This is a genomic window from Streptomyces sp. NRRL S-378 (assembly GCF_000720645.1).
Taxonomy (GTDB): domain Bacteria; phylum Actinomycetota; class Actinomycetes; order Streptomycetales; family Streptomycetaceae; genus Streptomyces.
On record NZ_JOBX01000023.1, the window covers coordinates 1 to 57045 of the forward strand.

50 protein-coding genes and 1 riboswitch (1 of these 51 only partly in view) are annotated in these 57045 nt (G+C 70.9%); of the genes, 21 read left to right on the plus strand and 29 right to left on the minus strand.

Annotated features, from left to right (window positions below; translation table 11 throughout):
- Window positions 1-117: 117 nt before the first annotated feature.
- The 6 genes from IH80_RS0117810 to IH80_RS0117835 form a co-directional block, all read right to left on the minus strand.
- Window positions 118-1512, minus strand: a complete 1395-nt coding sequence (locus IH80_RS0117810) for an aminotransferase class V-fold PLP-dependent enzyme (RefSeq protein ID WP_030961587.1) — start codon at window positions 1510-1512, stop codon at window positions 118-120.
- Window positions 1513-1732: 220 nt separating this feature from the next.
- A riboswitch (SAM riboswitch) is annotated at window positions 1733-1849 on the minus strand.
- 86 nt (window positions 1850-1935) lie between these two features.
- Window positions 1936-3000, minus strand: coding sequence for an anthranilate phosphoribosyltransferase (gene trpD, locus IH80_RS0117815; RefSeq protein ID WP_030961588.1), 1065 nt, complete (start codon window positions 2998-3000; stop codon window positions 1936-1938).
- 164 nt (window positions 3001-3164) lie between these two features.
- Window positions 3165-4793: a cytochrome b gene (locus tag IH80_RS0117820; protein ID WP_030961590.1), complete on the minus strand. Its 1629-nt coding sequence runs from the start codon at window positions 4791-4793 to the stop codon at window positions 3165-3167.
- Window positions 4790-5848, minus strand: coding sequence for a ubiquinol-cytochrome c reductase iron-sulfur subunit (locus tag IH80_RS0117825; RefSeq protein WP_030961591.1), 1059 nt, complete (start codon window positions 5846-5848; stop codon window positions 4790-4792). The genes IH80_RS0117820 and IH80_RS0117825 overlap by 4 nt, the downstream gene beginning before the upstream one ends.
- Entirely contained in the window at window positions 5845-6654 is an 810-nt protein-coding gene (locus IH80_RS0117830) for a c-type cytochrome (protein WP_030961592.1), read from the minus strand. The genes IH80_RS0117825 and IH80_RS0117830 overlap by 4 nt, the downstream gene beginning before the upstream one ends.
- Before the next feature lie 76 nt (window positions 6655-6730).
- Complete coding sequence (locus IH80_RS0117835; RefSeq protein ID WP_030036314.1) at window positions 6731-7351, minus strand: cytochrome c oxidase subunit 3; 621 nt, start codon at window positions 7349-7351, stop codon at window positions 6731-6733.
- A gap of 199 nt (window positions 7352-7550) precedes the next feature.
- Between IH80_RS0117835 and IH80_RS0117840 the strand changes: the two genes are divergently transcribed.
- Entirely contained in the window at window positions 7551-7955 is a 405-nt protein-coding gene (locus IH80_RS0117840; RefSeq protein WP_030961594.1) for a hypothetical protein, read from the plus strand.
- Window positions 7956-8007: 52 nt separating this feature from the next.
- Here the strand turns inward: IH80_RS0117840 and IH80_RS0117845 are convergent, their stop codons facing one another.
- From IH80_RS0117845 to coxB, 4 genes are all read right to left on the minus strand, one after another.
- Entirely contained in the window at window positions 8008-9252 is a 1245-nt protein-coding gene (locus tag IH80_RS0117845; RefSeq protein WP_030961595.1) for a L,D-transpeptidase, read from the minus strand.
- 129 nt (window positions 9253-9381) lie between these two features.
- Window positions 9382-9780: a cytochrome c oxidase subunit 4 gene (locus IH80_RS0117850; protein ID WP_030849356.1), complete on the minus strand. Its 399-nt coding sequence runs from the start codon at window positions 9778-9780 to the stop codon at window positions 9382-9384.
- Window positions 9777-11507 carry a cytochrome c oxidase subunit I gene (ctaD, locus tag IH80_RS0117855; RefSeq protein ID WP_030961596.1) on the minus strand — a complete coding sequence of 577 codons (1731 nt, stop codon included), beginning with the start codon at window positions 11505-11507 and terminating at the stop codon, window positions 9777-9779. Before ctaD ends, IH80_RS0117850 begins: the two co-directional genes overlap by 4 nt.
- Complete coding sequence (gene coxB, locus IH80_RS0117860) at window positions 11504-12478, minus strand: cytochrome c oxidase subunit II (protein WP_030961597.1); 975 nt, start codon at window positions 12476-12478, stop codon at window positions 11504-11506. The genes ctaD and coxB overlap by 4 nt, the downstream gene beginning before the upstream one ends.
- Before the next feature lie 282 nt (window positions 12479-12760).
- On the opposite strand from coxB, the gene IH80_RS0117865 reads away from it, so the two are divergent.
- Window positions 12761-14140 (plus strand): cysteine desulfurase/sulfurtransferase TusA family protein, encoded by a 1380-nt coding sequence (locus IH80_RS0117865; RefSeq protein ID WP_030961599.1) that lies wholly within the window; start codon window positions 12761-12763, stop codon window positions 14138-14140.
- A 212-nt stretch (window positions 14141-14352) separates the two neighbouring features.
- On the opposite strand, the gene IH80_RS0117870 is transcribed toward IH80_RS0117865, so the two are convergent.
- Entirely contained in the window at window positions 14353-15327 is a 975-nt protein-coding gene (locus IH80_RS0117870; RefSeq protein WP_030961600.1) for a carbohydrate kinase family protein, read from the minus strand.
- A 143-nt stretch (window positions 15328-15470) separates the two neighbouring features.
- Here IH80_RS0117870 and IH80_RS0117875 point away from each other — a divergent pair, with 143 nt between their 5' ends.
- Together IH80_RS0117875 and IH80_RS0117880 are read left to right on the plus strand one after the other, a co-directional pair.
- The gene (locus IH80_RS0117875) at window positions 15471-15710 is read left to right on the plus strand and encodes a hypothetical protein (RefSeq protein ID WP_030961602.1); all 240 of its coding nucleotides are present in this window, start codon (window positions 15471-15473) and stop codon (window positions 15708-15710) included.
- An 81-nt stretch (window positions 15711-15791) separates the two neighbouring features.
- A complete protein-coding gene (locus IH80_RS0117880; protein WP_030961604.1) occupies window positions 15792-17228 on the plus strand; it encodes a hypothetical protein in 1437 nt (478 codons plus the stop codon).
- 97 nt (window positions 17229-17325) lie between these two features.
- Here the strand turns inward: IH80_RS0117880 and IH80_RS0117885 are convergent, their stop codons facing one another.
- Entirely contained in the window at window positions 17326-17682 is a 357-nt protein-coding gene (locus IH80_RS0117885; RefSeq protein WP_030029080.1) for a HesB/IscA family protein, read from the minus strand.
- 293 nt (window positions 17683-17975) lie between these two features.
- On the opposite strand from IH80_RS0117885, the gene nadA reads away from it, so the two are divergent.
- Window positions 17976-19163: a quinolinate synthase NadA gene (gene nadA, locus IH80_RS0117890; protein ID WP_030961605.1), complete on the plus strand. Its 1188-nt coding sequence runs from the start codon at window positions 17976-17978 to the stop codon at window positions 19161-19163.
- 24 nt (window positions 19164-19187) lie between these two features.
- Here nadA and IH80_RS0117895 read toward each other — a convergent pair whose 3' ends face one another.
- From IH80_RS0117895 to cobS, 3 genes are all read right to left on the minus strand, one after another.
- On the minus strand, window positions 19188-22313 hold the full coding sequence (locus IH80_RS0117895) for an efflux RND transporter permease subunit (RefSeq protein WP_030961606.1): 3126 nt from the start codon (window positions 22311-22313) through the stop codon (window positions 19188-19190).
- 125 nt (window positions 22314-22438) lie between these two features.
- Complete coding sequence (locus IH80_RS0117900; protein ID WP_234432278.1) at window positions 22439-23209, minus strand: response regulator; 771 nt, start codon at window positions 23207-23209, stop codon at window positions 22439-22441.
- A gap of 60 nt (window positions 23210-23269) precedes the next feature.
- Window positions 23270-24091: an adenosylcobinamide-GDP ribazoletransferase gene (gene cobS / locus IH80_RS0117905; protein ID WP_030961610.1), complete on the minus strand. Its 822-nt coding sequence runs from the start codon at window positions 24089-24091 to the stop codon at window positions 23270-23272.
- 70 nt (window positions 24092-24161) lie between these two features.
- Here cobS and IH80_RS0117910 point away from each other — a divergent pair, with 70 nt between their 5' ends.
- Window positions 24162-24974 carry a hypothetical protein gene (locus tag IH80_RS0117910; RefSeq protein ID WP_051809494.1) on the plus strand — a complete coding sequence of 271 codons (813 nt, stop codon included), beginning with the start codon at window positions 24162-24164 and terminating at the stop codon, window positions 24972-24974.
- 97 nt (window positions 24975-25071) lie between these two features.
- On the opposite strand, the gene pspAA is transcribed toward IH80_RS0117910, so the two are convergent.
- Together pspAA and IH80_RS0117920 are read right to left on the minus strand one after the other, a co-directional pair.
- Complete coding sequence (pspAA, locus tag IH80_RS0117915; protein ID WP_030961612.1) at window positions 25072-25350, minus strand: PspA-associated protein PspAA; 279 nt, start codon at window positions 25348-25350, stop codon at window positions 25072-25074.
- Between the two features lie 13 nt (window positions 25351-25363).
- Complete coding sequence (locus IH80_RS0117920) at window positions 25364-26158, minus strand: PspA/IM30 family protein (protein WP_030961615.1); 795 nt, start codon at window positions 26156-26158, stop codon at window positions 25364-25366.
- A gap of 279 nt (window positions 26159-26437) precedes the next feature.
- On the opposite strand from IH80_RS0117920, the gene IH80_RS0117925 reads away from it, so the two are divergent.
- Together IH80_RS0117925 and IH80_RS0117930 are read left to right on the plus strand one after the other, a co-directional pair.
- Complete coding sequence (locus IH80_RS0117925; protein WP_030961617.1) at window positions 26438-27037, plus strand: DUF3043 domain-containing protein; 600 nt, start codon at window positions 26438-26440, stop codon at window positions 27035-27037.
- Between the two features lie 50 nt (window positions 27038-27087).
- The gene (locus IH80_RS0117930) at window positions 27088-27846 is read left to right on the plus strand and encodes a class I SAM-dependent methyltransferase (RefSeq protein WP_078906603.1); all 759 of its coding nucleotides are present in this window, start codon (window positions 27088-27090) and stop codon (window positions 27844-27846) included.
- A 70-nt stretch (window positions 27847-27916) separates the two neighbouring features.
- Here IH80_RS0117930 and IH80_RS0117935 read toward each other — a convergent pair whose 3' ends face one another.
- On the minus strand, window positions 27917-28129 hold the full coding sequence (locus IH80_RS0117935; protein ID WP_030961619.1) for a hypothetical protein: 213 nt from the start codon (window positions 28127-28129) through the stop codon (window positions 27917-27919).
- A gap of 104 nt (window positions 28130-28233) precedes the next feature.
- Between IH80_RS0117935 and IH80_RS0117940 the strand changes: the two genes are divergently transcribed.
- The 5 genes from IH80_RS0117940 (at window position 28234) to IH80_RS0117960 (ending at window position 34500) form a co-directional block, all read left to right on the plus strand.
- A complete protein-coding gene (locus IH80_RS0117940; protein WP_030961620.1) occupies window positions 28234-29439 on the plus strand; it encodes a bifunctional adenosylcobinamide kinase/adenosylcobinamide-phosphate guanylyltransferase in 1206 nt (401 codons plus the stop codon).
- 115 nt (window positions 29440-29554) lie between these two features.
- The gene (cobT, locus tag IH80_RS0117945) at window positions 29555-30610 is read left to right on the plus strand and encodes a nicotinate-nucleotide--dimethylbenzimidazole phosphoribosyltransferase (protein ID WP_199819274.1); all 1056 of its coding nucleotides are present in this window, start codon (window positions 29555-29557) and stop codon (window positions 30608-30610) included.
- Window positions 30611-30693: 83 nt separating this feature from the next.
- Window positions 30694-32559: a phosphatidylglycerol lysyltransferase domain-containing protein gene (locus tag IH80_RS0117950; protein ID WP_030961624.1), complete on the plus strand. Its 1866-nt coding sequence runs from the start codon at window positions 30694-30696 to the stop codon at window positions 32557-32559.
- A 56-nt stretch (window positions 32560-32615) separates the two neighbouring features.
- On the plus strand, window positions 32616-33260 hold the full coding sequence (locus tag IH80_RS44770; protein WP_051809496.1) for a hypothetical protein: 645 nt from the start codon (window positions 32616-32618) through the stop codon (window positions 33258-33260).
- A 73-nt stretch (window positions 33261-33333) separates the two neighbouring features.
- Window positions 33334-34500, plus strand: coding sequence for a sensor histidine kinase (locus IH80_RS0117960; RefSeq protein WP_030961627.1), 1167 nt, complete (start codon window positions 33334-33336; stop codon window positions 34498-34500).
- A 34-nt stretch (window positions 34501-34534) separates the two neighbouring features.
- On the opposite strand, the gene IH80_RS0117965 is transcribed toward IH80_RS0117960, so the two are convergent.
- The 5 genes from IH80_RS0117965 to IH80_RS0117985 form a co-directional block, all read right to left on the minus strand.
- Entirely contained in the window at window positions 34535-35362 is an 828-nt protein-coding gene (locus IH80_RS0117965) for an endo alpha-1,4 polygalactosaminidase (protein WP_030961629.1), read from the minus strand.
- On the minus strand, window positions 35359-36021 hold the full coding sequence (locus tag IH80_RS0117970; RefSeq protein WP_030961631.1) for a spherulation-specific family 4 protein: 663 nt from the start codon (window positions 36019-36021) through the stop codon (window positions 35359-35361). Before IH80_RS0117970 ends, IH80_RS0117965 begins: the two co-directional genes overlap by 4 nt.
- 65 nt (window positions 36022-36086) lie before the next feature.
- Window positions 36087-37637: a hypothetical protein gene (locus IH80_RS0117975; RefSeq protein WP_030961632.1), complete on the minus strand. Its 1551-nt coding sequence runs from the start codon at window positions 37635-37637 to the stop codon at window positions 36087-36089.
- A complete protein-coding gene (gene pelF, locus IH80_RS0117980) occupies window positions 37634-39187 on the minus strand; it encodes a GT4 family glycosyltransferase PelF (protein ID WP_030961633.1) in 1554 nt (517 codons plus the stop codon). The genes IH80_RS0117975 and pelF overlap by 4 nt, the downstream gene beginning before the upstream one ends.
- 96 nt (window positions 39188-39283) lie before the next feature.
- Window positions 39284-41314 (minus strand): hypothetical protein, encoded by a 2031-nt coding sequence (locus IH80_RS0117985; RefSeq protein ID WP_051809499.1) that lies wholly within the window; start codon window positions 41312-41314, stop codon window positions 39284-39286.
- Window positions 41315-41661: 347 nt separating this feature from the next.
- Here IH80_RS0117985 and IH80_RS0117990 point away from each other — a divergent pair, with 347 nt between their 5' ends.
- The 6 genes from IH80_RS0117990 to IH80_RS0118015 all read left to right on the plus strand — a co-directional run bounded on the left by IH80_RS0117990 (window position 41662) and on the right by IH80_RS0118015 (window position 50995).
- On the plus strand, window positions 41662-43197 hold the full coding sequence (locus IH80_RS0117990; protein ID WP_030961635.1) for a leucyl aminopeptidase: 1536 nt from the start codon (window positions 41662-41664) through the stop codon (window positions 43195-43197).
- Between the two features lie 285 nt (window positions 43198-43482).
- Window positions 43483-44871, plus strand: coding sequence for a dihydrolipoyl dehydrogenase (gene lpdA / locus IH80_RS0117995; protein WP_030765666.1), 1389 nt, complete (start codon window positions 43483-43485; stop codon window positions 44869-44871).
- A 53-nt stretch (window positions 44872-44924) separates the two neighbouring features.
- Complete coding sequence (gene sucB / locus IH80_RS0118000) at window positions 44925-46703, plus strand: 2-oxoglutarate dehydrogenase, E2 component, dihydrolipoamide succinyltransferase (protein ID WP_030961638.1); 1779 nt, start codon at window positions 44925-44927, stop codon at window positions 46701-46703.
- A 133-nt stretch (window positions 46704-46836) separates the two neighbouring features.
- Window positions 46837-47460, plus strand: coding sequence for a GntR family transcriptional regulator (locus IH80_RS0118005; RefSeq protein WP_030654838.1), 624 nt, complete (start codon window positions 46837-46839; stop codon window positions 47458-47460).
- A gap of 220 nt (window positions 47461-47680) precedes the next feature.
- Window positions 47681-50362: a pyruvate dehydrogenase (acetyl-transferring), homodimeric type gene (gene aceE, locus IH80_RS0118010; RefSeq protein WP_030961640.1), complete on the plus strand. Its 2682-nt coding sequence runs from the start codon at window positions 47681-47683 to the stop codon at window positions 50360-50362.
- A gap of 114 nt (window positions 50363-50476) precedes the next feature.
- Entirely contained in the window at window positions 50477-50995 is a 519-nt protein-coding gene (locus IH80_RS0118015) for a DUF4240 domain-containing protein (protein ID WP_030961641.1), read from the plus strand.
- A 9-nt stretch (window positions 50996-51004) separates the two neighbouring features.
- On the opposite strand, the gene IH80_RS0118020 is transcribed toward IH80_RS0118015, so the two are convergent.
- On the minus strand, window positions 51005-51775 hold the full coding sequence (locus IH80_RS0118020) for an SDR family NAD(P)-dependent oxidoreductase (protein ID WP_030961642.1): 771 nt from the start codon (window positions 51773-51775) through the stop codon (window positions 51005-51007).
- 86 nt (window positions 51776-51861) lie between these two features.
- Between IH80_RS0118020 and IH80_RS0118025 the strand changes: the two genes are divergently transcribed.
- Complete coding sequence (locus IH80_RS0118025; protein ID WP_030961644.1) at window positions 51862-52515, plus strand: TetR/AcrR family transcriptional regulator; 654 nt, start codon at window positions 51862-51864, stop codon at window positions 52513-52515.
- A 61-nt stretch (window positions 52516-52576) separates the two neighbouring features.
- On the opposite strand, the gene IH80_RS45375 is transcribed toward IH80_RS0118025, so the two are convergent.
- On the minus strand, window positions 52577-53077 hold the full coding sequence (locus IH80_RS45375; RefSeq protein ID WP_051809501.1) for a hypothetical protein: 501 nt from the start codon (window positions 53075-53077) through the stop codon (window positions 52577-52579).
- A gap of 169 nt (window positions 53078-53246) precedes the next feature.
- Window positions 53247-54656 carry a type I glutamate--ammonia ligase gene (gene glnA / locus IH80_RS0118035; protein WP_030654817.1) on the minus strand — a complete coding sequence of 470 codons (1410 nt, stop codon included), beginning with the start codon at window positions 54654-54656 and terminating at the stop codon, window positions 53247-53249.
- Between the two features lie 185 nt (window positions 54657-54841).
- Here glnA and IH80_RS0118040 point away from each other — a divergent pair, with 185 nt between their 5' ends.
- Entirely contained in the window at window positions 54842-55309 is a 468-nt protein-coding gene (locus tag IH80_RS0118040; RefSeq protein WP_030961647.1) for an RDD family protein, read from the plus strand.
- Window positions 55310-55403: 94 nt separating this feature from the next.
- Here the strand turns inward: IH80_RS0118040 and IH80_RS0118045 are convergent, their stop codons facing one another.
- The 3 genes from IH80_RS0118045 to lipA all read right to left on the minus strand — a co-directional run.
- Window positions 55404-56102: a DUF4191 domain-containing protein gene (locus IH80_RS0118045; protein WP_030961648.1), complete on the minus strand. Its 699-nt coding sequence runs from the start codon at window positions 56100-56102 to the stop codon at window positions 55404-55406.
- Between the two features lie 9 nt (window positions 56103-56111).
- Window positions 56112-56309 carry a hypothetical protein gene (locus IH80_RS0118050; RefSeq protein ID WP_030010916.1) on the minus strand — a complete coding sequence of 66 codons (198 nt, stop codon included), beginning with the start codon at window positions 56307-56309 and terminating at the stop codon, window positions 56112-56114.
- 248 nt (window positions 56310-56557) lie between these two features.
- Window positions 56558-57045, minus strand: partial view of a lipoyl synthase gene (lipA, locus tag IH80_RS0118055; RefSeq protein WP_030961649.1) — the 3' portion only. It continues 460 nt past the right edge of the window; 488 of the gene's 948 nt are visible here — the last part of the coding sequence; the start codon falls outside the window, past its right edge — the gene reads right to left on this strand; it ends in the stop codon at window positions 56558-56560.

Consider the following 57045-nt stretch of genomic DNA (forward strand, 5'->3'; position numbering starts at 1 on the left):
TCGTGGGCTCGGAGATGTGTATAAGAGACAGCTCCCGCACAGCGCAGCACACCACCGAGCACCCCCCGCAGGGGGACACCGCCGAGCAACCCCGCAGGGGACACCGCAGGGGCAGCCTCAGACCGCGGGCACGCAGCGGCCTTCCTCCGTGCGGTACTGCCACTTCGCGCCGTCCGCGACGAGTTCCTTCACCGCCCGCACGAAGCGCTCGACGTGCTCGTCCGGGGTGCCCGCGCCGAAGCTGACGCGGATCGCGTTCAGCGACCGCTCGCCCGGGGCGGCCTCCGGGGCCCCGCACTCGCCCTGCGCCTGCGGCTCGTTGCCCAGCAGGGTCCGCACCAGCGGGTGGGCGCAGAACAGGCCGTCCCGTACGCCGATCCCGTACTCGGCGGAGAGGGCGGCGGCGAAGTGGGAGCTGTTCCAGCCGTCCACGACGAAGGAGATGACGCCGACCCGCGGGGCGTCGTCCCCGAAGAGGGACAGGACCCGCACGGCCGGGACCTCGGCGAGGCCCTCGCGGACCCGCGCCACGAGCTGCTGCTCGCGCGCCACCAGGTTCTCGAAGCCCGCCTCGGTCAGGGCCCGGCAGGCGGAGGCGATGGAGTAGACGCCGATGACGTTCGGGGAGCCGGCCTCGTGGCGGGCGGCCGTGGTGTGCCACTCGACGTCCACGCCGCCGTCCTCGCGGCGGGAGACCTTGCGGGAGGCCCCGCCGCCGGCCAGGTACGGCTCGGCCTGCTGCAGCCAGTCGGCGCGGCCGGCGAGGACGCCCGAGCCGAAGGGCGCGTAGAGCTTGTGCCCGGAGAAGGCGACCCAGTCGACGCCGAGGTCGCGCACGGAGACGGGGTGGTGCGGGGCCAGCTGGGCGGCGTCCAGGACGATCCGCGCGCCGTGGGCGTGCGCGGCGGCGGCGAGTTCCTTCACCGGCCACAGCTCGCCGGTGACGTTGGACGCGCCGGTGACGCACACGAGCGCCGGGCCGTAGGGGTCGCGGTCGGCGAGCGCCCGCTCCAGGGTGGCGACGGCCTCGTCGGGGGTCCGCGGCGCGTTGAGGTAGCTGACCTGCGCGTTCGTCCACGGCAGGAGCGAGGCGTGGTGCTCGGTCTCGAAGACGAACACCTGGCAGTCGGCGGGAATCACCGCCGCGAGCAGGTTCAGGGAGTCGGTGGTGGAGCGGGTGAAGACGACCTGGTCGGAGGGGCGGCAGTCGAGGAACTCGGCGACCGTGGCCCGGCTCTGCTCGAAGAGGTCGGTGGACAGCTGCGAGAGGTACCCGGCGCCGCGGTGGACGCTGCCGTAGTAGGGGGCGTAGGCGGCCACGTCGTCCCAGACGCGCTGGAGGGCGGGGGCGCTGGCCGCGTAGTCGAGGGCCGCGTAGGTGACCTCGCCGCCGGTGACGAGCGGGACGGTGACGTCACGGCCGAGGACGGCGAGCGGCTCGGTACGGGCGGGGTCCTGGGCGGTGGTGGTGGCGGTGGCGGCGGCGGCGGCGGCGTTCAGGGACGCGGACATGGCGGTATCTCCCGGCAGGCAGGGCTGAATGGCTTCGGTGTGCCCGTACGCGGGTACGGCGCTGCGGCCGTCCGGGGTACGGGGGGGTCCTCGGACGGGACTGTCGGGGTACGCCGAAGTGACCCTGGTCCGAGGGTGAAGTAGGGGCGGCAGTCGCCCTATCGCATTCGCTTGCTCACGGAAAACGCTCCTCGAGAGACCAGGACCCCTGGTGTCGAGGGATCCGCGCTTGCCGTAGGCCTTGCTGCCTACGACCTGGTCATCACCCGGGGCACCCCGCCACGGAAGGAGGGTTGCCGGACAGCAAGCCGGGGCCTAAACGCTGTCACTCGTGACCTGGTCTGCATCCTGCCACAAGATCCTCCGAGCACAAGACCCCGGTCCGCATGGTGGACCGGGGTTTGGCTCGATCCGGGTGCCGGATCAGGCGTTGCTGGCCGTCACCCAGCGCTCCAGTGCGGCCCGGGCGGAACCGGAGTCGATCGACTCGGCCGCGCGGGTGATGCCGGCCGCGATCTGCTCCTCCAGGGTGCCCGTGCCCGGGTCCAGGGCGACCAGTGCGGCGGCGGAGTTCAGCAGCACGGCGTCGCGTACCGGTCCGGTCTCGCCGGCCAGCAGGCGGCGGGCCACGTCCGCGTTGTACGAGGGGTCACCGCCGGCCAGGGCGGAGACGTCGACCAGCGGGATGCCGACGTCACGCGGGTCGAAGGACTGCTCGGAGACCTTGCCGTCCCGGACCCACCAGACCCGCGAGGTCGCGGTGGTGGTCAGTTCGTCGAGGCCGTCGTCGCCGCGGAAGACCAGGGCGGACGAGCCGCGCTCGGCGAGCACGCCGGCCACGATGGGGGCCATCCGGGGGTCGGCCACGCCCGTGGCCTGGGACCGGACGCGGGCGGGGTTGGTCAGCGGGCCGAGGATGTTGAAGGTGGTCCGGATGCCCAGTTCCCGGCGGGCTCCGGCGACGTGCCGCAGGGCGGGGTGGAACTTCACCGCGAAGCAGAAGGTGATGCCGGCCTCCTCGGCGACCTCGACGACCCGTGCGGTGCTCAGGTCCAGGTTGACGCCGAGCTTCTCCAGGACGTCCGAGGAACCGCTGGCGGAGGAGGCGGCCCGGTTGCCGTGCTTGACGACCTTGGCGCCGGTTCCGGCCACCACGACCGCGGACATCGTGGAGATGTTCACCGTCTTGGCCCCGTCGCCGCCGGTGCCGACGATGTCGACGGTCCGGCCGGGCACCTCGATCAGGTTGGCGTGCTCGTACATGGCCCGTACGAGGCCGTTGATCTCCGCGACCGTCTCCCCCTTGGCCCGCAGGGCCACCACGAAGCCGGCGATCTGGGCGTCGGTGGCCTCCCCCCGCATGATCCGGTCCATGGCCCAGGCGGTGTCGTCGGCGCTCAGGTCCTGGCCGGTCAGCAGGGCGTCGAGGACGCCCGGCCAGCCACGGGCCGCCACGCTGTCGCCGCCTGCCGGGGTCGCAACGTTCATGGTCCGCTCCTGCTGTTGATGGGGGTTCCACGTCGGATGGGTCGGAGATCAGCCTATCCAGCCCCGGTTACGGCAAAGAGCCCCGTCCAGACACTGGACGGGGCTCTCGCCGTGGCGACACCAGGACTGACCGAAATCAGTCCCTCATGCGGTGGTGCAGGGGATCAGTGGTGGCCGTGGCCGGACTGGATCTCCTTGTACTCCTCCACCGTGGGCTTGGGGATCTGGTTGCCCTCGGCGTAGAAGCCCTTGCTGAGCTTCGCGCGCAGCTTCTCGGTGGCCTTCACCTTGCGCTCGACACCGTTCTCGTCGACCGTCGGGCCGATCTCGACCGGCTTGTACTGCTCGTGCGCGGTGAGGGTGTGCAGGGTGCCCTGCGGGAGCGGCTCGTGGACCTCGACGAACTCACCGTGCGGCAGGCGCTTGATGATGCCGGTCTCGCGACCGTGCAGCACCTTGTCCCGGTCCCGGCGCTGGAGGCCGAGGCAGATCCGCTTGGTGACGATGAAGGCGAGGACCGGGACGACGAAGAAGCCGATCCGGACGAACCACGTGATCGAGTTGATCGACAGGTGGAAGTACTGGGCGAACATGTCGTTGCCGCCGCCGATGAGGAGCACGATGTACTCCGCGATCCAGGCGACACCGAAGGCCGTACGGGTCGGGACGTTGCGCGGGCGGTCCAGGATGTGGTGCTCGCGCTTGTCGCCGGTGACCCAGGACTCGATGAACGGCCAGACGGCGATCGCGCCGAGGACCAGCGGGAAGAGGATCAGCGGGATGAACACGCCCAGGACGAGCGTGTGGCCCCACAGGTTGATCTCCCAGCCGGGCATGGCACGGATCAGGCCTTCCGGCATACCCATGTACCAGTCGGGCTGCGCACCGGTGGACACGTGGTCCGGGCGGTACGGGCCGAGGGCCCAGATCGGGTTGATCGAGGCGACCGCGGCGACGACCGAGATGACACCGAAGACCAGGAAGAAGAAGCCTCCGGCCTTGGCCATGTAGACCGGCAGCAGCGGCATGCCGACGACGTTGTTGTTCGTCTTGCCGGGGCCCGCGTACTGGGTGTGCTTGTGGTAGAAGACCAGGATCAGGTGGGCCACGAGGAGGCCCATCATGATGCCGGGCAGCAGCAGGATGTGCACCGAGTAGAAGCGCGCGACGAAGTCGCCGCCCGGGAACTCGCCGCCGAACAGGAACATCGACAGGTACGTGCCGACGACCGGGACGGACAGGATGGCGCCCTGCATGAAGCGGACACCGGTACCCGAGAGCAGGTCGTCCGGCAGCGAGTAACCGGTGAAGCCGGTGAACATGCCGAGGACCAGCAGCAGGAAGCCGAAGATCCAGTTGACCTCGCGCGGCTTGCGGAACGCGCCGGTGAAGAAGACGCGCATCATGTGCACGATCATCGCCGCGACGAAGATCAGCGCCGCCCAGTGGTGGATCTGGCGGATGAGCAGACCACCGCGGACGTCGAAGCTGATGTCGAGCGTCGAGGCGAAGGCCTCGGACATCAGCACGCCCTGCATGGGGACGTAACTGCCGTGGTACTCCACCTCGTTCATGCTCGGGTGGAAGAACAGCGTCAGGTACACACCCGTGAGGATGATGATGATGAAGCTGTAGAGGCAGATCTCACCCAGCATGAAGGACCAGTGGTCCGGGAAGATCTTGCGCATGTTGGCCTTGGCCAGGCTGTAGATGCCCAGGCGGCCGTCCGCCCAGTCCGCTACGCGCTCGCCGGCCGGCGCTTTGCGCGCCTTGGTGTCATTGGCGGTGCTCATCCGCGCTCCCAGAATGCAGGACCGACGGGCTCTTCGAAGTCGCCGAGCGCTTCGAGGAAGCCTTCGTCATTCACGCCGATCCGCAGCTGCGGAAGGGCGTGACCGGCCGGGCCGAAGATGACGCGGGCGCCGTCGGAGAGGTCGAAGGTGGACTGGTGGCACGGGCAGAGCACGTGGTGCGTCTGCTGCTCGTACAGGCTGATCGGGCAGCCGACGTGGGTGCAGATCTTCGAGTAGGCCACGATCCCGTCGTGGGACCACTCGAGTTCCTTCTTGTCCTTGATGTCGTCCGGCTGGATGCGGACGATCATCAGGGCGGCCTTGGCGATCTGCGTCTGGAAGTCGTGCTGGTGCTCGTCCAGGCCCTCGGGCATGGCGAACGTCAGCGAACCGACGAGCACGTCCTCGGGACGCAGCGGCTCCATCGTGTTCTGGTTGATGAGCAGCTTGCCCTTGGCCCACATGGTGTGGCGCAGCTTGTCCTCGGGCAGCGGGCCCAGGTCGCGCATGATCACGACGGCGGAGAGCGGCAGCATGGCCAGCGCGCCGAGCATCGTGTTGCGGATCAGCGGACGGCGGCCGATGCCGGACTCGTTGGCGCCGTCGGCGAAGTCCTGCAGGACCTTCGCCTTGACCTCCGGCGACGCGGCGATCTCGTGGCGGTCGTCGGCGACCTCGACGTCGGACATCAGGGTGCGGGCCCAGTGGACCGCGCCCGCGCCGATGCAGAAGAGGGCCGTGCCCAGCGTCATGCCCAGGGCGAAGTTGAGCGCGCTGACCTTCCCGAGCGGGAAGATGAAGACGATCTTGTCGACCGGGAAGATCACGTACGAGGCGATGAAGCCGATCGTGGCCAGCATCGACAGCGTGAACAGCATGGCGACGGTGCGCTCGGAGCGCTTCGCCGCACGCTCGTCGATGTCCTGGATGCGCGGCTTGTGGACCGGCAGGCCCGGGTCGGCGAACGGGTCGTCCGCCACTGCTACGCCACCGTGGTGGGCGTCGCCCTGCTCACTCGGCAGGTGCTTCTCTTCGGGAATCTCTTGGCTACTCATGACTTCTTGGCCTTAGCGGTGTGGGCCGCGACCCAGATGGCGACAGCGATCAGCGCACCCAGAGCGAAGATCCAGCCGAACAGACCCTCGGAGACGGGGCCGAGGCCACCGAGCTTGAGACCACCGGGGTTGGTCGACTTGTCACCGTTCACGTTCTGGAGGTACGCGATGATGTCCTTCTTCTGCTTCTCCGGCATGGTGCTGTCGGGGAAGGAGGGCATGTTCTGCGGGCCGGTCTGCATGGCCTCGTAGATGTGCTTCGGCGAGACGTCCTCAAGGTTGGGGGCGTACTTGCCGTTGGTCAGCGCGCCGCCTTCACCGGTGAAGTTGTGGCACTGCGCGCAGTTGTTGCGGAACAGCTCACCACCGTTGGCGATGTCGGCATCCGCCGGGTCGTACTGCTTCTCGGTCGGCGTGATGGGGCCGGCGCCGAGGGAGGCGATGTACGCGGCCAGCTGGTCGATCTGCGCCTGGGTGTAGATGACCGGCTTCTTCGGCACCTGGGCGCCGGGCTGCTGGGCGGGCATGCGGCCCGTGCTCACCTGGAAGTCGACGGCCGCGGAGCCGACGCCGACCAGGCTCGGGCCGTCAGAGGAACCCTGACCGCCGGTTCCGTGGCAGCTTGCGCAACCCACGGCGTAGAGCTTCTTGCCCTCCTCGATGGCGAGGGACTGGGCGGTTTCATCGGCCTGCGCCTTGCCCGCGGGAGCAAAGGCGGCGTACAGCCCCCCAGTGGCCGCCAGCGCGAGGAGTAGAACGACGACCGCCGCCAGCGGATGGCGTCGTCGTGCGGAGAGCTTTTTCACGGATTACCCCGGTGTCAGGATCTTCTGCGTCGGTGTGTCTGGATGGAGTGCCGGGTCGGACCCGGTGACGTGTTCGCTACTTGATCAGGTAGATCGTGGCGAAGAGGCCGATCCAGACGACATCGACGAAGTGCCAGTAGTAGGACACGACGATGGCCGACGTGGCCTGTTCGTGGGTGAACCTCTTGGCCGCGTACGTCCGGCCGAGGACCAGCAGGAAGGCGATGAGACCGCCCGTCACGTGCAGACCGTGGAAGCCGGTGGTCAGGTAGAAGACCGAGCCGTACGGACCGGACGAGAGGCTCATGCCCTCGTGCTTGACCAGCTCGGTGTACTCGAACACCTGGCCGCCAATGAAGATCGCACCCATGACGAACGTGATGATGAACCACGTCCGGAGCTTCTTCACGTCACCGCGCTCCGCGGCGAATACGCCGAGCTGGCAGGTGAGGGAGGAAAGCACCAGGATCGTCGTGTTCGTCGCCGAGAAGGGCAGGTTCAAGGCCGAGGCCTGCTCTGTCCAGTACTCGGGACCCGTCACGGATCGCAGGGTGAAGTACATCGCGAAGAGGGCCGCGAAGAACATCAGCTCGGAACTCAACCAGATGATGGTTCCGACGCTGACGAGGTTCGGCCGGTTGACCGTCGGGTGCGCGTGCCCGGTATCTACTGTCGTTGCTGTCGCCACGACCGACATTATGTCGGTCGCTTATCCCGCCCTCACCCCGGGGGGTGCCGTTCGGAGTGTCAGGGGCGTGTGCAAGGCCCGAACGGCCCATCAGATGACCTCTCCGAACGGCCCCGTGCACATGTCCGAACCGATGTTGACAGGGCGGCGGGAGGAGTAGCATCCCGCGCAACATCAACGTGATTCATGGGACACGTGGAGGATCGAAATGCGGGCGACTGCGCGGGTTCTGGTCTACAGCGACGACGCGGGCACCCGGGAGCAGGTGAGACTGGCGGCGGGCCGCCGTCCCGCCGCGGATCTGCCGCCGGTGGAGTTCCTGGAGTGCGCGACCCTGCCGGCTGTCCTGTCGGAGCTGGACGCGGGCGGCATCGACGTGTGCGTGCTGGACGGCGAGGCGGTTCCGGCCGGCGGCATGGGTGTGTGCCGGCAGATCAAGGACGAGATCTTCCGGTGTCCCCCGGTGCTGCTGCTGATGGGGCGTCCCCAGGACGCCTGGCTGGCCACGTGGAGCCGCGCGGACGCCGCGGTGACCCTTCCGGTGGACCCGGTGGAGTTCGCGGACGCCCTGGCGGGCCTGCTGCGGGCGAGGCTGTCCTCCTCGGCGGCCTGACGCCCGCGGTGCGCCCGCCGGGCCCCCGGACCGCGTCCGGGGGCCCGGTGGGTCAGACCGTCGGCCTGAGGCGCGCCTGGTCGATGTGGCTGCGGCCTTCCTGGGTGCCCTTGAGGAGGGCGCTGCCCTCGCGCCAGTCCTTCCAGTCCATGTTCCAGTCCCCGAACCCGTTGCCGAAGATGTCCATGTCGTCGCCGATGCTGTTGATCACCTGGACGATGTCGCCCTCGGTGATGTTCTCGTAGAACCAGGCGGCGTTGCCGGTGCTCATGCCGGTGCAGCCGTGGCTGACGTTGGCGTAGCCGTGCGAGCCGACGGACCACGGGGCGGCGTGGACGTATTCACCACTCCAGGTGACGCGGGTGGCGTAGTAGACGGGCAGGTTGTAGTACTCGCTGCCGCCGATGCCGACGGTGTCCCCGCGCATCTGTACGTAGTACTGCTTCCCCAGCACCACCTTGATGCCGTTCCGGGTGGAGAACCCGGGCTTGCCGGTGGTGACCGGGATGGAATTGATCACTTCTCCGTTGCGCTTGAAGGTCAGCCAGTGCGCGGAGGCGTCGGTGGTGACCTCGACGCGGTCGCCGATCTCCAGCTTCAGCGGCTTGGCGGCGGCCCCGTGGAGGTCGTCGGTGATCTTGATGCCCTCCAGGTTGCTCCGTACGGAGACGCTGGTGTTGGCGGGCCAGTAGTCCTTCGGGCGGTAGTGCAGCTTCTTGTCGTCGACCCAGTGCCAGGCGCCTTCGACCCCGGCCGGGGTGTCGACGATCAGGCCCCGTTCGACGACCGCGCGTGCGGCCTTGTCCTTGACGGGCTCGCTGAGGTCGGCGGTGATGGGCTGCCCGACGCCGTACTTGCCCTCCTCCGGGCCGAATTCGACCTTCAGGACGCCCTTGGACGGGGTGGTGTCGAAGGCCATCGTGCGCTGGCCCGGGGTGCCCCGCTGGTCCTCCGTGCTCACGGTGACGGTGTAGCGGACGCCTGCGGCCATGGGGACGGTGCTGTGCCACCGGTCCCCCTTGGCGCTGAGTTCGCCCGCCAGGCGGCGGCCGTGGGTGTCCACGACCGTCACGTCGGTGATCCGGCTGCCCCTGCTCTTGGCGGTGATCTCCAGGGGCCGGTTGGGGTCGACGGGGCGGCTGCCCGCGGTCTGGTTGAAGGCGACCTGCTCGCCCGCGTCGACCGGGCGGGCCGACAGCGGGTTGTCGCCGGACCCGCATGCGGTGGCGCCGGCCCCGAGGGACGCGACCAGCAGGGAGCAGCTGAGTACCGTCCAAAGACGCGGTGAGTGCTTCATGGGGCCAACGCTATGAAGATATGACAATTACGGCGCGCGGGGTGACTGCAAACGAGGGGCCCGGACTCCTCCGAAGAGGTGTCCGGGCCCCACGTGGTGCGCGGCCGGGCCGCGCGTCACTGCTTTCGACTACTGGTTCGCGTTCTCACCGCGGTAGTACTCGTACACCCAGCCCCACAGGCCGATCAGGATGATCGGGGCCGAGAAGTACATGAGCCACCAGCCGAAGATGACGCCCATGAAGGCGAGCGCGCCACCGATGCCCAGCGAGAGCGGCTGCCAGCTGTGCGGGGAGAAGAACCCCAGCTCGCCGGCCTCGTCGGCGACGTCGGCCTCCAGGTTGTCCTGGGCCATCTCGTCGACGCGCTTGGCCGTGAAGGCCAGGTAGTAGCCGATCATGACGCTCAGGCCGAAGGCCAGGAAGAGCGCGGTGGTTCCGACGGGCTCCTTCGACCACACGCCGTACACGACGGCCATGATCAGGATGAAGAAGGAGAGCCAGAGGAACATCTTGCCCTGGATCTTCACTTGCCGGCCTCCTTGCCACCGGTGACGGCCGCCTTGGCGCCGTGGTCCTCAAGGTGGTCGAGCGCAGCGATCTCCGGGTGGTGGAGGTCGAACGCGGGCGACTCGCTACGGATGCGCGGCAGCGTGAGGAAGTTGTGCCGCGGCGGCGGGCAGGACGTCGCCCATTCGAGCGAACGGCCGTAGCCCCACGGGTCGTCGACCTCGATCTTCTTGCCGTACTTGGCCGTCTTCCACACGTTGTAGATGAACGGCAGCATCGACAGGCCCAGCACGAAGGAGCTGATCGTGGAGATCGTGTTCAGCGTGGTGAAGCCGTCGGCCGCGAGGTAGTCCGCGTAACGACGCGGCATGCCCTCGGCGCCCAGCCAGTGCTGCACCAGGAAGGTGCCGTGGAAACCGATGAACAGCGTCCAGAACGTGATCTTGCCGAGGCGCTCGTCCAGCATCTTGCCCGTGAACTTCGGCCACCAGAAGTGGAAGCCGGCGAACATCGCGAACACCACGGTGCCGAAGACGACGTAGTGGAAGTGGGCGACGACGAAGTACGAGTCGGAGACGTGGAAGTCCATCGGGGGCGAGGCCAGGATGACGCCGGTCAGACCACCGAAGGTGAAGGTGACCAGGAAGCCGATCGTCCAGAGCATCGGGGTCTCGAAGGACAGCGAGCCCTTCCACATGGTGCCGATCCAGTTGAAGAACTTCACACCGGTCGGTACCGCGATCAGGAAGGTCATGAAGGAGAAGAACGGCAGCAACACACCGCCGGTGACGTACATGTGGTGGGCCCACACGGTCACCGAGAGACCGGCGATCGCGATCGTCGCGGCGATCAGACCGATGTAACCGAACATCGGCTTGCGCGAGAAGACCGGGATGATCTCGGAGACGATCCCGAAGAACGGCAGCGCGATGATGTACACCTCTGGGTGTCCGAAGAACCAGAAGAGGTGTTGCCAGAGCAGTGCTCCACCGTTGGCACTGTCGAACACGTGCGAGCCGAACTTGCGGTCGGACTCCAGCGCGAAGAGCGCGGCGGCCAGGACCGGGAAGGCGAGCAGGACCAGGACACCGGTCAGCAGCACGTTCCAGGTGAAGATCGGCATGCGGAACATCGTCATGCCGGGAGCGCGCATGCAGATGATCGTGGTGATGAAGTTGACCGAGCCCAGGATCGTACCGAAGCCGGAGAAGGCCAGACCCATGATCCACATGTCGGCGCCGATGCCCGGCGAGCGGACCGCGTCCGACAGCGGGGAGTAGGCGAACCAGCCGAAGTCGGCGGCGCCGTTCGGCGTCACGAAGCCGGCCACCGCGATGGTCGAGCCGAAGAGGTACAGCCAGTACGCGAACATGTTCAGCCGCGGGAACGCCACGTCGGGCGCGCCGATCTGCAGCGGCATGATCCAGTTGGCGAAGCCCGCGAACAGCGGGGTGGCGAACATCAGCAGCATGATCGTGCCATGCATGGTGAACGCCTGGTTGAACTGCTCGTTCGACATGATCTGCGTGCCCGGACGGGCCAGCTCGGCACGCATGAAGAGCGCCAGCAGACCGCCGATGATGAAGAACACGAACGAGGTGACCAGGTACATCGTGCCGATGGTCTTGTGGTCGGTGGTGGTGAGCCACTTCACGACCACGTTGCCCGGCTGCTTGCGCCGCACCGGCAGCTCGTTCTCGTACGAGTCAGCTGCGGCGGCACCCTGGGATTCGTTGAGGATGCTCACAGTTTGTTCACTTCCGCATTCCGGGCCGGGTCGGTCTGCTTGATACCGGCGGGGAGGAAGCCGGTCTGACCCTTCTCCGCCAGCTCCTTCAGGTACGCCTTGTACTCCTCGGGGGAGACGACCTTGACGTTGAAGAGCATCCGGGAGTGGTCGACGCCGCAGAGCTCGGCGCACTTGCCCATGAAGGTGCCCTCTTGGCTGGGGACGACCTCGAAGACGTTGGTGTGGCCCGGAATGACGTCCTGCTTGAACAGGAAGGGGACCACCCAGAAGGAGTGGATGACGTCGTTGGACGACAGGATGAAGCGGACCTTCTCACCCTTGGGGAGGACCAGGGTCGGACCCGGGTTGCCCGTCTGCGGGTTGCGGTCGCTCGGGACGCCCTTCTCGTAGACGCCCTCGGCGCCCGCCGGGAAGTCCTTGGTGAAGCGGTCCGGGATGGAGGCGAGCTCCTTGGGAACCGCACCCGCCTTCGGGGTGGCCGCGTCGCCGTCGACGTTCTCGATGTAGTTGAAGCCCCAGCTCCACTGGAAGCCGATCACGTTGATCGTGTGCGGCGGCTTCGGGGTGAGGGCGAGGAGCTTCGACTCGTCACGCGCGGTGAAGTAGAAGAGCACCGAGACGATGATGAGCGGGACCACCGTGTACAGCGCCTCGATGGGCATGTTGTACCGGGTCTGCGCCGGGACCTCGATCTTCGTCCGGCTGCGCCGGTGGAAGATGACGCTCCAGATGATCAGGCCCCATACCAGGATGCCCGTGACGAGCGCGGCCGCCCAGGATCCCTGCCACAGGGAGAGGATGCGCGGCGCCTCCTCGGTTACCGGAGTCGGCATTCCGAGGCGGGGGAAGTCTTTCCATGTATACGAGCAACCAGTGGCGGTCGCCAGGACCACGCCCGCAGTCAGCGCCTGCAGCAGCTTCCGCCGCATCGGGCGCCGCGGCGAGCGGTCGGAGCCGTAGGGACTCACGTAGCGCCTTCCCGAGAGTCTCGGCCCGCGCGGCCGGCCGCGGCCGTGTTCGGGTCGGTCGCCGGCCCTGACGCAGGCAGGGGTTTGGATGTTTATGCGGACCAAACCCTACTGGACGCTATTTGGGGTCGCGCGGGGAGGGTGCCCAACGCGCCGCTACTGCCCCCGAAGGGATGGATCCGCCGTACGGGGGACGGTGGACGCGGCCCTGAACGGCGGGCTCCGGGGCCCATCTGACGCCCCCTGACCTCGAACGCTCGGGGTCGGCGTTAGCGTGGCCGGATGCCGTACTTCGACACCGCTTCCGCCGCTCCCCTGCACCCCGTGGCCCGGCAGGCGTTGCAGGCCTCCCTGGACGAGGGCTGGGCCGATCCGGCCAGGCTGTACCGGGAGGGCAGGCGCGCCCGGCTGCTCCTGGACGCGGCGCGGGAGGCCGCCGCCGAGGCGGTGGGATGCCGCGCCGACGAGCTCGTGTTCACTCCTTCGGGGACGCACGCGGTTCACTCGGGCATCGCGGGCGTCCTCGCCGGGCGGCGACGTGTCGGCGGTCATCTGGTCGTATCAGCGGTCGAACACAGTTCTGTACTGCATGCGGCGGCGGCGCACGAGGCGCGCGGCGGAAGCGTGTCCGAGGTGCCGGTGGACCGGTCGGGCGCGGCGTCCGCCGCCGGGTACGCCGACGCGCTGACCCCGGCGACCGCCCTCGCCTGCCTCCAGTCGGCCAACCACGAGGTGGGCACCGTCCAGCCGGTGGCCGAGGTCGCCGAGGTCTGCGGGGCGGCCGGGGTGCCGCTGCTGGTGGACGCGGCGCAGTCGCTGGCCTGGGGTCCGGTGGAGGGCGCCTGGTCGGTCCTGGCGGCGAGTGCGCACAAATGGGGCGGTCCGCCCGGGGTCGGCCTGCTGGCGGTCCGCAAGGGGGTGCGCTTCTCGTCCCAAGGCCCCGCGGACGAAAGGGAGTCGGGGCGCTCCCCCGGCTTCGTGAACCTTCCCGCGATCGTGGCGGCGGCGGCCTCCCTGCGGGCCGTACGGGCGGAGGCGGACGCGGAGGCGGCCCGGCTGCGGGTCCTGGTGGACCGCATCCGGCGGCGGGTGGTGCGGCTGGTCCCGGACGTGGAGGTGGTCGGCGACGCGGACCGGCGGCTGCCGCACCTGGTCACCTTCTCCTGCCTGTACGTCGACGGGGAGGCACTGCTGCACGAGCTCGACCGGGCCGGCTTCTCGGTGTCCTCCGGCTCCTCCTGCACGAGCTCCACGCTGACCCCCAGTCACGTGCTGCGGGCGATGGGCGTGCTGTCGGAGGGGAACGTACGGGTGTCCCTGCCGCCGGGCACCCCGGCCGAGGAGGTCAACGCGTTCCTGGACGTGCTGCCGGGTGTGGTGGCGGGCGTACGGGAGCGGCTCGGCGTGTCGGAGGCGCCCGCGGTGGCTCCGGTGGCGGAGTCCCTGGAGCTCGACGCGCTCGGGCTGCGGTGCCCCCAGCCGGTGATCGAGCTGGCCCGGGCCATCGGCCGGGTCCCGGTGGGCGGCACGGTGACCGTCCTGTCGGACGACGAGGTGGCCCGGCTGGACATCCCGGCGTGGTGCGCGATGCGGGGGCACGAGTACGTGGGCGAATCCCCCCGCCCGGCCGGCACCGCCTACACGGTCCGCCGCCAGTCGTAGCGACGGGCCGGGCCGTTTCGGACGCGCCGGCGTTCGAGCGGGGGCCCCTCCCCGCGGTGGCCGGGGAGGGGCCGGGCGGAGCCCGGGAGACGGAGAAGCGGCGGGGCGGGGAGAGCTCGCGCCGTGGCGGCCCGGCCCCACCGGACCCCGCCCGGACCACGGTCGGCCCGGCCGGTGGGGTCCGGGCAGGGCCCGGGGGACTCACGCCGGCGTCACGCCAGGTGGGCGCGGACCTCCGCCGCGGCCTCGTCGCCGTAGGCCTTGGTGAAGCGCTCCATGAAGTGCGCGCGCGCCAGGGTGTACTCCTGGGTGCCCAGCGTCTCGATGACGAGGGTCGCGAGCATGCAGCCGACCTGCGCCGCGCGCTCCAGCCCGACGCCCCAGCCCAGGCCCGTCAGGAAGCCGGCGCGGAAGGCGTCGCCGACGCCGGTCGGGTCGACCTTCGCGTTCTCCTCGGGGCAGCCGACGACGATCGCGTCCTCGCCGGCCCGCTCGATCTTGACGCCGTTGGAGCCCAGCGTGGTCACGCGGGTGCCGACCTTGGCGAGGATCTCCTCGTCCGACCAGCCGGACTTCGACTCGATGAGGCCCTTCTCGTACTCGTTCGAGAAGAGATAGGTCGCGCCCTCCATCAGGGTGCGGATGTTGTCGCCGTCCATGCGGGCGATCTGCTGCGAGAAGTCGGCGGCGAAGGGGATCCCCCGCGTCCGGCACTCCTCCGTGTGGCGCAGCATCGCCTCGGGGTCGTCCGCGCCGATGAGGACGAGGTCGAGCCCGCCCACGCGGTCGGCCACGGACTTCAGCTCGATCAGGCGGGCCTCGCTCATCGCGCCCGTGTAGAAGGAGCCGATCTGGTTGTGGTCGGAGTCCGTGGTGCAGACGAAGCGCGCGGTGTGCAGCACCTCGGAGATGCGGACGGACTCGGTGTCGACGCCGTGCCGGTCGAGCCAGGCGCGGTACTCGTCGAAGTCGGAGCCGGCGGCGCCGACGAGGATCGGGCGGATGCCGAGCTGCCCCATGCCGAAGCAGATGTTCGGACCCACACCGCCCCGCCGCACGTCGAGGTTGTCGACGAGGAAGGAGAGGGAGACCGTGTGCAGCTGGTCCGCGACGAACTGGTCGGCGAAACGGCCGGGGAAGGTCATGAGGTGGTCGGTGGCGATGGAGCCGGTGACTGCGATGCGCACGGCGTGGACGCTCCTGCTGAGGACGGCGAGGGACAGTCAAAACTACCCGGTAAGTGGCCCCTGGCCGAACCCCGCACCCCACCTCGGAAACTACCCCTTAGTAGGCCTTTCTTCGCAAGAGCTCCGGTGCCTACGGTGCCTGCATGACCTATACCGACGGTTACGGCTACTCCGAGTACACCGCTGAGAGGCGCGGAGCGGAAGGCCCGGGACGGCCCGGCTTCGCCCGTCTGCTGGGGGACTGCGCCCGGATGGCCCCGCACTGGGGCGTCGAGGAGGGCAGCCGGCCGGTCCGGGTGGCGGCCTCGCAGATCCACGGGGTGCGGGTTCCGGCCGCCTCGGCCCGGCTGATCGCCTCCACCGCGGCGTACGGGGACCAGTAGGAGGCACGAAGGGGAACCGGTTGGGCCGCTGTTCCGTCACACCCGCATCAGACACTGCGGGACCAGTGAAGGAGCGATGCGGTGACCAGCGAAGAACCCGGCACGTCAAGCGGCACACGACGGCGGCCCGCCTGGGTCGTCGGCTCGATCGCAGCCGCCGTCCTCCTCGCGGGCGGCGGCACCGCCTACTGGGCGTCCGCGGCCCAGGGCGACGGTGCGGCCCGCCGTACGGGCGACAGCGCGGCCTCCGCGCCCCGTGACGCGGGAGACCCCTCGGGGCCGGGCATCGCCCCCGGGGAACCGGACCCGTCGGGCGCGGGCGTGGTCTACCGGGCCGACGTGAAGCTGCCCGAGGCCCCGGCCACGGCGCCCGCCTACAGCGTGTCCGGCGAGGTGGCGGAGGCCGATGTGGCCCGGCTGGCGGCTGCCCTGGGCATCACGGGCGCGCCGCGGCTGGAGGGGGACGTCTGGCTGGCCGGGGAGGCCGCCGACGGCTCCGGGCCGCGGCTGACGGTGGCCCGTACGGCCCCGGGGACCTGGAACTTCAACCGCTTCCAGGCGGGCGGCGACGGTGCCGGCAACGGCGCCGGGGACGACTGTGTGCGCGGCAAGGACACCTGCGGCCCCGCCACCCTGCCGCGGGACGCCGGCGGTGCGGGCGGGAGCGGGAAGCCGGTGTCCGAGGAGGCCGCCAAGGCCTCCGCGGCCCCGGTACTGAAGGCCCTGGGGCAGGAGGGGGCCAAGCTGGACGCCCGGCTCACCCAGGGTGCGGTGCGGGTGGTGACCGCGGATCCGGTGGTCGGCGGGCTGCCCACGCAGGGCTGGTCCACCAAGGTGAGCGTGGGCGCCGACGGCTCGGTGGTGGGCGGCAACGGGGAGCTGAAGGCGCCGGTACGGGCGGCCGACCAGCAGGTGGTCGGAGCCGTGGAGGCGCTGGCCAGGCTGAACGCGCGGTCGAACGGATCCGAGGGCGGGACCGGCCCCAGCGGCTGCGCGAGCGCGGTGCCGCTCGCTGCGGACACCGCGACGGGTTCGGCGGAGACGGTGCCGTGCAATCCGGAACCCCGGCCGATGAAGCCGCCGCGGACGGAGACGGTGAAGGGTGCGGTGCTCGGGCTGGCTCCGGGGACGGTCGACGGAGCGCGGGGCCTGGTCCCGGCCTGGCTGTTCGAGGTGGCGGGCCGGGACGGCGCGCCGGGGCACACGGTGGCGGAGCCGGCGTCCGCGAAGGAGAGCACGCCGGGTCCGAGCGGTCGCACCGTGCCCGGTTTCTCGTACAAGGAGGCCGACCGGAAGCTGACGGTGAACTTCTGGGGCAGCCCGTGCAGCACCTACGCCGTGGAGGCGCGGGAGCAGGCGGAGTCGGTCATGGTGAAGATCACGGACACGCCGAACAAGCCGGGTCAGGCCTGCATCATGCTGGCGGAGGAGAAGTCCGTGACGGTGACCTTGAAGGAGCCGCTCGGCGACCGGAAGGTGCTGGACGTCACGACGGGCAAGGAGCTCCCGCGGCAGTAGCGGCCACGGGCCCGGCGGGCCCGCCGGACATGCGCGAGGGCCCGCCCCCGGTCGGATGCGACCGGGGGCGGGCCCTCGTCGTGCGTGCCGTCCGGGCTCAGCTGAACGAGTCGCCGCAGGCGCAGGAGCCCGTGGCGTTCGGGTTGTCGATCGTGAAGCCCTGCTTCTCGATGGTGTCGACGAAGTCGATGGAGGCGCCGCCCAGGTACGGGGCGCTCATGCGGTCCGTGACGACCTTCACACCGTCGAAGTCCTTCACGACATCGCCGTCGAGGGAGCGCTCGTCGAAGAAGAGCTGGTAGCGCAGGCCGGAGCAGCCGCCGGGCTGGACTGCGACGCGGAGCGCCAGGTCATCGCGGCCTTCCTGCTCCAGCAGGGTCCTGACCTTTTCGGCGGCGGCGTCGGACAGGAGGATGCCGTCGCTCACGGTGGTCTTGTCGTCCTGTACGGACATCTGCATTCACTCCCGAAGTGGGCGGCTCCCCGCGGGGCGCGGGGAAACGTCGGACTCTTGCCGTCGGTGGCAACGAGCGGGACCGCGGATTCATTCCGGGACCCGACGCTTGTTTCAGACATTCATGCTCGCACACCGCGCGCGGGGGGTGGGCCCGACGAATCGAGGGCTGATGCGTCACATTGACACTATCGGCATCGTCAAACTGACGTGAAGCGGTTATGATAGATAGCGTCAAGTAGACGAGAAGTCGAAGCGATGATCCTGAAATCCCTCGTCGCAGAACAGAAAGGGTGCGTGTCGTGACCACCGCCCAGCCGTTGGACGTCCAGCCGACGCCCCTTGCCCTGCTGCTGCTCGGCCGTGAGGCCGACCCCAAGAGCGAGCGCGGGGTGGAGTGCCCCGGCGACCTGCCCTCGCCGTCGGACCCGGACCTCGTGGAGCGCGCCCGCGCGGCCAAGGAGAAGCTCGGGGACAAGGTCTTCATCCTCGGCCACCACTACCAGCGTGACGAGGTCATCGAGTTCGCCGACGTCACCGGTGACTCCTTCAAGCTGGCCAGGGACGCGGCCGCCAAGCCGGAGGCCGAGTACATCGTCTTCTGCGGCGTCCACTTCATGGCCGAGTCCGCGGACATCCTGACCTCGGACGACCAGAAGGTGGTCCTGCCGGACCTGGCCGCCGGCTGCTCGATGGCCGACATGGCCACCGCCGAGCAGGTCGCCGAGTGCTGGGACGTGCTGACCGAGGCCGGCGTCGCCGGTGCGACGGTCCCCGTGTCGTACATGAACTCCTCCGCCGACATCAAGGCCTTCACCGGCAAGCACGGCGGCACCATCTGCACCTCGTCCAACGCGAAGAAGGCCCTGGAGTGGGCGTTCGAGCAGGGCGAGAAGGTGCTCTTCCTCCCGGACCAGCACCTGGGCCGCAACACGGCCGTCCGCGACATGGGCATGTCCCTGGACGACTGCGTGGTCTACAACCCGCACAAGCCGAACGGCGGCCTGACCGCCGAGCAGCTGCGCGGCGCCAAGATGATCCTGTGGCGCGGGCACTGCTCGGTCCACGGCCGGTTCTCGGTCGACTCGGTCAACGACGTCCGCGCCCGCATCCCCGGCGTGAACGTCCTGGTCCACCCCGAGTGCAAGCACGAGGTCGTGGCGGCCGCGGACTACGTCGGCTCGACGGAGTACATCATCAAGGCGCTGGAGGCCGCCCCGGCCGGCTCCAAGTGGGCCATCGGCACCGAGCTGAACCTGGTCCGCCGGCTGGCGAATCGATTCGCTGCCGAGGACAAGGAAGTCGTCTTCCTCGACAAGACCGTCTGCTTCTGCTCGACGATGAACCGCATCGACCTCCCGCACCTGGTGTGGACCCTGGAGTCCCTCGCCGAGGGCACCCTGGTCAACCAGATCCAGGTCGACAAGGAAACGGAGAGCTTCGCGAAGCTCGCGCTGGAGCGCATGCTCGCCCTCCCGTAGCGGCGACGGCGCGGCCCGGCCCGGTCAGACCTTGGCCGGGGCCTCCTCCGCCTGCTCCTGCGGCGGGACCACCTTGAGGCGGGAGTCCTTCTTCGCGCGGCGGCGTTCCTTGCGGAGCTCCACCATCGTGTAGAGGGTCGGCACCAGGAGCAGCGTCAGCAGGGTCGAGCTGACCAGGCCGCCGATCACCACGACCGCGAGCGGCTGCGAGATGAAGCCGCCCTCGCCGGTCACGCCCAGCGCCATCGGGAGCAGGGCGAAGATCGTCGCCAGTGCCGTCATGAGGATCGGGCGCAGACGGTGCCGGCCGCCCTCGACGACCGCCTCGACGACGCCCAGACCCTGGGCGCGGTACTGGTTGACGAGGTCGATCAGGACGATCGCGTTGGTGACGACGATGCCGATGAGCATCAGCATGCCGATCATCGCGGGGACGCCCATCGGGGTGCCGGTGACGAGGAGCAGACCGAGCGCGCCGGTCGCGGCGAAGGGGATGGACACCAGCAGGATCAGCGGCTGGACGAGCGACCGGAAGGTCGCCACCAGCAGCATGAACACGATCGCGATGGCCGCGAGCATGGCGAGGCCGAGCGAGCCGAACGCCTCGTCCTGGTCCTCGGAGACACCGCCGATGGAGGCGGTGGCGCCGTCGGGCAGGTCCAGGGCCTTGAGCTTCGTCTGGAGTTCGGCGCTGACCGCGCCGGTGTTGTCGCCCTGCGGGCGCGCGGTGATCGTCGCGGCGCGGGCGCCGTCGATCCGGGTCATCGCGACCGGGCCGGGGACCTCCTTGACCTCGGCGACGTCACCGAGCCGGACCGGGCCGACCGGGAGCGCCTGCAGTTCGGCCAGGGTGGTGGCCGGCTGCGCGGACTTGATGACGATGTCCCGCTCGGTGTCGTCCAGTACGGCCTTGCCCGCCGGGTTGCCCCGTACGGCCTGGGCGACGATCGCGCCGAGCGCGGCCTGGTTCAGGCCCGCCTCCGCCGCCTTGGGGGTGGCGGTCACCGAGATCCGGGGCACGGACTGGGACAGGTCGCTCTGCACATCGGTGACGTTGTCCAGCTTCGCCACCTCGGCGCGGACCTGCTCGGCGGCCTTGGCGAGGACCTCGGCGTCGCCGGCCTTGACGACCACGCTGAGGTTCTGGCTGCCGAAGGCGTCGCCCGCCGCGATGCGGGTCTCGCCGATGCCGTCGAGGGCGGCGAGCTGCTCCTCGATCCGCTTCTTCACGGCCTCGGCGTCGCCGGAGTCCTTCAGGGTGACCTGGTAGGAGGCCTGGTTGGAGCCGGTGCCGCCGCCGAAGGCCGCGAGGAAGCCGGAGGAGCCGACGGTGACCTGGTAGCTCTTGACGCCGTCGACCGAGCCGAGGACCTTCTCGACCTTGCGGCTCGCCTCGTCTGCGGCGGCCAGCGAGGTGCCCGGGGCCAGTTCCTGCTTGACCGTCAGGAGGTCCTGCTCGCCCTGGTCGAAGAAGTTGGTCTTGAGCATCGGGGTCATGCCGAAGGTGCCGAGGAGGACGACCACCGCGATGGCCACGCTGGTCAGGCGGCGCCGGGTGGCGAAGCCCAGGACGCGTACGTAGAAGCGCTGGAGGCGGCTGCGCGATTCCTTCTCCTCGGCCTCGCGGCGGGCCTTCGCGGCGCTCTCGGCGTCCCCGGGCGTGACGCCCTTGGGGGCGCTGAGGAACCAGTAGGAGAGCACCGGAACGACCGTCAGCGACACGAGCAGCGAGGCCAGCAGGGCCGCGGTGACGGTGAGCGAGAAGGAGCCGAAGAGCTCGCCGATCATGCCGCCGGTGAGGCCGATGGGCAGGAAGACGGCGACGGTGGTGAGGGTGGAGGAGGTGACCGCGCCGGCGACCTCCTTGACCGCGGTGATGATCGCGGCCTCGCGCTCCTCGCCGTAGCCGAGGTGGCGCTTGATGTTCTCCAGGACCACGATCGAGTCGTCGACGACCCGGCCGATGGCGATGGTCAGCGCGCCCAGGGTCAGCATGTTGAGCGACAGGTCGCGGGTCCACAGCACGATGAGGGCGAGGACCACGGACAGCGGGATGGAGACCGCGGTGACCAGCGTCGAGCGCAGCGACGCCAGGAAGACCAGGATCACGATCACCGCGAAGAGCAGGCCGAGCATGCCCTCGGTGGTGAGGCTGGAGATGGACTTGGCGACGGCCGGGCCCTGGTCGCTGACGACGGTCAGCTCGGCGCCGGCGCCGAGGGTGGAGCGCAGCTCGGGCAGCTTGTCCTTGACGGCGTCGGAGATGGCGACGGCGCTGCCGTCCTTGTCCATGGTCAGGACGAGGGCGAGGCTGGGCTTGCCGTTGGTGCGGGTGATGGAGACGGCCTTGGCCGGCTCCTGCTTGACGACGGCGACGTCGCCGAGGCGGACGGCCGGCTTGCCCGGGCCGGGGCTCAGGCGCAGCTCCTCGACCTGGGCGAGGGAGGTGAAGCCGTTGCCCACGCGGACGGTGCGGTTCTTGCCCGCCTCGTCGAAGGAGCCGGCGGGGACGGTGGCGCCGCCCGCCTGGAGGCCCTGGGCGAGGGAGGCGCCGTCGAGGCCGGCGGCGGCGAGCCTGGCGTCGTCCGGGGTCACGGTGACCTGGAGGTCCTGGACGCCGTCGACGCTGACCTGGCCGACGCCCTCGATGTCCGACAGGACGGGCACGACGGACTTCTCCAGCTGGTCGGCGAGCGCCTGCTGGTCCTTGTCGGAGGTGACGGCCAGGATGACCGTCGGGATGTCGTCGGTGGAACCGGCCACCACCTGCGGGTCCACGTCGGCGGGCAGCCGGACGCGGGCCCGGTTGACGGCCTGCTGGACGTCGGCGACGAGCTGCTTGGTGCCGCTGTCGCCGTAGTCGAAGGTGGCCATGATGAGGGCGTTGCCCTCGCTGGCGGTGGAGGTGATGCCGGTGATGCCGTCGACGCCCTTGAGCATGGCCTCGATCGGTTCGACGACCTGCTTCTCCACCACGTCGGGCGAGGCGCCCTGGTACGGCGCGAGCACGGACACCATCGGGAGTTCGATGGAGGGCAGCAGCTGCTGCTTGAGCTGCGGGATGGCTATGGCGCCGAAGAGGAGCGCGACGATCGACACGAGGCCGACCAACGCCCTTTGGGCAAGGCTGAAGCGGGACAGCCAGGACATGGGTATGGGATCTCTCTGCAGTGACGAACCGAGGGCACTCCCACCCTGTCCCATGGGGCGGGGGCGTTTCGTCGCTCGCAGGTCCCGTCCTTATGTGCGGCATACCGCGTCTGTAGTACGCGGCACTACTCCGCTCCTGCCCCTCGCTCCTCGACGCGGGGCCGGACAAGTCCCGATTCGTAGGCGATGACCACCAATTGGGCCCTGTCGCGGGCGCCGAGCTTGGCCATGGCCCGGTTCACATGGGTCTTGACGGTGAGGGGGCTGACCTCCAGCCGTCCGGCGATGCCGTCGTTGGACAGACCGGCGGCGACGTGTACGAGGACCTCGCGCTCCCGGACGGTCAGCGCGGCGAGCCGCTCCGCGTGCATCCCGGCCGAAGCACCGGCGGCGGCGGCCGGGTCGGCGCCCCCGCCCTGGGCGAGGAAGGTGGCGATGAGCCCCTTGGTGGCGGCCGGGGAGAGCAGGGCCTCACCGGCGGCGGCGACGCGGATGGCGTTGAGGAGTTCCTCGGGCTCGGCGCCCTTGCCGAGGAAGCCGGAGGCACCCGCCCGCAGCGCGGAGACGACGTACTCGTCCACCTCGAAGGTCGTCAGCATCACCACGCGCACGGCGGCGAGTTCCGGGTCGTCGCTGATCATGCGGGTGGCGGCGAGCCCGTCGGTGCCGGGCATCCGGATGTCCATCAGCACGACGTCGGGGCGTTCCCGCCGGGCGAGCGCGAAGGCCTGCGCCCCGTCGGAGGCCTCCCCCACGACCTCCATGTCGGGCTCGGAGTCGACGAGCACCTTGAAGGCGCTGCGCAGCAGGGCCTGGTCGTCGGCGAGCAGCACCTTGATGGGCCCGGTCGACGTGCCGGGCGCGGCGGAGGGCAGATCCGTCGGAGTGTGGTCCACGGGGTGAGCGTACGCGGGCCGGTTCCGGGCCGGCCGGGGTCCCGCCGGCCCGGACGGGACTCAGCCGAGGGCGAGGACGACGAGCGCGGTGGTCGCCGCCACCTCGGCCAGGGCTCCGAAGACGTCGCCGGTGACGCCGTCGAAGCGGCGTACGCAGCGGCGGAGCAGGACCTCCGCGGCGAGCAGGGCGGCGAGGACCGCCGCCGCGGTGCGGGCCGCGGCGGGCAGGCCGACCGGGAGGGCGGCCGCTGCGGCGGCGGCGGTGACGAGGGCGGCGAGGGCTGCGGCGGCCGGGCGCGGGACGACCCCGGCGACCGCGGCACCGAGGCCTTCGGGCCGGGCGGACGGGACGCCTTCGCGGGAGGCGAGGGTCATGGCGAGCCGGGCCGTGGCGGCGGCGACGACGGCGGCGAGGCCACCGCGGACCCAGCTGTCGGCGTACAGCTCGGAGAGGGCGGCCGTCTGCACGAGCATGACGATCACCAGGGCGATCACGCCGAATGGTCCGATGTCGGACTGCTTCATGATGCGCAGTGCCTCGTCGGCCGGTTTGGCGCTGCCCAGGCCGTCCGCCGTGTCGGCGAGCCCGTCGAGGTGCAGGCCGCGGGTCAGGGCGGCCGGTACGGCGACGGTGACGGCCGCCGCGAGCAGCGGTCCCCCGCCGAGCAGCAGGAGCAGTGCTCCGGGGACGGCCGCGAGCACGCCGACGACCAGTCCGGCGAGCGGGGCGCAGGCCATTCCGGTGCGGGCCGCGGGGCGGTCCCAGCGGGTGATGCGGGCGGGCAGCACCGTGAGGGTGCCGAAGGCGAAGCGGACACCGTCGGGGAACGAGGCGCGTTCTGCGGGCGGCGTCGGGGGCGGATCGTCGAACGAATCTGTCATCGGCGCGAACGCTACCCGCTCGGGACGGACGGTAAATTACCCATTACGGTCCAAACAGGGAGTCAGTGGGATGGGTCACTGGTGGTATCGGAACATCATCGAGCCGGGAAAGCTGCCCATGCTGCTCGCCTTGGTCTCCTTCGTGATGTCGTTCCTGGTCACCCGTGTGATCACCCGCATGATCCGGGCCGGCCGGGGCCCCTTCAAGAACGTCACTCCGGGCGGCCTGCACATCCACCACGTGGTGCCGGGCGTCATTCTCGTGATCATCGGCGGGTTCGGGGCGATCGGCAGTGCCCGGCACAGCTTCGGCGCGGCCCTCTCGGCCGTGATCTTCGGGCTGGGGGCGGGTCTGGTGCTGGACGAGTTCGCGCTGATCCTGCACCTCGACGACGTCTACTGGAGCGAGCAGGGCCGCAAGAGCGTGGAGATCGTGGTGGTGACGGCCGCCGTGGTGGCGCTGGTCCTGGGCGGGTTCGTGCCCTTCGGGGTGAACGACCTGTCGGCCGAGGAGCGCCAGAGCCGCGGGCTGGTCGTCATGAACGCCGCCGGCAACTTCTGCCTCGCCCTGATCGCCCTGTGGAAGGGCAAGGCGCGCACCGCCCTCTTCGGCGTCGTCATCCCCTTCGTGGCACTGGTCGGCGCGATCCGGCTGGCCCGGCCCGGTTCCCCGTACGCGAAGCGGTTCTACGTGAACCGGCCGCGCGCCCGGGCCAAGGCCGGGCTGCGGGCCTTCCACCACGACCGGCGCTGGACGCGGCGGCGCCGCAGGTTCGAGGACTTCATCGGCGGCACCCCGGACCCGCGGCCGGTGTCCCTGGAAGAGCCGCCGGAGCCGGAGAGGCCGCCGGAGCCGGAGAAGCCGCCGCCCCCGCAGGACTGAGCACACGACGACGGGCCCTCCCCCTGCCCGGGGAGGGCCCGTCGTCGTGTCGGTGCGTCCGGTGGGTCCGGTCCGTCCGGTCCGGGACCGCCGGCCGTCAGCCCGGGATCAGGCCGTCGTCGCTGAGCATCTCCCGGACCTCGTCGAGGCTCGCGTCGGGCGCCGGCAGGATCAGCTCGGACGGCTCCAGGGCGTCGTCCGGGAGCGGCTCGCCCAGCCGGCGGACCGCCTCCAGCAGCGCCCCAAGGGTCCGCCGGAAGCCGTCCTCGTCACCGCCCTCCATCTCCGCGAGCAGCTCGTCGTCCAACGAGTTGAGCTCGGCCAAGTGACCGTCGGCCACGTCCAGCTGGCCTTCCCCCATGATGCGGACGATCATGACGGCCCCCGTCCTACTGCTTGTCGAACCGGTGCTGGGTCTGCGGCTGCTGGGCGTTGCCCTGGCCGCCGCCCTCGATGGCCTGCTGCTGCGCGGACGGGCCGCCGGCCAGCTCCGCCTTCATCCGCTGGAGCTCCAGCTCCACGTCCGTACCGCCCGACAGGCGGTCCAGCTCGGCCTGGATGTCGTCCTTGGAGCCGAGGCCGCTCTGGTCGTCGAGCGCGCCGGAGGCCAGCAGCTCGTCGATCGCACCGGCGCGGGCCTGCAGCTGGGCGGTCTTGTCCTCGGCCCGCTGGATGGCCAGGCCGACGTCGCTCATCTCCTCGGAGATGCCGGAGAAGGACTCCGCGATCCGGGTCTGGGCCTGGGCGGCGGTGTAGGTGGCCTTGATGGTCTCCTTCTTCGTGCGGAAGGCGTCCACCTTCGCCTGGAGCCGCTGCGCGGCCAGCGTCAGCTTCTCCTCCTCGCCCTGGAGGGTCTGGTGCTGCACCTCCAGGTCGCTGACCTGCTGCTGGAGCGAGGCGCGGCGGGACAGGGCCTCGCGGGCCAGGTCCTCGCGGCCCAGGGCGAGGGCCTTGCGGCCCTGGTCCTCCAGCTTGGCGGACTGCCCCTGCAGCTGGTTCAGCTGCAGCTCGAGGCGCTTGCGGGACGTCGCCACGTCGGCGACGCCGCGGCGCACCTTCTGCAGCAGTTCGAGCTGCTTCTGGTACGAGTAGTCGAGGGTCTCGCGCGGGTCCTCGGCCCGGTCAAGGGCCTTGTTCGCCTTCGCGCGGAAGATCATCCCCATACGCTTCATGACACCGCTCATGGGCTTCGCGCGCCCCCTTCTAGACGGACTGTGCTCCAGGTCACCGACAGAACCCACAGTACGGGCCCTGTCTCCATTACCGCACTGTTCGAGGACGGATGCGCTCCTCCTCCAGGACGACTACGCCCGCGCCGTATCAGGCGTGAGGAGTAGGTGGTCCCCGACCGTACGGAGGCGGGCCCGCCGCTCGGACCGTGCACAGGGAAGGACGCCCGCCGTTGCCGGATCGTTCCCCGCCGGGGTGGGGCCCGTGCCCGCAACCACGTACGCTTGGGTTTTGTGTTTGGTAGCCGCTCCTCCAAGGAAGAGAAGGCCGCCGCCACCGACAAGGTGAGCGCCGACCTCTCGCAGCCCCGTGACCCGCAGGCCCCGAAGGGCCGCCCTACGCCGAAGCGCGCCGTGGCGCAGTCGCAGCGCAAGACCGTGGTGGCCTCGACCGGCAACCGCAAGGAGGACGCGAAGCGAGCCCGTGAGCGTCGCCGCGCCGAGATGGCCAAGCAGCGCGAGGCGCTGGCCAACGGCGACGAGCGGTACCTTCCGGCCCGGGACAAGGGCCCCGTCCGCAGGTTCGTCCGCGACTTCGTGGACTCCCGCTTCTCGGTCGCCGAGATGTTCCTGCCGCTGGCCGTCGTGATCCTCGTGCTCAGCATGGTGCGCCAGCCGGCGATCCAGAACATCGCGCTGCTGCTGTGGCTCGCCGTGATCGCGCTGATCATCCTGGACTCCATCGGTCTGGTGTTCCGCCTGCGCAAGGCGCTCAACACGCGCTTCCCGAACGAGCCGCGCCGCGGCGCAGTCGCGTACGGCCTCATGCGCACCCTGCAGATGCGTCGGCTGCGCCTGCCGAAGCCGCAGGTCAAGCGCGGGGAACGGCCCTGAGCGGAGGGACGCCCGGCGCGTCGGGGGAAGGTTTTGCCGAGGGGGCACGGCTGTGGCTCGAGGGCCTGGGCGGACTGCGCAACGCGGTCCGTCAGGAGCTCGTGGGTCGACAGGTCGACGAGCAGATCGCGCAGCGCTTCCCCGTGGGGCAGCGGCTGCGCGTCCTCGACGTCGGCATGGGCCAGGGAACCCAGGCGCTTCGCCTCGCCCGCGCCGGGCACATGGTGACCGGTCTGGAGCAGGATCCGGGGATGCTGGCCGTCGCCCGCGAGGCGCTGGCCGTGGAGCCCGCCGGGATCCGTGACCGGGTCAAGCTGCTGGAGGGGGACGGGCGCGAGACCGGCGCCCATTTCCTGCCGGGCAGCTTCGACGTGGTGCTGTGCCACGGGGTGCTGATGTACGTGCCCGAGCCGGACGCCATGCTCGCCGGGCTGGCCCGGATGCTGGCCCCCGGGGGGCTGCTGTCCCTGCTGGTGCGCAACGGCGACGCGCTCGCCATGCGGCCCGGGCTGGACGGCGACTGGCAGGGCGCGCTGGCCGCCTTCGACAGCACCGACTACACGAACCGGCTGGGCCTGGACGTTCGTGCCGACCGGCTGTCGGGGCTGACCGCGACCCTGTCGGGGATCGGCGCGCCGCTGCAGGCCTGGTACGGCGTACGCGTCTTCACGGACGGCACCGAGGCCGGCGAGGTGCTGCCGCCCGACGAGGAGCTGGAGCGGCTGCTGGCCGCCGAGGACCGTGCGGGCCGCAGCGATCCGTACCGCGGTGTCGCCGCGCTGCTGCACCTCTGCGGAGTCCGGGGCTGACCCCGGTCCGTCCGGCCCCGCCGGTCTCCGGCGGGGCCGGACGGTCAGCAGGGCCGGCCGCCCCGCGGGGTCAGGCCTCCAGTGCGGAGCGCAGGCTCATCGTGTAGAGCTCGGTGCCGCCGTCGTCGGACAGCTTCACCTGTTCGGTACCGCCTTCCAGCAGGTCCTTCCAGTACTCGCCGATCCAGGACTCCGCGTCCCCCTGCGTGGTGAACTCCTCGGGTACCACCGACGGGCTCGTCTCCGTGCCGTCGGCCGTCTCGAACCGCCACGTCCACGCCATGTCCGCCTCCGTTGCTCGTCCGCTGCTCACACGCTTCTCGCCTTGAGTGTGCCCGCAGAGTAACCGGGCGCGCAGCAGTCTCCGCGACGCGGGAGGATCATCCTGTGGAACTCACTCTGCTCGGCACCGGTACCCCCGAGGGGCTGCCCCGTCCCGGCTGCCCCTGTGCGGCCTGCGCCGTCTGCGTCGGTACGCGCTCCCGCGCCGCCACGGCGGTCCTCGTCGACGGGGCGCTGCTGCTCGACCTGACCCCCGGTGCGGTACTGGCCGGCGCCCGGGCCGGGCATTCGCTGACCGGGGTGCGGCAGGTGCTGCTGACCCACCCGCACGACGGGCCCGCCGTGGAGCTGCCGCCGGGGCTGCCGACCGCCGGCCGGGTGCCGGACGGGCAGGAGCTCTCGGTGATCTCCGGGCACCGGGTGCGGGCGGTGCCGATGGACGCTCCCGGCACCGGGTACGAGGTGACCGGCCCGGACGGCGCCCGGCTGCTGTACCTGCCGCCGGGCGGGGCGCCCGCGGGGACCGCCGGGCAGAACGGGCAGCGCCCCTACGACGTGGTGCTCGCCGACGTGCTGGGCCGGCCCGAGGGGCTGGCCAGGCTGCGGGCGAGCGGGGCCGTCGGCCCGGCCACCGACGTGATCGCCGTCCACCTCGACCACGACGTGCCGCCGGGCCGGGAGCTGGACCGCCGGCTGGCGTCCGCGGGGGCACGGGCGGTGCCGGACGGGACGACCGTGCTCGTCGGGGAGTACCACGCGGTGCCGGACCTGCCGCGCCGCACGCTGGTGCTGGGCGGGGCCCGCTCGGGCAAGTCCGTGGAGGCGGAGCGGCGCCTGGAATCCTTCCCCGAGGTGGTCTACGTGGCCACCGGGGGCACCCGGGACGGTGACGCGGAATGGGCGCGGCGCGTCGGCCTGCACCGGGAACGCCGCCCGGCGACCTGGCGGACGGTGGAGACGTGCGACCTGGTCCCGCTGCTCGCCGACGACGGGCCGGCGCTGCTGATCGACTGTCTGGCGCTGTGGCTGACCGACGCCATGGACCGGGCCGGGGCCTGGGACGACGGGGTCTGGGCGGAGCGCGGCCGGCGGGAGCTGGGTGAGCGGACCGCGGCTCTGGTGGCGGCCGTGCGCGCGACCCGCCGGCACGTCGTGCTGGTGAGCAACGAGGTGGGCTCGGGCGTGGTTCCGGCGACCGCCTCGGGCCGGCGTTTCCGTGACGAGCTGGGCCGGCTGAACGCGCGGGTGGCGGGCGAGTGCGAGCACGTCCTGCTCGTCGTCGCGGGGCAGGCGCTCGTCCTCAAGGAGTAGGCCCCGCCGGGGTGTTCGCCGGGATGTCGCGCCTCCGGGAGGGGCCGGAACCGGCCCGACCCGCCGAGGCCTGAGGGAGGGCTTCACCGGCTGTACTCTCTGGCAGATGAGCACGCTGAATCTCGACGACTTCTCCGATCTGATCGAGCGCCCCGACGGGGGCGTCCGGCGTGATGCCGAGGAACGCCGTGAGCGCCTCGCCGTGCCGCCCGGGGCGCTGGGACGGCTCGACGAGCTCGCCGAGTGGCTCGCCGCCGCGCAGGGGCAGGTCCCGGTCAGGGCGATCGAGCGGCCCCGCGTGGTGCTGTTCGCCGCCGACCACGGGATCGCCGTCCAGGGGGTCTCCGCCCGGGCCGCGGCCACCGGTCACGAGCTGGTGCGGGACGTGCTCGACGGGTCCAGCCCCGTCGCGGTCCTGGCCGGCCGCTTCGGCGCCACGATACGGATCGTCGACGCCGGGCTCGACTGCGATCCCGGGCTGCTGCCCGAGGACGTCGTGGCGCACCGCGTCCGGCGCGGCAGCGGCCGCATCGACGTCGAGGACGCGCTGACGGTCGAGGAGGCGCAGGAGGCGCTGCGGCTCGGCGTGCGGATCGCCGACGAGGAGGCCGATTCGGGGACCGACCTGGTCGTCCTCGGCGACCTGAGCGTCGGCGGGACGACCGTGGCCGCGACCCTCGTCGCCGCCCTGTGCGGAACCGACTCGTCGGTGGTGACGGGCCGCGGCGGCCGGCCCATCGACGACCTGGCCTGGATGCGCAAGTGCGCGGCGATCCGCGACGCGCTGCGCCGGGCCCGTCCGGTGCTGGGCGACCAGGTCGCGCTGCTGGCGGCGGTCGGCGGTGCGGACGTGGCGGCCATCACCGGATTCCTGCTCCAGTGCGCGGTGCGCCGTACGCCCGTCATCCTCGACGGTGTTGTTTCGGCCGCGTGCGGACTGGTGGCGCAGCGGGCCGCTTTCCGGGCTCCGGACTGGTGGCTGGCGGGTCAGGCGAGCGGCGAGCCGGGTCAGGCGAAGGCACTTGACCGGATGGCGCTCAACCCCGTGCTCGATCACGGCGTCACAGTGGGGGAAGGCACCGGGGCATTGCTGGCTCTTCCCCTCGTCCAGGCGGCCGCCGCACTCGCGGCGGAGCTTCCTGAACGGGCGGCGGAGGAGCCGACGGAATGAGCCGCCGGGGGCCGCGGTCCTGACCAGGCCGTGGTCCCCGACCGCACCATCACGGACAGCGACGCCCCATATGATCGCTTTTTATGGGAGAGGTCCGTTTGACCAGCGCAGAGACCGACCGCACCGCCGTACCGGCGACCGGTCCGTCATCCGGCAGGAAAGAGACCGGCGCAGACCCCGCCGGCAAGGCGGCGGGGGGCGGCCGGGAGACCGGTCGGGGGAGCACCCGCTCACAGCGCGGTGCCGCCTTCGCGGTCTGGTACCTGCGCGTCGTCACCTTCATCAACTTCCTCAGCGCGGTGTGGGTTTCACTCGGGCAGGACCTGCGGCGCCACAACATCGAGGACTTCTACACCCCGTACATGCTCACTGCGGGCTTCGCGTCGGGCCTGTTCACGCTGCTGCTGGCCGTCACCCTGGGCCGCCGCAAGCGCGCCTCCTGGATCCTGAACCTCGTCCTGAGCGGCCTCCTGGCCCTGCTGCTCGCCTACGCCCTCTTCGCGTACGAGGAGATCCGCGAGCACCCGCAGAACTGGGTCTCGCTGGCCCTGACCACCGCCTTCACGGGCGCCCTGCTGCTGGGCCGCCGCGAGTTCTACGCCAAGGGCGACCGCTCCAACCCGGCCTTCGCCGCCGCCGTCGCCGCCGTGGGCCTGCTCGTCACCTCTCTGGTCGCGGCCCTGCTCGTGGGCGCCGCCAACACCGCCCCGGACGGCTCCGACGTCTCCTTCCTCGAACGCTGGAAGTACGGCGTGATGCGGCTGATCACCCTGGCCCCCGACGACCGGGCCTCCGCGGCGATCACCCCGCCCGGCTGGGTGGACGTCGTCATCAACGTCATGTCGATGCTGCTGCTCCTCGCCGTGCTGTTCGCCGCGTTCCGTTCGCGCCGTGCCGTCGACCCGATCAGCGAGGAGGACGAGGAGCGGCTGCGGGCGCTGCTGGCCCGCCAGGGCGACCGCGACTCGCTCGGCTATTTCGCGCTGCGCCGCGAGAAGTCCGTCATCTGGTCCCCCACCGGCAAGGCCGCCGTCACCTACCGCGTCGTCGGCGGGGTCTCGCTCGCCTCCGGCGACCCGATCGGCGACCCGGAGGCCTGGCCCGGCGCCATCGATCCGTGGCTGGCCGAGGCACGCGAGCACGGCTGGGTGCCGGCCGTCATGGGCGCGAGCGAGGAGGCCGGGCAGATCTACGCCCGGCACGGCCTGGACGCACTGGAGCTCGGCGACGAGGCGATCGTGGAGACCGCCGACTTCACCCTGGAGGGCCGTGCCATGCGCACCGTCCGGCAGGCCTACAACCGCGTCAAGCGGGCCGGGTACACGGTCCGCATCCGCCGCCACGCCGAGATCCCCGCCGAGGAGATGGCCGAGCTGGTGCGCCGCGCCGACGACTGGCGCGACGGTGCCACCGAACGGGGCTTCTCCATGGCGCTGGGCCGGCTGGGCGACCCGGCCGACGGCCAGTGCGTGATGCTGGAGTGCACCGACGGCAACGGCGATCTGCGGGCCGTGCTGTCCTTCGTGCCGTGGGGCCCCAAGGGCCTGTCGCTGGACCTGATGCGCCGGGACCGGGACTCCGAGAACGGCCTGATGGAGTTCATGGTCATCGAACTCCTCGAACGCTCCAAGGAGATCGGGGTCACCCAGGTCTCGCTCAACTTCGCGATGTTCCGGTCGGTCTTCGAGCGCGGGTCCCGGCTCGGCGCCGGTCCGGTGCTGCGGATGTGGCGCTCGCTGCTGAGCTTCTTCTCCCGCTGGTGGCAGATCGAGTCCCTCTACCGGGCCAACGCCAAATACCGGCCGATCTGGGAACCGCGGTTCATGCTCTTCGAGAAGAGTTCGGACCTGCTGCGGATCGGTGTCGCGGCCGGACGGGCCGAGGGCTTCCTGGAGGCCCCCGGCCTTCCGAAGTGGCTGCACCGCAGACACCTGGAGACCCGCCGTTGACAGCGCGGAACAGCAGCACCCCACTGCGGCGGTTCGCCCGCCGCGAGTGGGGCCCCATGTTCTGGACCGTCCGGGACGCCCTCGTCCGCGACAAGTGGCGGGCGATCCCGATGACCCTCGGCGCGGTCTGCCTGACGTCGGTCTTCCAGATCGTGCAGAACACCTCGTGGGGCTTCCAGCCGGTGCAGGACCTCGGGTCGGTCAAGGCCGTCGACCCGTTCTGGCTGGCCCTGCTGCGCACTCCCCTGTCGCTGTTCGTCCCGGCCCTCGACCTGCCGGTGTGGGGGGCGCTCGCGCAGATGCTGCTGGTGTTCGGCATCGCGGAGATCTGCATCGGCTGGTGGCGCACGCTGGTGATCGGCTACGCCGCCACCCTCGCCGGGACCACGTACGCGCGGATCGGCGTCGCGCTGGGCCCCGAGCACCCCTTCGGGCTGCCCCTCTCCGACCGCATCGTCAACGACACCGGGCCCTCGGCCGCGGTGGTCGGCCTCGCCATCTACCTCTGCTGGCGCTACCGGGCGTACCTGACCGGCGCCCTGGTGATCCTCGCGATGATCGGCGAGGTCCTGATCAAGAACAACCTCGCCGGCAAGGAGCACCTGGCGGCCATCGCCGTCGTCATGGCCGTGTGCGTGGTCCGGGCTCACTGGGGTCCGGTGCGCTGCCGCGTACCGCTGGGGCAGGGCCCTCCGCCCTGATGCCCGTCCCGGCAGGCCGTACCGTATCGGGGTGACGACAGACCTCGGGCGGTTCGCCCCCACCCGGCAGTGGATGCGGGCCCATCCGCTGGCCACCGACGCCGTGCTGGCGTTCGGCGCGCTCGTCGCCATGGTCGTCGGCTCCTTCGCCGACCCGCACGGCCCGCACGGGCCCACCTTCGGGACCCGCACCCCCGAGCCCTTCTCCCTGCTGCTGATGCTGCTCGGCTCGGCCGCGCTGGTGTTCCGGCGCCGGCAGCCGATCACCGTGCTGGCGGTGACCTGCGGGCTCTCGCTGCTGGAGCTGACCACCGGGGAGCCGCGGGCGCCCGTCGCGATGTGCACGGTGATCGCCCTGTACACGGTGGCGGCCCTCACCGACCGGCCGACGACCTGGCGGATCGGGCTGCTCACCATGGCGGGCCTGACCGGTGTGGCGATGCTCGCCGGGCCGCTGCCCTGGTACGCGCAGGAGAACCTCGGGATCTTCGCCTGGACCGGCATGGCCGCGGCCGCCGGGGACGCGGTGCGCAGCCGGCGGGCCTTCGTCGACGCCATCCGGGAGCGGGCCGAACGGGCCGAACGGACCCGCGACGAGGAGGCCCGCCGACGGGTGGCGGAGGAACGGCTGCGGATCGCCCGGGACCTCCACGACGTGGTGGCCCACCACATCGCCCTCGTCAACGTGCAGGCCGGGGTCGCCGCGCACGTCATGGACAAGCGCCCGGACCAGGCCAAGGAGGCGCTGGCGCACGTACGGGACGCGAGCCGGTCGGCGCTGAACGAGCTGCGGGCGACCGTGGGCCTGCTGCGGCAGTCCGGTGACCCGGAGGCGCCGACCGAGCCGGCGCCGGGGCTGGGCGTCCTCGACGAGCTGGTGGACACCTTCCGGCACGCAGGGCTGCCGGTGGAGGTGATCGTCCAGCTGGACTGCGGTACGGGGCCGCTGCCGGCCGCGGTGGACCTGGCGGCGTACCGGGTGATCCAGGAGGCGCTGACGAACGTGCGCAAGCACGCGGGGCCGGGGGCGCGGGCCGAGGTGAGCGTGGTCAGGGTCGGCCCGTCGGTGGAGGTGACCGTGCTCGACGACGGGGGCACGGAGCCCGTCGACACCGAGCCGGGCGGTGGCCACGGGCTGCTCGGGATGCGCGAGCGGGCCTCCGCCCTGGGCGGCTCCTGCTCCACGGGCCCCCGCTTCGGCGGCGGCTACCGCGTCCACGCCGTATTGCCGTGGGCCTGACCGCCGGCCGGCCCCACCTCGCCCCGAACTCTGGCTACGGGCAGGTTTTGCGCCATGCGTCGAGGTCGTACCTCTTCTGCAGGGAGCTCAGTTTCAGCTCGCGCGAGCGTTTGCAGAAGCGCGACGTGGACAGTTCGTACTCCGCGTGGAAGACGGCCTTGCCGGCTTCGATGAAGGGGGTCAGCCGCTCGCACTCGTCGTACTGCGCGCACTGCTCGTTGACCGCGAAGTCGAAGTCCCCGACGAGCTGCGGGATCTGGTCGAGGTCGTTCTTCAGGCCGACGGCCATGCCCCGGTCGTGGGCGAGCTTCGCGATCAGCCGGTTGTAGCGCAGCTGGTCGTCGGCGGTGAGCGGGAAGCCCGAGGTGTTCTGGTAGCCGTCCATGTTGTCCGGTTCGACCGCGTCGAAGCCCTTGTCCCGGCACATGTCGAACCGTTTGGCCATCAGCGGTTCCAGCTCCGCCACGCGCCGGATGTCGAGCCAGCGCTCCCCCTCCCAGCCGTTGCCCTTGCCCAGGAGGGCTCGCGGGAACGCTTCTGCGTCCGGCCGGAAGTCCTCCCAGGCGCCCGTGGAGAGGTAGCAGATGGTCTTGCGGCCGGCCTTCTTCAGCTCGGCGACCTGCGCCTTGGTGGTGTTGAAACCGTCGATGTCGTAGACCGGTGCCTTCACGGAGGTGTCGAGCCTTCCGGTGAGCTGCCACTGCCAGCCGGTGCCGGGCGGGGGCTGCCAGCGTTGTCCGGGGGCGAGTTCCGGCCAGCGGTGCGGTGCGTCGTCGCCCTCGTCGTCCGGTCCGGACGTGCAGGCGGCGAGCAGCAGGAGGGGCACGACCAGCAGGAGCCGCAGCGGCCGCAGGGCCCTCATTCCGCTGCCTCCAGTGGGTACGGGAGCGTCCCCCACGGGTGGGGGCCGCTCCCGGGGACGGCGCAGTGCACGCCCGCACCCCGCTGGGCGGCCAGTTCCCCGGCGAGCCGGGCGGCGAGCTCGCCGGGAGGGACGCCGTAGACGAGGTGGCAGAACCGCTGGGCGGGGTGCTCGGTCGTCCAGGGCGGTGGCGCAGCCGCGTCCCGGTAGGCGTCCCAGGGGCCCTCGAAGGTGACGAGCAGGTCGGCGAGTTCGGCGTAGCCGGGATGCGGGTGGGCGCCGTGGTTGAGGACGAGGGTGCGGGCGCCCGCGGCCCGGGCGGCGACCGTGAGCCGCCCGTAGTGCGGGAGGAGTTCGGGGTCGGCGGAGGCCTGGTCGAGGAAGGCCCCGTCGCTGGCGTACCAGTCGCGGTGGCGCAGGAGGTCCTGCACCACTGCGGTGTGCGGGCGCCGCCCGTAGTCGGTGTCGACGTATCCGAGTACGGGTACGCCGGCCTCCCGGAGCCGCTCGGCGACGAGGGCGAACCGCTCGTCGCGGGCGGCTCCGGGCCCGCTGTCGGGGTTGAGCACCACCGAGTGCAGCCGGTCCGCGGAGCGGATGAGCCGCTCCCAGGCCTCGGGCCGTTCGGCGGGATGCTCGTACAGGGGCACCAGCAGCATGGGGTCCTTCTTCTCTTCCGTCTCGTCCGTCTTGTGCGTCTCGTGCGTCTCGTGCGTCTCGTGTTTCACCGGTGGGCGGTCGCCCGGCCGAGGAGCAGGCAGACCAGGGTGGCCAGTGCGGCGGCGGCCGTGCCCGCCACGACCAGCTGGACGACCCGGGGCTGGCCCAGCCCGGTCAGCAGGGCCAGGCTCTGGGCGACGGCGGCCGAGGCGCAGACCACGGCGGCGGGCCGGACGGCGCCGAAGGACTGCAGGAGCAGCCCGCTCCACATCACCGCGCCGAGCAGCAGCAGGGTGGCGACGCGGACTCCGGTGAGGCCGGGGGCGCCGGGCCACAGCAGGGTTCCGGTCAGGCCGAGGGCCAGGAGCACCGCCAGGTACACGCCGAGGCAGCGGAAGAGGGTGGCGAGCATCCGGTGCCGGAACTGCCGGGGTGAGCGGGCTCCCCGGAGCCCGGAGAGGCTGCCGCTGCGGAAGCGGTGCAGCAGCCATTCGGCGGGACCCATGCTGAGGGTGAGGGCCACCGCCGAGGGTGCTGCGACGGCCTCGGCGGGGCCTCCCGCGAGGACCTCGCCCAGGGCGGCGTAGAGCACGAGGAGGCCGGTTCCGAGGCCGAACACGCCGAAGGGCACCGAGTCCCCGAGCCGGGGCCCGCGGGGCGTGTACTCCTCCTCGGCCCCGCGCAGCATCTGCCAGCGCACGGGGCCGACCCGCGCGGGGCGGCGGGCGGACCGGTCCCGGAGCCGGTGCACGGCCGTCCGGAGCCCGTCGGCCAGCGGGAGTTCCCGTACGGCCAGGGCGCAGGCGGCCAGCAGGGACACCACGAGCAGGGCCACCCGTACCGGTACGGGCAGGTCGACGAGGAGCACGGTCACGGCCCCGGCGGCCATCGGGGCGAGGGCGGCGAGGAGGACCCGCTCCCGGCCGAGGACCAGCAGGACGGTGGCGGCTCCGACGTAGAAGGCCTGTCCGGCGGCGAAGACGTAGGAGAACGGCGGCCCGCCGGGCACGGACAGCGCCGCGGCGGTGCCCAGCAGGGCTCCGACCGGGGCGCCGACGAGCAGGGTCCGCCCGGCGGCGGCCCGGTCGCCGAGGCCGAGCCAGGAGTAGGCGCGGTGGGACAGGGTCTGGTCCCAGACCCAGCCGATGAGCGCGCCGGCGAGCAGGGTCAGCGTCCCGGCCGGCAGGCCGAGACGGTCCTGGGGGCCTTCGAGGAGCGGCGCGCCCAGGAGGTAGGCCAGGCCGGGCAGGGCGAAGATGACCCCGCGCAGCAGGCAGGCGGTGAGGGGGACCTTCCAGGGGTCGGGGGCGGGCCCCGGCTCCGGGAAGGAGCGGGGCACGCGGGTGTAGAGCTCCTCGGCGAGCGCGAAGGAGTCGTGGCGGCCGTAGGTGAGCCGGATGTACTCGTCCGTCATGCCGTCGGATTCGAGGACGGCGGCGATCTCGTCGGGGTGGACGGCGGAGGCGATGAACGCGTCGAGGCGTTCGGCGAGTTCCTCCATCGGGTCGGCGGCGGGTCCGGGGTCCCCGGCGCGCTGCCGGGGGACCGCCGGGAGCGTTCCGGAGTCCGGGCCGGAGCCCGGACCGGGGGGTTTGAGCCAGAGGGATCCGCTCACCAGACCCTGCCTTCCCCGGACTCCGCCTGGGGGCGTCCCATCGCCGCGAGTTCGCGGTACCAGGGGTCGGCGAGCCGCTGGGTCCAGGCGTCGCCCGCGTGGACGGGCAGGACGGGCTGGCCGGCGAGTTCCCGGTAGATGTGCCGGAAGCCGTCGACGGACTGGTGGAGGGTGAACTTCTCCACGACCCGCCGGCGGGCCATCCGGCCGAGTTCGGCGCGGCGCGCGTCGTCGCGGAGCAGGGCGAGGGTGGCGCGGGCCATGGTCTCTGGTTCGCGGGGCGGGACGACCAGGCCGGTGTCCCCGACGGCCTCGCGGACCCCGCCGACATCGGTGGAGACGGTGGTGCGGCCGCAGGACATGGCTTCGATGATGCTGAAGGGGAAGCCCTCGCTGATGGAGGAGAGCATCACGATGCTGCCGGCCGCGTAGGCCCGGGCCACCTTCTCGATGCGTCCCTCGTAGGTGATCCCGTCGGTCACGCCGAGTTCGGCGGCGAGCTTCTCCAGGCGGAGCTTGTAGTTCTCGCAGCCGGCCGGGACGGGGCCGAAGAGGCGCAGCCGCAGGGCGGGCATCTCCTCGCGCATGAAGGCGTAGGCCCGGATCAGGGTTTCGAGGTCCTTGATCGGGTCGATGCGGCCGCACCAGCTGAGGGTGGGCACCTCCGGTTCGGGGCCGGCCTCGGGGAAGGCGTGCGGGTCCACGCCGTTGTAGACGGTGCGGATCCGTTCGGAGTCGGCGCCCCCGCGTTCCTCCCAGCGGCGGTTGTACTGGTTGCAGGGGGTGATCAGGTCGGCCTGGCGGTAGCCCTCGGTGTTGAGCTCGCGGTAGAAGCCGAGCATGAGCGCCTTGACGGGCCAGCGCTGTTCGGCGGTGCGGTAGCCGAGGTAGCGCTCGCGCAGGTAGATGCCGTGCTCGGTGAGGAGGAAGGGCACCCCGTCGAGGTGTTTGGCGGCGAGGGCCGGCAGGGTGGCGAGGCCGCTGCTGACGGCGTGGGCGACGCTGTCGGGCGGGATGCGTACCGCGAGCGGGCGCAGGGCGTGCTCCAGCAGGTCGGTCGCGGTGAGGGCGTCGTGGATGGTGGGCGCGGCCTCGGCGGTGGAGAGGCCGCGCCGGGTCCAGACGTTCATCAGGAGGCGCAGAACCGATTCGGAGCGCAGGGCCGGGGCGAGTTTCCCGGCGCGGGCCAGGACGGCCAGTTCGCGCAGGGCCTCGGAGAAGGTGCGGTCGGCGGGGTCGGCCGACGGCTGGAGCAGGGAGAGCAGGAAGCTCTCGTAGACCTGGGTGAAGCGGCGGTGGGCCCTGCCGCGCAGGGCCGACCGTCGGCCACGTCCGGGCGGTGGGCCCCAGAGCGGGACGGCCGTGTGCCGGTAGACGTTGCGGGGCAGTTCCCAGGTGACCGGCTCGCGGCCGGAGCCGGTCAGGGCTATGACGTTGAAGTCGACCTCCGGCATGCCGCGGACCAGCTGGTCGCACCAGGTGCTGACGCCCCCGTGAACGTGTGGATAGGTGCCTTCGGTGAGCATGGTGACATGACGCCCATGACTCATGCGGTGTGTCCCCCCAGGACGGAAAAGGGGCCGGCGCCCGTCGGGATCGCGGAGCGCCGGCAGTAGGTGTTACCAGTGGTGGCCGTGGCCGGTGGGTCAGCTGGGCAGCTTGAGCGTGACGGCGCTCTGCAGCAGCTCGGGGCCGGTCCAGGCGGAGCGGTTGCCGGCGTAGGCGGTGCCGAAGTCCGACGAGCCGAGCAGCATCTGCTTCTTGGTGCCGTTGGGGGCGGTGACCGGGGCGACGACTCCGGACGGCGCCTTGATGGTGACGTCGTTGCCGATGCGGTAGGCCGTGACCTTGCCGTCCGCGAGCGCCTTGTCCCAGGCGGCGCGGCGCTGGAGCTCGACGCCGGTGTCCTTCATGCTCTGGTTGACGATCGGCGCGCTGGGCGCGTAGAGGGTGCGGTAGGTGTCGAGGACCTGGTTGAGCACGGGGTAGAGGGTGCGGTCCTCGGCGAGGTTGGACTGGTGGACGTAGTGCGGCCGCGGGTCGTTGGCCAGGACGTGCCGCAGGGCGGTGCGGGCCTCGGCCGGGACGATGTGGTCCAGGTAGCCGGTGTTGACGTCCAGCGGCGCCGGCAGACAGGTGGAGGTCGCCGGGTTGTCCTCGCAGATGCCGCTTCCGCCGTGGGCGCGGCTGGTGTAGATCCAGTTGTACTCGTCGGCCATCTCGGCGTTGGTGCCCGTGTTGTAGTACACGTTCATGGGGTGCCGGGGGACGGTGAGGGTGGAGCCGATCGCCCGCTGTGCGGGCTCGCGGGAGTTGTCGCTGCCGGCCCACTTGACCCCGTTGTCGGCGAGGGCGCCGGCCAGGTTGGGGTTGTCCACGGGCTGCTGCGGGGCGGTCTTGAGGCCGGAGTGCTCGCCGGTGACGAGCTCCGACCTGTCGAGGGTGATGCCCTTGGAGGCGGCCCAGTTGTTGTTGTCACGGATCTGCGCGGAGATCTCGGCGCGGCTCATGTACTGGATCGCGCCCTGGGCGTTCTTCGTGCAGGTCCAGGGGGTGACGGCGGTGTTCTGGACGCAGCCGAGGAACGGGTGGGTGTAGGTGTGGTTCATCCACCGGTACTTGGCGCGGTCGGCGACGAGCTGGGCGGTCAGCGCGTCGACGCCGCCGTTCTCGGCCTTCCATTCCTCGCCGGCGCCGCCGTTGAAGAGCATGTCGAGCTTGAAGTTCTTGGAGGTCTGCCACTGCGCCGCGTACACGGCGTCGGCGGCGCTCATCCGGATGGTGCTCTCCTTGCCCTCGCCGCCCGCGCAGGCGTAGTCGCCCGGCGTGCAGTTCAGGTCCTTGTTCCACCGGGCGTCGGGGGCGAACACGTCGTCGACGTGGACCGCGAAGTAGTTGCGGCTCTGACCGAGGTGCACCCCCTGGGTCAGCCAGTCGACGATGCCGCGGGCGAGCAGCCGGAACTGCTGCTGGTACTGGTTGTAGCCGAAGGTGACGACCAGCTCGCTGCGTCCGTCGTGGACGTACTCGCCGACGAGCGAAGCCCGTCCGGAGCCGACGGGGGCGTCGACGAAGCTGGTGTAGCCGGGGCGCGGCTTGCCCATGTAGCCGTAGCTCTCGGGGACGAGGGCGGAGTTGTCCTCGAAGGTGACCTGTCCGCCGAGGTAGGCGAAGGGGCCGGCCTTGCCGGCGGTGGTGACGGCGGCCTGGGTGCCGTCGAGCTGTCCGCTGTATCCGCCGTTGTCGGTGTATTCCAGCCCGACGCCCGGGTGGGCCCAGGTGTAGGCGTCGACCTGGCGGATTCCGTACGCCGTCTCGTACGCGGTGAGCGCGGCCATCTCGGCGGAGCCCTCGCCGAAGGGGTTCTCGTTGGGCAGGACCACGCCCTGGTACTTGGCGCGCGGCCGGCCGTCGACGGTGTCGCTGAGGAACGCCGCGTTGATGACCGGGCGGCTCGCGCTGCCCAGCTGGACGCGGGTGAAGGGCACTCCGGTGTCCCGGAGCTCCGCGGTGATGGCCTCGACCGAGCTGCCGCCGTCGTCGACGACGAGCACCTTGAGGTCGATCCGCGGTGGTGTCGCGGCCGCCTGCGCGGTCGCGGCGGGTACTGCCACGGACACCAGGGCGGCCGCGGCCATGACGGCGGCCAGCCTGTTCATCCGGTTCTTGTTGACCATTTCGGCCTTTCCCCCCGCAGGCGTCCCTCGACGCGGCCCTGGGCGGTGTGCCGGGCCGTGGGAGGCTCTGTGGAAATCATGCAAAGGGACCCCGCGTCCCCTTGCGAGAGTGGACCGAGTCTTTCGGACCTCGTCAGGTCTACGAGGCAAACCTGGAGCAGAGTCCACGGATGGGTGAACCTGGTGGCTGCTTGATCGAACACCTTGCCAAACCTTCGAGTGGCGTACGGGCGAGTCGGTGCGCGTAGGCTCCTTCCAGGCGGCCGTCGGGCCCCGAATACGATCGCTACGGATGGCCGTCCACCCACTCGGCCCACACACACAAACGGAAGCGAGACTTCACCACCGTGACTGCTCTGACTCTCAGCACTGCCGGCGCGGCGACGCTGCGCGCCGACGCCCTCGTCGTCGGTGTCGCCAAGGGCCCCAAGGGCGCGATCGTCGCCGCGGGCGCCGAGGCCGTGGACAAGGCGTTCGACGGCAAGCTCGCCGGTGTCCTCGACGCCCTCGGCGCCTCGGGTGCCGAAGGCGAGGTCACCAAGCTGCCGGCCCCGGCGGGCCTCAAGGTCCCGGTCGTGCTGGCGGTGGGGCTCGGCTCCGTCCCCGAGAAGGACGAGTCGTTCGACGAGGAGGTACTGCGCCGCGCCGCCGGTGCCGCCGCCCGCGCGCTGCACGGCAGCAAGAAGGCCGGCTTCGCCCTCCCGCTGGAGGACGCCTCCGCCGTCACCGCCGTCGCCGAGGGCGCGCTGCTGGGCGCGTACGCCTTCACCGCCTACCAGGGCGGCGAGAAGAAGGCCGGCAACGGCAAGGACTCCGGTCCGAAGCAGCCGCTCGCCGAGGTGGCCCTGCTGGGCGCCAAGCCCCGCGACAAGGAGCACAAGGCCGCCGCCGAGCGCGCCACGGTCGTCGCGACCGAGGTCAACGTCGCCCGCGACCTGGTGAACACCCCGCCGAACGACCTGACCCCCGAGGCCTTCGCCGCGGTCGCCTCCGCGGCCGCGAAGGAGAACGGCGTCAAGGTCCAGGTCCTGGACGAGAAGGCTCTGGTCAAGGGCGGCTACGGCGGCATCATGGGCGTCGGCAAGGGCTCCGAGAACCCGCCGCGCCTGGTGAAGCTCACCTACACGCACCCCAAGGCGGAGAAGACCCTGGCCTTCGTCGGCAAGGGCATCACCTACGACTCGGGCGGCATCTCCCTGAAGCCGGCCGGCCACAACGAGACGATGAAGTGCGACATGGCCGGCGCCGCCGCCGTCTTCGCCTCCGTCGTCGCGGCCGCGAAGCTGGGTCTGCGGGTCAACGTGACCGGCTGGCTCGCGCTCGCCGAGAACATGCCGTCCGGTTCCGCCACCAAGCCCGGTGACGTCCTGCGCATGTACAGCGGCAAGACCGTCGAGGTCCTCAACACGGACGCCGAGGGCCGTCTGGTCCTCGGTGACGCGCTGACCAAGGCCTCCGAGGACAACCCGGACGCGATCGTCGACGTCGCCACCCTGACCGGCGCCATGGTGCTGGCCCTCGGCGACCGCACCTTCGGCATCATGGCGAACGACGACTCCTTCCGCACCGCGATCCACGAGATCGCGGAAGAGGTCGGCGAGTCCTCCTGGCCGATGCCGCTCCCCGCGGAGCTGCGCAAGACCATGGACTCCCCCACCGCCGACATCGCGAACATGGGTGTCCGCATGGGCGGCGGCCTGGTGGCCGGCCTCTTCCTCCAGGAGTTCGTCGGCGAGGGCATCACCTGGGCCCACCTCGACATCGCCGGCCCGGCCTTCCACGAGGGCGCGCCGCACGGCTACACCCCCAAGGGCGGCACCGGCTCGGCCGTGCGCACCCTGGTGCGGCTGGCCGAGCGCACGGCCACGGGCGACCTGGGCTGACGCACCCGGTGTGACGCGTGCCGCACCCCGGGGCCCGGTCGGGTCCCGGGGTGCGTTCTGCCGACAACGAAATCCGTAGGTTTCTACGCAGCGGTAACCCTCGCTTCGGAGAGAACGCCCTCTCACAACGTGGGCCCGGCGTCCCGCGTTCCCCCGACAAATGCGAAGATGGGTTCTCGGCAGGACAGGGCCCCCACCACAGGGCCGAAGAAACAGCGGCCGATTACCAGCCGCCGCCCGGTCACAGAGGACCGGTGCCCGGCGCACATGCATGGAGGACGTGACGTGGCGAACGACGCCAGCACCGTTTTCGACCTAGTGATCCTCGGCGGTGGCAGTGGCGGTTACGCCGCGGCGCTGCGCGCATCCCAGCTGGGTCTGGACGTTGCCCTGATCGAGAAGAACAAGCTCGGCGGCACCTGCCTGCACAACGGCTGCATCCCCACGAAGGCTCTGCTGCACGCGGGTGAGATCGCGGACCAGGCTCGCGAAGCGGCCCAGTTCGGCGTGAAGGCCACCTTCGAGGGCATCGACATCGCGGGTGTGCAGAAGTACAAGGACGAGGTCATCTCGGGCCTGTACAAGGGCCTGCAGGGCCTGGTCGCCTCCCGCAAGGTGACCTACATCGAGGGTGAGGGCCGCCTTTCCTCGCCGACCTCCGTCGACGTGAACGGGCAGCGCATCCAGGGCCGCCACATCCTGCTGGCGACCGGCTCCGTGCCGAAGTCCCTGCCGGGCCTGAACATCGACGGCAACCGCATCATCTCCTCGGACCACGCGCTGGTCCTGGACCGCGTGCCCGAGTCCGCGATCGTCCTGGGCGGCGGCGTCATCGGCGTCGAGTTCGCCTCGGCGTGGAAGTCCTTCGGCTCCGACATCACCGTCATCGAGGGCCTCAAGCACCTCGTTCCGGTCGAGGACGAGAACAGCTCCAAGCTGCTGGAGCGCGCCTTCCGCAAGCGCGGCATCAAGTTCAACCTCGGCACCTTCTTCGACAAGGCCGAGTACACGGAGAACGGCGTCCGCGTGACGCTGGCCGACGGCAAGACCTTCGAGGCCGAGGTGCTGCTGGTCGCCGTCGGCCGCGGCCCGGTCTCGCAGGGCCTGGGCTACGAGGAGCAGGGCGTCGCGATGGACCGCGGCTACGTCCTGGTCGACGAGTACATGCAGACCAACGTGCCGACGATCTCGGCGGTCGGCGACCTCGTCCCGACCCTCCAGCTCGCGCACGTCGGCTTCGCCGAGGGCATCCTGGTCGCGGAGCGTCTGGCCGGTCTCAAGACCGTCCCGATCGACTACGACGGTGTCCCGCGCGTCACCTACTGCCACCCCGAGGTCGCTTCCGTCGGCATCACCGAGGCCAAGGCCAAGGAGATCTACGGCGCGGACAAGGTCGTGGCCCTCAAGTACAACCTGGCGGGCAACGGCAAGAGCAAGATCCTGAAGACCGCGGGCGAGATCAAGCTCGTCCAGGTCAAGGACGGTGCCGTGGTCGGCGTCCACATGGTCGGTGACCGGATGGGCGAGCAGGTCGGCGAGGCCCAGCTGATCTACAACTGGGAGGCCCTCCCGGCCGAGGTCGCGCAGCTCATCCACGCGCACCCGACCCAGAACGAGGCGCTCGGCGAGGCCCACCTGGCCCTGGCCGGCAAGCCGCTCCACTCGCACGACTAGTTCGTCCGGGCGCGACGACCACTTCCGCACTTTCGTAAGGAGCAACAGAAACCATGTCGGTTTCCGTAACCCTTCCGGCGCTCGGCGAGAGCGTCACCGAGGGAACTGTCACCCGCTGGCTGAAGGCCGAGGGCGAGCGCGTCGAGGCCGACGAGCCGCTGCTCGAGGTCTCGACCGACAAGGTCGACACCGAGATCCCGTCGCCCGTCGCCGGCATCCTGGCCTCGATCAAGGTCGCCGAGGACGAGACCGTCGAGGTCGGCGCCGAGCTGGCCGTCATCGACGACGGCTCCGGTGCTCCGGCTGCCGCCGAGGCTCCGGCCGCCGAGCCGGCTGCCGCTGCCGAGGCCCCCGCGGCCGCTCCGGCCCCCGCCGCCGAGGCCCCCGCGGCCCCGGCTCCGGTCGCCGAGGCCCCGGCCGAGGCTGCCGCCCCGGCCGCCTCCGGCACCGATGTCGTGCTGCCCGCGCTGGGCGAGTCCGTCACCGAGGGCACCGTCACCCGCTGGCTGAAGCAGGTCGGCGAGTCCGTCGAGGCCGACGAGCCGCTGCTCGAGGTCTCCACGGACAAGGTCGACACCGAGATCCCCGCGCCGGTCTCCGGCACGCTGCTGGAGATCCGGATCAACGAGGACGAGACCGCCGAGGTCGGCACCGTCCTGGCCGTCATCGGCGCCGCAGGTGCCGCCCCGGCCGCTGCCGCTCCGGCCGCCGCCCCGGCTCCGGCCGAGGCCGCCCCGGCTCCGGCCGAGGCCGCTCCGGCGCCCGCCGCGGCTCCGGCTCCGGTCCAGCCCGCCCCGGCCGCCGCTCCGGCTCCGGTCCAGGCTGCCGCTCCGGTCGCCGCTCCGGCTCCGGTGACCCCGGCTCCGGCCGCTGCTCCGGCCGCCGCGCCGGCGTTCGCCGGTGACGAGGCCGCGTACGTGACCCCGCTGGTGCGCAAGCTCGCCTCGGAGTCCGGCGTGGACCTGTCCGCGGTCTCGGGCACCGGTGTGGGTGGCCGTATCCGCAAGCAGGACGTCCTGGCCGCCGCCGAGGCCGCCAAGGCCGCCGCTGCCGCCCCGGCTCCCGCCGCCGCCCCGGCCGCCGCGAAGGCTCCGGCCGCCGCGGTCTCCGAGCTGCGCGGTCAGACGGTCAAGATGACCCGCATGCGCAAGGTCATCGGCGACAACATGATGAAGGCCCTGCACTCGCAGGCGCAGCTCAGCTCCGTGGTCGAGGTGGACATCACCAAGATCATGAAGCTGCGCGAGAAGGCCAAGGCCGGCTTCCTCGCCCGCGAGGGCGTCAAGCTGTCCCCGATGCCGTTCTTCGTCAAGGCCGCTGCCCAGGCGCTGAAGGCCCACGCGGTCGTCAACGCCCGGATCAACGAGGACGAGGGCACCATCACCTACTTCGACTCGGAGAACATCGGCATCGCCGTCGACTCCGAGAAGGGCCTGATGACCCCGGTCATCAAGGGTGCGGGCGACCTCAACCTGGCGGGCATCTCCAAGGCGACCGCCGACCTGGCCGCCAAGGTCCGGGGCAACAAGATCACGCCGGACGAGCTGTCGGGCGCAACCTTCACCATCAGCAACACCGGTTCGCGCGGTGCGCTGTTCGACACGGTCATCGTGCCCCCGAACCAGGTCGCCATCCTGGGCATCGGTGCCACGGTGAAGCGCCCGGTGGTCATCGAGACCGCCGAGGGCACCAACATCGGCATCCGCGACATGACGTACCTGACCCTGTCCTACGACCACCGTCTGGTGGACGGCGCGGACGCGGCCCGGTACCTCACCGCGGTCAAGGCGATCCTCGAGGCCGGCGAGTTCGAGGTCGAGCTCGGCCTCTGAGCCGAACGGCTTGTAACCAGCCTCACTGTCGGCGCCCCCGCCCGGGATACTCCCGGGCGGGGGCGCCGCCGTATTGTCTACGCATCAGGCCCCGCGTGACCCTGCACATCCACCAGGAGATGAAGCCCCGATGATCACCCCACCCGTCGTGCACTCGCTGCGCGAGCAGATCCGCGAGCACATCGTGGAGGGGATCGTCAGCGGGCGCTGGAAGCCCGGTGAGCGGATCGTGGAGCGGCGCATCGCCGTGGAGCTGGAGGTCAGCCAGACCCCGGTACGGGAGGCGCTGCGCGAGCTGGAGACGCTGCGGCTGATCGAGTCCGCGCCGAACAAGGGCGTGCGCGTACGGAACCTCTCCGCCGCGGACCTGGAGGAGATCTACCCGGTCCGGGCCGGTCTGGAGCAGATCGCCGCCGAGCTGGCGGCGCCGAGGCTGGCGGCGGACTGCTCGGCGCTGGAGCCGCACGTGGCGGCCCTGTGGGAGGCCGACCGCAGCTCGGACGGCACGGCACAGGTGCGGCACACGGTGGGCTTCCACCGGGAGATGGTGCGGGCCGCCGGGAACAGCGTGCTGCTGCACACCTGGGAGAGCCTGGGCATCGAGGTGTTCACGGCCCTGTCCATCCGCTGGCTGGGCACCGTCCAGAAGTCCTACGCGGAGGAGCACGAGGCGCTCGTCGAGGCCTTCCGCAGTCGCGATCCGGACATCGGTGTGCTGGTGAAGCGGCACGTCCTGGGGTGCGCACCCCGCGCCTGAGGCACCGTTCGCCCCGGTTTGACCGGGCACCGCGTGCCCGTTTTCCTGGCACGCGGTGCCGACTTTTGTCGGATCGACGTTTCTTCGTCACTTTTATTTGATCGATCATCGATCAGGGATTTACAGTCGTCGCGGACCTCAACCAGGTCCATCGACCCTGTCCTGCCCGTCAGGGATTTTCTTCACCACCTCTCCTTTGTCCGGAAGGCGGCGCACAGCGATGTCCGACCCCGTAGGAAAGCTTCCGAGCGAGCTCGACCAGCTCCCGGACCGCGACACCGAGGAGACCGCCGAATGGGCGGCCTCCCTCGACGCCGTCGCACAGGCCGCCGGTACGCGCCGCGCCGAATACCTGCTCCGCCGCACGCTCCAGCACGCCGAGGCCGCCGGCCTGGCCCTGCCGAAGCTGCTGGAGACGGACTACGTCAACACCATCCCCACCGCCGCGGAGCCCGAGTTCCCGGGTGACGAGGCGATGGAAGCCAAGATCACCGCCTGGAACCGCTGGAACGCGGCCGCCATGGTGACCCGCGGCTCCAAGTACGGCGTCGGCGGCCACATCGCCACCTTCGCCTCCGCCGCGTGGCTGTACGAGACCGGCTTCCAGCACTTCTTCCGCGGGAAGGAGGCCGACGGATCGGGCGACCAGCTCTACATCCAGGGCCACGCCTCCCCCGGCATCTACGCCCGCGCCTTCCTCGACGGGCGCGTCTCCGAGCAGCAGCTCGACAACTTCCGCCAGGAGTCCGGCGGCAACGGCCTGCCGTCCTACCCGCACCCGCGGCGCCTGCCGTGGCTGTGGGAGTTCCCCACGGTCTCCATGGGCCTCGGCCCGCTCTCCGCGATCTACCAGGCGCGCTTCAACCGCTACCTGCAGAACCGGAACATCAAGGACACCGCCAACTCGCACGTCTGGGCCTTCCTCGGCGACGGCGAGATGGACGAGCCCGAGTCGACCGCCGCCCTGGCCCTGGCCTCCCGCGAGCAGCTCGACAACCTGACCTTCGTCATCAACTGCAACCTGCAGCGCCTCGACGGTCCGGTCCGCGCGAACTTCCGCGTGGTCCAGGAGCTGGAGGCCCAGTTCCGCGGCGCCGGCTGGAACGTCATCAAGACCCTGTGGGGGTCCGCCTGGGACGAGCTGTTCCAGCTCGACACCACCGGCGCCCTGGTGCGCCGCCTGCGCGAGGTACCGGACGCGCAGTTCCAGACGTACGCGACCCGCGACGTGGCCTACATCCGCCAGCACTTCTTCGGCGTCAACGCCGAGCTCGTGCAGCTGGCCGGTGTGCTCTCCGACGCGAAGATCGCCGAGTGCTTCCACACCTCGCGCGGCGGCCACGAGCCCCGCAAGGTCTACGCCGCGTACAAGGCCGCCCTGGAGCACAAGGGCGCGCCGACGGTCATCCTGGCGCAGACCGTCAAGGGCTACACGCTGGGTGCCGGGTTCGAGTCGAAGAACGCGAACCACCAGATGAAGAAGCTGACGATCGACGAGTTCAAGAGCATGCGCGACAAGCTCGGACTCCCGATCCCGGACAGCGCCTTCGCCGACGGCCAGGTCCCCTACGGCCACCCGGGCGCGAACAGCCCCGAGGTGCAGTACCTCAATGAGCGCCGTGCGGCCCTCGGCGGCCCGGCCCCGGCCCGCAAGGTCCACCACGTGGCCCTGCCCGCCCCGGCCGACCGCTCCTTCGCCCCGCTCATCAAGGGCTCCGGCAAGCAGGAGATGGCCACCACCATGGCCTTCGTCCGCCTCGTCAAGGACCTGATGCGGGACAAGGAGACCGGCAAGCGCTGGGTGCCGATCGTCCCCGACGAGGCCCGTACCTTCGGTATGGAGTCGCTCTTCCCGTCGGCCGGCATCTACTCGCCGCTGGGCCAGACGTACGAGCCGGTCGACCGCGACCAGCTGATGTACTACAAGGAGGCCAAGGACGGCCAGATCCTCAACGAGGGGATCACCGAGGCCGGTGCCATGGCCGACTTCATCGCCGCCTGCACGTCGTACGCGACGCACGGCGAGCCGATGATCCCCTTCTACATCTTCTACTCGATGTTCGGCTGGCAGCGCACCGCCGACCAGATGTGGCAGCTCGCCGACCAGCTCGGCAAGGGCTTCATCGTCGGCGCCACCGCCGGCCGCACCACGCTGACCGGTGAGGGCCTGCAGCACGCGGACGGCCACTCGCACCTGATCGCGTCCACGAACCCGGCGTCGCTCAACTACGACCCGGCCTTCGCGTACGAGATCGCGGTGATCGTCAAGGACGGTCTGCGCCGGATGTACGGCGAGCAGCCCGAGGACGTCTTCTACTACCTCACGGTCTACAACGAGCCGAAGGTCCAGCCGGCCATGCCGGAGGGCGTGGAAGAGGGCATCCTCAAGGGCCTCTACCGCTTCAACCAGGCCTCCGACCTGGAGAACGCGCCCGCCGCCGACGCCCCGAAGATCCAGCTGATGGCCTCGGGCACCGCGATCCACTGGATCCTGGAGGCGCAGCAGCTGCTCGCCGCCGAGTGGAACGTGGCCGCCGACGTCTGGTCCGCCACCTCCTGGGGCGAGCTGCGCCGCGACGCGCTGGAGTGCGACGAGGCGCTGCTGCGCGGCGAGGTCCGCACCCCGTACGTCACCCGCGCGCTGGAGGGTGCGGCCGGCCCGGTCCTCGCCGTCTCCGACTGGATGCGCCAGGTCCCGGACCAGATCAGCCAGTGGGTGGAGCAGGACTACACCTCGCTGGGCACCGACGGCTTCGGCCTGTCCGACACCCGTGAGGGCGCGCGCCGCCACTTCGGTGTCGACGCCCAGTCGATCGTGGTGGCCGCGCTGGCCCAGCTCGCCCGCCGCGGCGAGGTACCGGCCTCCGCGGTCAAGGAGGCCCGGGAGCGCTACGGCCTCTGAGCCGTGTGGATCCGGACGCGAAAGGCCGGTGTCAGCCCCCGAGGGGGTGGGCACCGGCCTTTCGCCGTACGAGCGGTGGCGGCGGCGGGGCCGACCCGTGATGCTGGAGCCGTGATGGACGAGACGGAGTTCTGGGAGATCGTCGACCGTACCCGCGAGGCCGCCGACGGCGACCCCGAGGAGCATGCCGAGCTGCTCGTGGAGCGGCTGGCGCAGCTCGATCCGGACTCCGTCCTGGACTTCGCCCGCCATTTCGAGTCCCGGTACAACCGGGCGTACACCTGGGACCTGTGGGGCGCGGCCTGGGTGCTGCTCGACGGGGCGAGCGACGACGCCTTCGACTACTTCCGCTGCTGGCTGATCGGCCAGGGGCGGGAGGTCTTCGAGGGCGGGGTGCACGACCCGGACCACCTGGCGGAGCTGCTGGGCGACTTCGACGAGGAGATCGACGGGGACGGCGAGGAGCTCGGGTACGCGGCCGACGAGGCGTACGAGCAGCTGACCGGGGCGGTGGCGCCGGATCTGGGGATCCCGCTGCAGGCGGCGGAGCCGGAGGGCGCCCCGCTGGACTTCGAGAACGAAGCCGTGCTCGCGGAGCGCTTCCCCCGGCTCTGGGACCGGTTCCGGGGCTGACGCCCCGGTTCAGCAGTGCGTGCCGCCGTCGATGCGGATCTCGGTGCCGGTGATGAAGGCGCCGTCCTCGGAGCCCAGCATGGCGACGACGCCGGCGACGGTCTCGGGGCCGGCGAAGCCCTGGCCGATGGCCGGGGCGAGCTTGGTGAAGAGGGACCAGTCGGTGTCCTCGGGCAGGCCGGGGCCGCTGCCGGTGGTCATGCCGCTCTCGATGGAGCCGGGCGCGACGCTGACGAAGCGCAGGCCCTGCTTGCTGTACTCGGCGGCCAGCGCGTGGGTCATGGACTGGATGCCGCCCTTGCTGGCCGCGTAGGCGGACATGTAGGGGTGGGCGAAGGACGCCGAGGTGGAGCTGAAGTTCACGACGACCGGCCGGTCCGCGGCCAGCAGGGCCGGCAGGGATTCGCGGATCATCAGGAAAGTGCCCGTCAGGTTGACCGCGATGACCTGGTTCCACAGCTCCAGCGTGGTCCGGTGGGTGTGCGCGGAGCGCAGGATGCCCGCCGCGTTGACCAGTACGTCGATCCCGCCCAGGGCGCGGGTCGCGGCGACCACGCCCTCCTTGACGGAACCCTCGTCCGCTATGTCGAGGAGCGCGGTGGTCAGCCGGTCCCCGTGGCCCGCGGCGGCGGCGTGTTCGGCGGTGGCCTTCAGGCCGGCCTCGCTGACGTCCACGGCGTGGACCCGGCCGCCCTCGGCGAGGAGGCGGTGGACGGTGGCGCGGCCGATGCCGGAGCCGCCGCCCGTGATGAGGACGCGACGTCCTTCGTAACGGTTCATGGCGTGAGCGTACCCAAGGACTGGCACGTTTTGTCATGCCGACAAAGAATGCCTTTATTGCGCCGGGCGGACGGTAGGCTTCACCCGTGAGATCCCCCCGTCCGTACGCCCCCCAGGCCGGCCCCGGAGCCCCCTCGCTGACCGAGCGCCGCAAGGCCGCCACACAGCTCGACATCGCCCGTGCCGCCTGCGGGCTGTTCGCCGAGCACGGTCCCGACGGCACCACCGCCGAGGACATCGCCCACCGCGCGGGCGTGGCGCTGCGCACCTTCTACCGCTACTTCCGCAACAAGCAGGAGGCCGTGGCCCCGCTGCTGGCGGGCGGCGGTGACGCCTGGCGCGCGCTGCTGGCGGAGGAGGACCCGGGCACCCCCCTCGCGGAGGCGCTGGAACGCGCCGTCACCCGGTCGCTGAGCGGCCCTCAGGCGGTCGCGGAGGGTCTGGAGGTGACCCGCGGCCTGCTGCGCGCGGCGGCGGACGACCAGGCGCTGCGCGCGGTCTGGTACCGCGTGAACCAGGAGTCCGAGGAGCGTCTGGTGCCGGTGATCGGCAGGCTGGCGGGGGCGGACGCCGACGTGCGGGAGGTGCGGCTGCTGGCCGCCGCGGCCACGGACGCGATCCGCGTGGCGCTGGAGCTGTGGTCGGCGACGGACGCCCCGGTCTCGGGGCCCGGCTCCCCCGCCGAGCTCGCGGTCCTGTGCCTGCGGGACCTCACAGGAGCGATGCCCCTGCTGCGCTGAACCAGCGCCGCAGGGGCATCGCCCCGGTCCCACGACCCTCCGTGGTCAGATCGGCCTCATCTCAGCGGCCACCACCCCAGCCGCCGCCGTTGCCGCCACCGCCACCGTTGCCGCCGCCGTTGCCGCCGCCCCAGTCACCGTTGCCGCCGCCACCGCCGCCGCCCCAGTCACCGTTGCCGCCGCCACCGCCGCCGCCCCAGTCACCGTTGCCACCCCGGCCGTTGCCCCAGTCGTTCCAGTTGCCGTTGCCGCCGCGGCCTGAGTCGTTCCAGTTCGCGTCGTCGTGCCAGTTGTTCCAGTTGTGGCGGCGCCAGTCGGAGTCGTTCCAGTTGCTGTCCCGCCAGTAGCCGCGGTCGCCGCCCACACCCGCGTTGTCCCAGCACCAGCTGGGCCGGTCGCGCCAGTCGCGGTTGCAGCAGTAGTCCCACCGCGCGTCGGAACGGTTCGAGGGGTACCGGTAGCAGTCGTAGCCGCCGTTCCCGCCGCCGCTGCCGGAGACGGCCGAGGCCGAGGCACTGGCGACGGGCAGCAGACCGATGGCGATTCCTGCGGCTCCTGCCATGGTTGCCGCAACGATCCTACGGCGCATTCTCATGCACCTCCGAACATGTCTCGCTTATCAGGCCTTTACGGTCCTTTCCACCCTCACTCCGCCCGACCGACCTGTCAAAGCGGAAAGGCCCCCCGCCTCGCTCCGTGGAGCGTGGCGGGGGGCCTCCCATCAGGCATTTTTAGAGGTCGAAGTACAGCTCGAACTCGTGCGGGTGCGGACGCTGCGCGATCGGGGCGATCTCGTGCGTGCGCTTGTAGTCGATCCAGGTCTCGATCAGGTCGGGGGTGAAGACACCGCCGGCCAGGAGGTACTCGTGGTCCTCCTCCAGGGCCTTGAGGACGTCCTCGAGGCTGGTCGGGACCTGCGGGACGCTCGCGTGCTCGTCCGGGGAGAGCTCGTAGAGGTCCTTGTCGATCGGCTCCATCGGCTCGATCTTGTTCTTGATGCCGTCGAGGCCCGCGAGGAGCAGGGCCGAGAAGGCCAGGTACGGGTTCGAGGACGGGTCCGGCGCGCGGAACTCGACGCGCTTGGCCTTCGGGTTCGAGCCCGTGATCGGGATGCGCATGGCGGCGGAGCGGTTGCGCTGCGAGTACACCATGTTGACCGGCGCCTCGAAGCCCGGCACCAGGCGGTGGTACGAGTTCACCGTCGGGTTGGTGAAGGCGAGCAGCGACGGGGCGTGCTTGAGGATGCCGCCGATGTAGTAGCGGGCGGTGTCCGACAGGCCCGCGTAGCCGGCCTCGTCGTAGAAGAGCGGCTCGCCGCCGGCCCACAGCGACTGGTGGACGTGCATGCCCGAGCCGTTGTCACCGAAGATCGGCTTCGGCATGAAGGTCGCGGTCTTGCCGTTCTTCCACGCGACGTTCTTCACGATGTACTTGAAGAGCATCAGGTCGTCGGCCGCGGCCAGCAGCGTGTTGAACTTGTAGTTGATCTCGGCCTGGCCGCCGGTGCCGACCTCGTGGTGCTGGCGCTCGACCTGGAGGCCCTGGGCGTCCAGCTCGAGGGAGATCTCGGCGCGCAGGTCCGCGAAGTGGTCGACCGGGGCGACCGGGAAGTAGCCGCCCTTGTAGCGGACCTTGTAGCCGCGGTTGTTCTCCTCGGAACCGGTGTTCCAGGCGCCGGCCTCGGAGTCGATGTGGTAGAAGCCCTCGTTCGCGGTGGTCGCGAAGCGCACGCTGTCGAAGATGTAGAACTCGGCCTCGGGGCCGAAGAACGCGGTGTCGGCGATGCCGGTGGAGGCGAGGTACGCCTCGGCCTTCTTCGCGATGTTGCGCGGGTCGCGGCTGTAGGCCTCACCCGTGATCGGGTCGTGGATGAAGAAGTTGATGTTCAGCGTCTTGTCGCGGCGGAACGGGTCCAGGCGCGCGGTGGTGATGTCGGCGCGCAGGGCCATGTCGGACTCGTGGATCGCCTGGAAGCCGCGGATCGAGGATCCGTCGAAGGCGAGCTCCTCCGCCGGGTCGAATGCCCGCGCCGGGATCGTGAAGTGCTGCATCACACCAGGCAGGTCGCAGAAGCGGACGTCGACGAACTTGACGTCGTTCTCCTCGATGTACTGCTTGACTTCGTCGGCGTTCTGGAACATCCAACTCCTCCTACTCCCGGCCCCGGGGGAGGGACGGGCTTTATAGCTCGTGGTGCGTCAGTGCGGTGCCGCACGCTGACCCGACCATAAGCAGACGGGATTTCCCAAGCATGACCCATTTGTTTCGCACAAGTTAACCAGGGTCCGGCCGGAGGGCCGTGAGGCGCCACCGGTACCGTGGTCGGGTGGACAACAGACAGGCAATCGGATCCTGGCTCTCCGGCCCCAAGGCGGCCGCCGAGGAGATGGGCGTCGACTTCGGCTATCCGGGCCAGCGGCTCGGCCTGCCGCAGGAGGGGCCCGGCTCCGTGGCGCGGTTCGGGCGCCGGATCGCAGCCGTGGCCCTCGACTGGATCGGCTGCCAGCTCATCGCGTACGGGCTGATCACCGGCGGGAACCTGGGCGCCGCGGGCAACTGGACCCTCGGGCTCTTCGTGGCCCTGACGATCCTGACGGTCGGCACCGTGGGCTTCACACCCGGCAAGCGGGCCCTGGGCCTGCGGGTGGTCGCGGAGGACGGCGGCCGCCTCGGCATCGTCCGGGTGGTCGTGCGCACGCTGCTGCTGGCCCTGGTCGTCCCGGCGCTGATCTGGGACCGCGACGGCCGCGGCCTCCACGACCGTCTCGCGCGCGCCGTCCAGGTCCGCATCTGAGACCGATGGGACCGAACGGGGGCGCCCCCCGAGCCGGCCGGCTCGGGGGGCGCCCCCGTCTCGTATACGAAAATCGGCTGATCGGGCCGGCGCGTCAGCGCATCTTTCCGCCGCGCGGCATCTTCATGCCCTTGGGCATGGGGCCCTTCGGCAGCGGCATGTTGCTCATGAGGTCACCCATGGCCCGCAGCTTGTCGTTGACCTGGGTGATCTGCGGGCCGGTCAGTACGCGCGGCAGCTTGAGCAGGGTGGTGCGCACCTTCTTGAGCGGCACCTCGCCCTCGCCCGTGCCCACGATGAAGTCGTGGACCGGCACGTCCGGCATGATCCGGGCCATCTTCTTCTTCTCGTTCGCGAGCAGCGGCTTCACGCGGTTCGGGTTGCCCTCGGCGATCAGCACGACACCGGCCTTGCCCACGGCACGGTGGACGATGTCCTGCTGCCGGGTCATCGCGATGGCCGGGGTGGTCGTCCAGCCCCGTCCCACGTTGTCCAGTACGGCCGCGGCCGCTCCCGGCTGCCCCTCCATCTGCCCGAAGGCAGCCCGCTCGGCCCGTCGCCCGAAGACGATCGCCATCGCGAGGAACGCCACCAGGAAGCCCAGGATGCCCAGGTAGACCGGGTGGTCGATCAGGAAGCCGATCGCAAGAAAGACACCGAAGGTGACGATTCCCACGCCCGCGACGATCAGACCGACCTTCGGGTCGGCCTTGCGCGTCATCTTGTACGTCAGGGCGATCTGCTTCAGTCGCCCGGGGTTCGCAGCAGTCTCTGCGTTTGACTTCCTCGCCATACCCAGAGTTTACGTGGCCTGCGGGGTTCGGGTAGCCGCGGCCTCAAGTACGTGTTCGGTTTCGACACGGTCCTTGGCCCTCTTGCGATCCTCCAGGACCGCCGTCCAGGCGTTGCGGCGGGCCCCGCTCATGAGGAGGGACTCGATGCCCCGGAAGGCGTCGGAGAGCGTCGGGATGGCGATGGCGCGTACGGGCGCGGCCTGCATGATGTCGATCCCTTTCACGATGCTCACGTCTGCGCGAGGTGGGCGGGTGGGTACGGTGCGTGGACCTAGCGTCACTGACTGGTGTTACCAGGGCGTGACCGGGTGGTCAAATGTGATGGACACGTTGCATACGCCGACGCGGCCCGCCGGGTTCTTTCCTCGGGAAAGAGCCTAGGGGCCGCGCCGATGCGGTATTACTCGTTGGTAGCACTTTGTGCGCGACTTCACACGTGCAGTCGCGCCCCACGTCACACGGTCGCGCGCTTCTCCATCGCCTGCTGGTACAGACGACCGGCTCGGTACGAGGAACGGACGAGCGGACCGGACATCACGCCCGAGTAGCCGATCTCCTCGGCCTCCTTCGCCAGCTCCACGAACTCGGCCGGCTTCACCCAGCGCTCCACGGGGTGGTGCCGCGGCGAGGGCCGCAGGTACTGGGTGATGGTGATGAGCTCGCACCCGGCCTCGTGCAGGTCCTTCAGGGCCTGCGAGACCTCCTCGCGCTCCTCGCCCATGCCGAGGATCAGGTTGGACTTGGTGACCAGGCCGTACTCGCGCGCCTTGGTGATCACCTCGAGCGAGCGCTCGTAGCGGAAGCCGGGGCGGATCCGCTTGAAGATCCGCGGCACCGTCTCGACGTTGTGCGCGAAGACCTCGGGGCGGGAGGCGAAGACCTCTTCCAGCAGCTCGGGCACCGCGTTGAAGTCGGGGGCCAGCAGCTCGACCTTGGTGTGGC

Coding starts and splice junctions, on each gene's coding strand:
- IH80_RS0117810 (WP_030961587.1), bottom strand. CDS start 1,512: ATGTCCGCGTCCCTGAACGCCGCCGCCGCCGCCGCCACCGCCACCACC.
- trpD (WP_030961588.1), bottom strand. CDS start 3,000: ATGAACGTTGCGACCCCGGCAGGCGGCGACAGCGTGGCGGCCCGTGGC.
- IH80_RS0117820 (WP_030961590.1), bottom strand. CDS start 4,793: ATGAGCACCGCCAATGACACCAAGGCGCGCAAAGCGCCGGCCGGCGAG.
- IH80_RS0117825 (WP_030961591.1), bottom strand. CDS start 5,848: ATGAGTAGCCAAGAGATTCCCGAAGAGAAGCACCTGCCGAGTGAGCAG.
- IH80_RS0117835 (WP_030036314.1), bottom strand. CDS start 7,351: ATGTCGGTCGTGGCGACAGCAACGACAGTAGATACCGGGCACGCGCAC.
- IH80_RS0117840 (WP_030961594.1), top strand. CDS start 7,551: ATGCGGGCGACTGCGCGGGTTCTGGTCTACAGCGACGACGCGGGCACC.
- IH80_RS0117845 (WP_030961595.1), bottom strand. CDS start 9,252: ATGAAGCACTCACCGCGTCTTTGGACGGTACTCAGCTGCTCCCTGCTG.
- IH80_RS0117865 (WP_030961599.1), top strand. CDS start 12,761: ATGCCGTACTTCGACACCGCTTCCGCCGCTCCCCTGCACCCCGTGGCC.
- IH80_RS0117875 (WP_030961602.1), top strand. CDS start 15,471: ATGACCTATACCGACGGTTACGGCTACTCCGAGTACACCGCTGAGAGG.
- IH80_RS0117885 (WP_030029080.1), bottom strand. CDS start 17,682: ATGTCCGTACAGGACGACAAGACCACCGTGAGCGACGGCATCCTCCTG.
- IH80_RS0117895 (WP_030961606.1), bottom strand. CDS start 22,313: ATGTCCTGGCTGTCCCGCTTCAGCCTTGCCCAAAGGGCGTTGGTCGGC.
- cobS (WP_030961610.1), bottom strand. CDS start 24,091: ATGACAGATTCGTTCGACGATCCGCCCCCGACGCCGCCCGCAGAACGC.
- IH80_RS0117910 (WP_051809494.1), top strand. CDS start 24,162: ATGGGTCACTGGTGGTATCGGAACATCATCGAGCCGGGAAAGCTGCCC.
- pspAA (WP_030961612.1), bottom strand. CDS start 25,350: ATGATCGTCCGCATCATGGGGGAAGGCCAGCTGGACGTGGCCGACGGT.
- IH80_RS0117920 (WP_030961615.1), bottom strand. CDS start 26,158: ATGAGCGGTGTCATGAAGCGTATGGGGATGATCTTCCGCGCGAAGGCG.
- IH80_RS0117935 (WP_030961619.1), bottom strand. CDS start 28,129: ATGGCGTGGACGTGGCGGTTCGAGACGGCCGACGGCACGGAGACGAGC.
- IH80_RS0117950 (WP_030961624.1), top strand. CDS start 30,694: ATGGGAGAGGTCCGTTTGACCAGCGCAGAGACCGACCGCACCGCCGTA.
- IH80_RS44770 (WP_051809496.1), top strand. CDS start 32,616: ATGTTCTGGACCGTCCGGGACGCCCTCGTCCGCGACAAGTGGCGGGCG.
- IH80_RS0117960 (WP_030961627.1), top strand. CDS start 33,334: ATGCGGGCCCATCCGCTGGCCACCGACGCCGTGCTGGCGTTCGGCGCG.
- IH80_RS0117965 (WP_030961629.1), bottom strand. CDS start 35,362: ATGAGGGCCCTGCGGCCGCTGCGGCTCCTGCTGGTCGTGCCCCTCCTG.
- IH80_RS0117970 (WP_030961631.1), bottom strand. CDS start 36,021: ATGCTGCTGGTGCCCCTGTACGAGCATCCCGCCGAACGGCCCGAGGCC.
- pelF (WP_030961633.1), bottom strand. CDS start 39,187: ATGAGTCATGGGCGTCATGTCACCATGCTCACCGAAGGCACCTATCCA.
- IH80_RS0117985 (WP_051809499.1), bottom strand. CDS start 41,314: ATGGTCAACAAGAACCGGATGAACAGGCTGGCCGCCGTCATGGCCGCG.
- sucB (WP_030961638.1), top strand. CDS start 44,925: ATGTCGGTTTCCGTAACCCTTCCGGCGCTCGGCGAGAGCGTCACCGAG.
- aceE (WP_030961640.1), top strand. CDS start 47,681: ATGTCCGACCCCGTAGGAAAGCTTCCGAGCGAGCTCGACCAGCTCCCG.
- IH80_RS0118015 (WP_030961641.1), top strand. CDS start 50,477: ATGGACGAGACGGAGTTCTGGGAGATCGTCGACCGTACCCGCGAGGCC.
- IH80_RS0118020 (WP_030961642.1), bottom strand. CDS start 51,775: ATGAACCGTTACGAAGGACGTCGCGTCCTCATCACGGGCGGCGGCTCC.
- IH80_RS45375 (WP_051809501.1), bottom strand. CDS start 53,077: ATGGCAGGAGCCGCAGGAATCGCCATCGGTCTGCTGCCCGTCGCCAGT.
- glnA (WP_030654817.1), bottom strand. CDS start 54,656: ATGTTCCAGAACGCCGACGAAGTCAAGCAGTACATCGAGGAGAACGAC.
- IH80_RS0118045 (WP_030961648.1), bottom strand. CDS start 56,102: ATGGCGAGGAAGTCAAACGCAGAGACTGCTGCGAACCCCGGGCGACTG.
- IH80_RS0118050 (WP_030010916.1), bottom strand. CDS start 56,309: ATGCAGGCCGCGCCCGTACGCGCCATCGCCATCCCGACGCTCTCCGAC.